Below are 57,671 nucleotides of genomic sequence, written 5' to 3'. Positions count from 1 at the left end.
CCGTGATTACGACTTTGTACAAGTAGTTGACAAGCGTGCTGCCTGCCTTGAGCCTGTTAGTCAGTTGAGTGGATATCATTGGGGATACTACATTGCTCCAAAGGATTACACCACTAATTACTACTTCGATCAGATGGCAAAAGGTAAGCATGTCGTTGAGACAGAATATTATATTGACCGAGCAGGTGTTTATCAGACAGGAACCTGCACTGCGCAATGTGCATACGCACCAGAGTATAGTGGACGTACAGGTGCAGAGGTTATACGAGTAAATGAGTAGACGAGTTGACAAGCGAACGAGTAAACAAGTTATTTGATAGAGTTGTCGATTCAAAGTGTTGTTTTAACTCTATTCATTTTCAAGTAGATGAGTAGACAAGTGAACAAGTCTACAAGTAAACGAGTAAACAAGTTATATGATAGAGTTGTGGAGTAGGGGATGTTATCTTAACTCCCCTAACTTCTCAACTCCTTAATTCCTTAAAAAGAAATGCTTCAAATAGAGATAGATAACGGTAGTGGTTTTTGCTTCGGTGTGACCACTGCTATTAAGAAAGCCGAAGAAGAATTGGCAAAGGGTACAAAGCTCTATTGCTTAGGTGATATCGTACATAACAGTATGGAGGTGGAACGCCTCACAAAGAAAGGACTCATCACGATTAATCATGAGCAGATGCGCGAACTACATAACGTGAAGGTTTTGCTGCGTGCACATGGCGAACCACCTGAGACTTACGAACTTGCAAGACGTAATAACATTGAGATTATCGATGCTACTTGCCCTGTGGTTCTTGCCCTTCAGCGTCGTATTAAGACACAGTATGAGAAAGGTCGTCAACCTTCTTATATGATATCTTCAAAGGGCGGAGTTGCTGTTGATGAACCTTCAAGCCTTAAGCCAGTAACGAATGAAGCGGTGGAAACCTCTATTTCCTCTGTTTCTCTTCCTCCTGCAGTAGGCGAGGGACAAGAGCTTAGTGCCTCCTCTTCCATTGTTATCTTTGGAAAGAATGGTCATGCCGAGGTGCTTGGACTTGTTGGTCAGACCCATAGTCAGGCGATTGTGATAGAGAAGTTTGAAGATGTTAAGGCGTTAGACTTTAATAATGATATCTATCTCTACTCACAGACGACAAAGAGTTTGGATGAGTTTCATAAGATTATAGAATACATTCAAAGTCATATCTCACCCAAAGCAAAGTTCCAAAGCTTTGATACCATCTGCCGACAGGTTGCTAATCGTATGCCAAACATTTCTACCTTTGCTGCCCGTCACGACTTGATTCTCTTTGTGGCAGGCCGTAAGAGTTCAAATGGTAAGGTCCTCTTTCACGAATGTTTGAGTGTAAACCCAAACTCCCATCAAGTTGAGAGTGCAGACGAAATCGACATGAGTTGGTTTGAAGGAGTTGAAACAGTAGGTATCTGTGGGGCTACGAGTACGCCAAAATGGCTGATGGAAGAATGCCGTGATGAGATACTCAGGCGTACGAAATAATAGCTTTATAATCCTCAAACAAAGAGATTAAACGCGAAAAAATATCAAGTTGTGATAGTTTTTCGCGTTTTTTTTATACCTTTGCATCGTCAATCAAGATTTAATGTGACTTTTATTGCAACACTTGGGTTAGGTTTTTTCTTGAAATGACAGAATGCAGGGTAATATTTGTTGGGCCTTCCAACAGTTTAATATGATGGAGTATGTCAGTTGTTGATGATAGGTTTTAGGGATTTGTTCGTGGACATAACATTACTCTAATCAACAAAAGAAGATATCATGTTGTCCCATATTATTTAAGTGAAGTATTCATTAATAGTGTAGCATAGTAGATTTATGAAAGAACAAAAGAGTTTCCTTGTCCCTATGGCATTCTTAGGGCTTATGTTTTTCACTTGTGGATTTGCCTTGGGTATAAATTCATTGTTGGTTCCAGTATTGAAGGTGTCGTTAAGCGTTTCTTCAATGGAAGCATATATGCTCATTGGTGCAACATTCTTGCCATTCCTTATCTTTGGCTATCCTGCGGGAATGTTAATCAGCAAGATAGGATATAAGCGTACGATGGCTATTGCGTTCGGAATGTTTGCTGTAGGTTTTGGAGTGTTTATCTTCTCGGCAGATGCAAAGAGTTTTCCTTTGTTTCTGGCAGCTTCCTTTTTCTGTGGAACGGCTAACACCTTCTTACAGGCAGCTATAAATCCTTATGTAACAATATTGGGACCAACGGAGAGTGCTGCAAAGCGTATCTCTATTATGGGTATGATCAACAAGTTAGCTTGGCCAGTGTCACCCCTCTTTATTGCTCTTTTCGCAGGTGCTTCAGGTAGTGTTGCGATAGATGATTTAGGTAAACCTTTTGCTGTGATTATTTGTCTGTTCGTTGCTTTGGGTGTAGTGGCTCTTTTGTCACCATTGCCAGAGGTGAAGGCAGCAGGTGAGGATAGCAGTGAGACTGATGAGGTTGACCAAGAAGTATCTGCTTATGCAAACAGTAAGAAGTCTGTTTTCCAGTTCCCACACTTGGTTCTGGGTGCTATTGCCATCTTCTTTTATGTTGGTGCAGAGACTATTGTGTTGGGAACGCTCATTGACTATGCGAATGAGTTAGGACTTGCTCATCCAGAAAACTATTCTTGGATAACTCCGATTAGTATTAGTATTGGATATATAGCAGGAATCATTCTGATTCCTAAGTATCTTTCTCAGACACGTGCTTTGCAGATTTGTTCATTCGTAGCCTTGTTGGGAACGACTCTTGTTGTTCTTCTTCCTGGAGTTTACAGTATATATAGTGTCGGTGTCATGGCTTTAGGATGTTCACTGATGTGGCCAGCGTTTTGGCCTTTGGCATTGATGGATTTGGGTAAGTTTACCAAGAAGGGTTCATCACTCTTGACGATGGGACTTATCGGTGGAGCAGCAATTACAGTACTGTTTGGTCTTTTAAAGGATGTTTCAGATGCTCGATATGCCTATGGTCTTTGCTTTGTATGCTTTGGCTATATCTTGTTCTATGCGTTCAAGGGCTATAAGTTACGTTAATAGATTTTTATCTAAAGGCGTTATAAGTCTCTGCATAATAACCTTTCCATTAGGTTGGAAGCAGTATTCTTATTACATTAAATAATCCTAAGTTATAATAGTTTTACGGGGTTGCCTTTACGAAGGTAATCCCGTTTTTTGTATACTATCTTTTAAACGTATGATGTTGGCTCCTCTCGTAAGATAGACTGATAAACTAAGACGCTCAAATAATATGGCACACAGAGTCACGGAGTGGACGGAGTTAAACGCAATGTTACGGAGGTGTAGCGTACAGATTCTTGATAACTCTGTTGGGATAAACGCTTTGTGTATAAATTGTTAATAGAATTGGCAAACAAGCTCCGTCGCTCTATACACTGACGATGCCTCCGTGCCTTCCATTGTTTTGTTTTATTAATCCTCCGTTCTCTCCGTGCCTCCGTGTGACATTTCTTCAAACTCTAAACGCAAGTGGCAAACCTTATCACTCCCAAATCCTGATGAACCCAAAATATGTTTAGGCTCTAATGACCGCATGGGTTAATTTTGATTTCACACTGGGTACCTGAATCTACCGACTCTTTTATTATTGCGAAATATTTTTACATAACTTCGAGCTAAATCTCCTTTTCATGCGTATAAAATAGCATTTCTAAAGACGTCTGTAACTATCAGATATACAGTATGTTATCAACTTGTGTTTTAAAAGGTGCTTACTAAGGGCTCAAAAGGGCGTTAGTAAGACTTCAAAAGGGCATCTTTTAGAAGCCTATTAAGCCCCTTTTCGAAGGCTAAAGACCATATATAAAATTCAAGGTGTACGAAAAATATTTACACACATTTATTGGTTGTGGCTAAGTGAAGGCATAAATGGCAGAAAGACAATGTAAAGAATAGGCAAAGAAACAATATTTTAGGTTTCAATCAAATATTCATGATAGATGTTATGAAATGATATGTTTTTAATATATAAACTTAAAAAATATTTGCAAGGTTTTTGTTTTTTGTGTACTTTTGTAGATTCGCTGTTTAAAAAGCGGCTTTAATAAAAAGAATATCAGTATAATTTGTATTCTACTTTTTTAATTTATAAAAATAGTTCTAAACATTAAAGTACCAGAGGGGAAATGAGAAAAGAAATGCAAAAAAGTAATCTCGTATTACGAATTTGGGCAGTACTGGCTCTGATGTTAATGCTTAGTATAGGGTCAACGGTATCGGCACAAACACAAGATGTCGATAAGATGGTGGTGACGCTGTCTATGAAGCAAACAGAAATGAAGACCTTCTTAGATGAAGTGTCAAAGCAAACAGGATTACAATTTGATGTGACTCCCGAACTACTATCTCAAGCGGAGAAAGTTAATATTGACGCACAAGCGCAGCCTGTTCGTGCCGTGTTAGGACAAGTCTTTAATAAGACTGGTTTTAGCTATAGTATTGATGGCAACAGCGTGAAACTTGTTCGTAAACCAACACAAGAGAAACGGAAGGGAGTATATGGACAGGTAACCGATAAAGACGGTTTGCCTCTGCCTGGTGTAACTATTCGAATGAAAGGCTTTAATGGCGGTTATATTACGAATTTAGATGGTCAGTATGAAATTAATACCGACTTGCCAGAGGTTACACTTACCTTTAATTATATAGGATATAAGCCTTTAGAAAAAAAGGTAAAGAATGGTACGGCTGGTAACTTCACGATGCAGGAAGACATTGGTGAGTTGGGTGAAGTCGTCGTAACAGGTTTTGCAACAAAGAATAGAAACAGTTTTACAGGTTCGCAGGTATCTATAAAGAAAGACGAATTGTTGTCTGTTGGTACAAAAAATGTACTTACGAGTTTGGCTAACTTTGTGCCAGGTCTTAGCGTGTTAGAAGATAACCTTGGCGGATCTGACCCAAATAAGATTGCTGATATCAATATTCGTGGACGTGCTACCTTCTCAGGTCAAGCTAACTTACCTGTATTCGTTGTTGACGGTTCGCAGGTAAAGGTAGACTATGTCAATGATATGGATATGAACGATATCGAGTCAATCACTGTACTCAAAGATGCATCGGCATCAGCACTCTATGGAGCGAAGGCTTCTGCAGGTGTTATTGTTATCACAACGAAGGCACTCAAGGGTGGTAAGTTGAGATTTAATTATAACGGAACATTACGTTTGTCAACTCCTGATTTGAGCGATTATAAATTGCTCTCAGCATCACAAAAGCTTGAGTACGAGCGCTTGGCAGGTCTTTACACAGCGACCAACTTAGCGGACCAATATGCGCTGCAAAACAAGTATGCATTCTATTACAACCAGATTCAAGACGGTGTAACAACCGACTGGATTAAGAAGCCATTGCGTAATGCGGTTTCTTCACAGCATAGTGTAAGTATCGACGGAGGTGATGAGCACGCACGATATAACTTAGGTGTGCGTTATGGAGATGAGGAAGGTGTAATGAAGGGTTCGAGTCGTGAGCGTTTGTCAACAAACTTCAAGCTCTCATATAACCTTTCTGGTAAGTTCTTTATCAGTAATACGGCTACTATCTCATCTGTAAAATCAACTCAGTCGCCATATGGTGACTTCTCTGAGTGGGTGAAGCAGAACCCATATGAATATCCATATGATGAGTATGGCGCATTGAAACCAAAGTTGAATTATGACCTCTCTAACCCTTTGTATGAGGCATCGTTAGGTAGTTTCAACAGAGGAAATACGCTTGACGTATTAAACACAACAACACTTCAGTTATGGTTGGGTGAGAAGTTCAGAATTGATGGAGACTTCTCAATACAAAAGACGAAATATGAAGGACGTAACTTTGTGTCACCATTCTCGGCAGATCAGATTAAGAACGTAGCCGATGTGTCACGCAGAGGAAGCCTGACAGAGACTTTCACCAGTACAACGACCTATCAGGGTAAGTTGATGGTGTCATACAATAACTATATATTTAGTAAGCTGTTCCTTACGACGATGGCAGGTGCAACGATTGAGTCAAACTCTGTCGATGGTAGTAGGTATGGTTCTGTAGGTTATTATTCAGACAATGTAGCCCACCCATTGTTGGCAGGAAACTATCCAACAGGTAAACCAGGTGGTGTAGACAATAAGTATAATGGTGCAGGTTTCTTCGTAAACCTTAACACAATATGGGATAACCGTTACTTCTTAGATGTAATTTATCGTTATGAAGGTTCGTCTAAGTTTGGTAAGAACTCTCGTTTTGCACCTTTCTGGAGTGTGGGAACAGGATGGAATATTCATAATGAGAAGTTCCTTAAAGGTTCACCTTTCCAGTTGTTAAAGCTTCGTGCAAGTTTGGGTTATCTTGGAAACATCTCGTTTGAACCCTATCAGGCGTTGACAATGTATACCAGTTTGGCTGGTCTTAACTATATAAAAGGTATTGGTGCCGTACCAATGGGTATTGGAAACAAGAACCTTAAGTGGGAGAGAACACTCAGTGCCAACCTCGGTCTTGACCTCACAATGTTCAAGGGACGCTGGGACTTCTCGGCAGATGTTTATGTAAAGAATACAGACAACTTGTTGCTTGACATCACTAAGGCTCCATCATTGGGTATCACCACGTCACGTGAGAATGTCGGAGAGGTAGAGAATCATGGATTCGAGTTCCAGACACGTGTTATCCCTATTAAGAATAAGGATTGGGAGTGGTCGTTGAGCCTTAACTATGCCTACAACAAGAATAAGATTAAGAAGATTAGTAACGCGCTTCGTGAACAAAACGAGAAGAACCAAGCAAAGGGTGGTGTGACACCATTGCCTATCTATGAGGAAGGTCAATCGTTGACAGCATTGAAGGTAGTTTCTTCAGCTGGTATCGACCCTATCACGGGTAATGAAGTTTTCATTAAGCGTGATGGCAGCCTTACGTTCGTTTACGATCCTAATGACAAGGTAGTATATGGCGATACCACGCCATTTGGTATGGGTTCAATCGGTTCTTACCTTACCTATAAGCAGTTCTCAATGGGAATGTCTATGCGTTATTCTTTCGGTGGAGCTGTCTATAACCAGACGTTAGCAAGTAAGGTGGAGGGTGCCGACCCACGCTATAACGCTGACGAACGTGTATTTAGCAGTAGATGGAAGGAAGTAGGTCAGCAAGCAAAGTACAAGCGAATTAGCGATTCAAGCGTACCTATGCAGACATCACGATTTGTTGAGACAAATAATTATATTACGCTGAGCAGTCTCTCGTTAGCATACGAAGTGCCATTGACATTCATTAAGCGATATGGCTTGAAGCGTTTACACTTGGAGATGTTGGCTAACGACCTCTTCTACCTCTCATCTGTAAAACGTGAGCGCGGATTAAGTTATCCTTATGAGCGAAGTGTAGAGTTCTCAGTAAGACTTGGATTTTAAACCGATGATGGCTGACACATTAATATAATGGTGAAAGACTATTTAGGTAACAATAAGAAAAAACGAATATGAAGAGAATATCATATTATACAAAACTATTGGTAGGTGCTGTCATGATGCTATCTGTGGTATCGTGTAACGACTTTATAAATGTTCAACCAGCAGGACAAGTTGATGAGGAAGAGCAGTTCTCATCTATCCGTGGTTTCCGTAATGCAATGTATGGTGCTTATGGTAGTATGGCAACATCAGACTTATATGGTGGCAACTTAGGCTTTGGTTTCGTAGACCAGTTAGGACAAATCTTTGGTTACGATAACTCATCAGAGACAAGCTACTTCGTAGGACAATACGATTATATGCGTAGTGATGTACGCTCAATCGTTGATGCTATTTGGACAAAGCAATATCAAGCAATAGCATACGTCAATAATATAATTGATCAAACAGAGAATGCTAAGTTTGAGCATGCGGAACTGCCTTTGATGCGTGGTGAGTGCTATGGCTTACGTGCCTTTATGCACTTCGACCTCGTTCGTCTTTTTGCTGAAGACTATGGTCAAAGCAATGCGTCAACACGTGGTATACCATACTCAACGTCTTTCGACCTCAATAATAAGAAGTTATTGACTTTGCATAAAACGTATGAAGCGATATTGTCGGATTTGGATAAAGCTGAAGAACTTTTGAAGAACGATAATGTAGTAAACGTTGAGACAACAGCTTCCAGTGACTATCTGAAAGGACGTGCTGTGTTCTTTAATAAGTATGCTGTGGCTGCTACAAAGGCAAGAGTTTACTATGCTATGGGTGACGAGGCGAATGCGGCTAAGTATGCTAAGCAGGTAATCGATGCAACCAATAACTTCTCATTGAAGAAGTATAGCTCATTGAGTGATGTAAAGCGTTTCCCTGCAGCAGGAGAATTGATCTTCGGCTTGTATAACAATACGCTTTCAAGCACTATCTCTACACTTTTCTTATCACAGACAGCACGTGGTACATTCACAGAAGGACGTAGAGATCTTGAGAATCTGTATGAGACATCAGCTTTCTCGGCTACAAGTACAGACTTGCGTTACACAGGCTATTACAGACAGAATACTACACCAGATGGTTTGAAGACCTATTCTTTTGTAAGATTCTTAGAGAGTGATGCACAGGTGAATAGCAATCCTTTACAGGGCTTGACACTAATCCGTTTGCCAGAGATGTATTATATCTTAAGTGAATGTACATACGATAGTAATAAGACAGAGGCTGTTAGATTACTCAATGAAGTAAGAAAAAGTCGTGGATTAGAGGATGTTGATAGCGCAAAGGTAGCAACACGCGAGGCTTTCAATAAGGAGATGTTGCGTGAGCGTATGCGTGAGATGCCTGGAGAAGGACAAACGTTCTATGCGTTAAAGCACTATAACAAAGCATTTACTGACTTTAGAGGTATTACCACACGTCAGCCATCTAATTCCATCTTCGTCTTGCCTTGGCCAGAAACGGAGAAAGAGTTCGGAGGACAGTAAGTTATTAAACACTTTATGAAAATGAAAAAAACAATAAGAAATATACTACTTGTTTGCGCTGGTGTAACCATATTTGCAGCATGCAGCAACGTCGACTTTGATGGTGAACATAGTTCTGACGGCATGTTTGAACCAACAAATCAAGTTAGCTTCTATTATGCACAACCGGGTGATACCGTTGTGAATTACTCATTCGGAGTAAAGCCTGTTGATACACTTACACACGTGGTTTATCTCCCTGTGCAGCTCGTAGGTAATCTTTCTACTGAGGCGCAGTCTTTCAGTGTAGAAGTTGGTAAGGGTACAACAGCTGTTGCAGGGAAGCATTACACACTTAATGCTGACACCTTGCGTTTCGCTCCTAATGCTTATCGTACCTATGTTCCGGTAACGTTGATACGTGCTAACTTATCTGAAGATAAGGACGATTCAATACGATTGGTATTGAATTTAGTAGGGAAGGATAAGTTGGGAACAAGACTTACCAAGAACAATACGGTTAAAATAACCTTTAACAACGTACTCTCTAAGCCTGATTTCTGGGAAGTGATGGAGAGTTACTGGGGTTTAGGAGCCTTTACCAAAAACAAGTATCGTAAGTTACTTGCTTATTATGATAGTAATGAGGCTACTATCAGAGATATCATAGAAGGCTCTGATGTAACGGCACAAGGCTATCTGTATCAGCATGTGCAGGAGGTAATTGCTTACTTTGCAGCGCATCCAGATGAGTTGTAAAAAGTAGGATAGGTATTGTTACTTGTCTTAAGGTATAATCGAGTGTACACTGAGTATCGTTTCAATAAGGAACTTTGGTTTACGATAAAACGATGATTATACCTTATGATAGAATGAATATTGGTAAACAGATAAATAAGAAATAAGATGATAAAGAAATATTTATATCTTCTCTTGGCACTCCCATTAGTGGCATTGTCATTTCAGTCATGTATAAAAGACGAGTCTTATGGTCCTTCTGGCAATTCGTCTAAGTTGTCATTGGCACAGGACTTACAGGAGAAATATACCCTTAATAGATGGGATACATTGAAGATTTCGCCTAATGTCGTACAGACAAATGAGCAAAAGAAGGTTGACTATGAGTGGGAAGTAAATGGTAAGGTTGTATCGACCGATGCTTCTCTTAAATATGTTTGTAAGGACTTCGGCTCTTTTCCATGTCGATTAAAGGTGAGCAATGGAGATAATATTCAATATTATGAGTTTGGACTAAATGTACAATACTCTTATGTTGATGGTCTTTACATATTAGCAAGTAATAGCGGAAAGACAATTGTTTCTTATCTACCCGAGGAAGGAAGTACAAAGACTTTTGACTTAGATGTTCTGCAAAAGAATAATCCAAGCATTGATTTCACAGGAGAACCTAAGGGAATTGATTATGCGTTAGCACGTGATAACAAGACTCCACTCTTGTTTGTTGCCGTGGGGAGTCCAAGTACTATCTATGAGTTCGACGGTAATCTGATGAATATGCGCTTCACTACAAATAGTACAGGTGATGTTACATATCTTAGAAAGAGTGCCTTGACATATCCTAAGTCAATGCTGATAATGGTAAATCATGTGCCAAACCGATTGACACTCTCAGAGACAACACCCTTCAACTTAGGTAAGTCAATAAAGGATGCTTTAGGTTCCGACATATCTTTAGCCGATGCTGCTACAGCTTGGAAGCAGCAAGACCTACGTTATGTACAAGGCTACGTAATGTTTGATAATGCTGAAGGACGATTGGTCGCACAAAAGGTACAGGCTACAGGTAAGGTGCCTGTTGAGTTATTGAAAGGTAAGTTTACGGGTGAAACACTTGTTGGTATGGGACCTGTTGACAACGAGCGTAACATCGTTTTACTCACATGGAATGCTACTTCATCAAAGTTTAAGTGCTATTATATCTTCCCAGGCTTCTATCCTTCTACAGCTACTAAGGTTGAGGCAGCAGTTGTAAAAGATGAGGCTGCTGTACCAGCTACTGCGGGTTTGACCACACAATCAGTTGTACGCGTATCTCCAGAGAAGAACTTAGTTTACTATTCTGCTGGTAATAAGCTGTATGCTTACAACGTATTGTCTGGTGGTAATTTCCCACAAAGCGCATTAACAACCTTTGGAGATGCCAGTGAGACTATCGCTGATATGCTCATCTTAGAAGGAAGCAATAAGCTTTATGTAGCTACAAACGCGGCTTCAGGTCAGCTTGTGGGAAGCATTTACTGTTTTGATATGAACGAAAATAAATTGCTCTGGGCGAAAAAGAATATTACTGGACGTATCAAGAGCATTACATACAGACAATAATGAACGTGGCATGTAAGGAGATTACATGCCACATTCAAACCATAATTCCGACATGAAAACAAACAATATAATGGTAACACTGCGCACAATAGGAATAGGCTTATTACTATTGTGCGTTAATGTTAGGGCTTTTGCCGATGATAAAAAAGGCGACGAAGAAAAAAAAGCTAAGAAGGAAACAAAATACGATAAACTATTTAAGGACAAGAAGAATGAAACGGCAAGTAGTAAGTTTATCACTGTACATAAGAGTGATGGGAAACTCTACTTGGAGGTCCCTGTTAAATACTTGCATAAAGAGATGTTGTTGGGTGGTGGTATCTCCTCAACAACAGACCCAACCTATCTGACCATTGGTACAAAGAGCTTCACTCCTTTGCATTTCTTCTTTGAAGTGCAAGACAGTAGCTTGGTTATGAAGACACCTAACAGTGTGGTTTATTCAGACGGTAGTGCAAGCGCTGAGATGCAAGAAGCCTTGAAGATTAGCTATCGTGACCCAGTCTTGATGGGCTTTAAGATTGCTGCTTACAACAATGATAGTTCGGCTATTGTGATAGATGCAACAGATTTCTTGGCACGTCCTAACAGTATGTTACCCATTATTCCAAAGAAGTCGGGTGATTTAGCATTGTCAGCTTCGCCTAAGAGCGAAATGTCTTATGTTAGAACAATTAAGAGTTTCGATCGTAATATAACAATAAACGTTGATTTCAACTATCTACTCACTGCCTCACTCATGTCTTTACCAGTTGCCAGTGAGATTCCAACAACCGTAGGTGTTACCTATAGTTTAGCGTTATTGCCAGATAGTAAGATGCGCCAACGCGTAACAGATTCGCGTGTTGGTATAGCTTCTGTATCTAAACTCACCTTCGATAATAACATAGCAAAAAGCAAGCAAACATTCATAGCACAACGTTGGAACCTCGTTCCACAGAATCTTAAGGCTTACGAACAAGGTAAGTTGTCAAAGCCTGTTAAGCCTATATGCTTTTATATTGATGATGCCTTCCCTGTTGAATGGAAGAATGCGATAAAGCAAGGAGTAGAACTTTGGAATAAGGCCTTCGAACAAGCGGGCTATCAAAAGGCTATTGAAGCCTTAGACTTCCCAAAGAATGACCGTAACTTCGATGCAGACGACATTGCCTATTCTTGTATTCGATACGTACCAAGTACTGCTGAGAAGGTTACATCTTCTTTCTTGGCGAACCCACAAACAGGAGAAATCATCAATGCGTCTGTGTTTGTTCCAGCCAATGTTGGTGATCAGATTTACCGTTGGTTATTCTTAGGTTCAGCAGCATCAGATGCCACAATGCGTACTTCTCATCTTCCACAAGACAAGTTCAATCAGGGTTTGAAGTATATGGTAGCATGCGAAGTAGGGCGAAGCCTTGGTTTGCTTGATAATATAGGAGCTTCGTATTCCTATCCTGTTGACTCACTTCGTAATAGCACATTCACACATGCCAACAATCTTGCTGCATCAATAATGGCTAATACACCTTTTAACTATGTTGCTCAGCCAAGTGATAAGGGTGTTGTTTATATGCCAGAGAATGTTGGACAGTATGACAAGCATGCTATCGAATGGGCTTATCGTTATTTCGACCCATCAAAGACAAGTTTAAGTGCTGAAACCGATGCACTTGAGAAGATGGTTGATAAGCGTGTACAGAATCCTCGTTATCGTTTCTTCCGAACCTCTTCATTGATTTGGGACCCACGTGTACAAGAAGGTGCATTGGGTAGTGATGCGATTAAGGCAAGCGAATATGGATTGCGTAATATGCAAATCGTTGAAAACAACCTTTATAACTGGGTGAAAGACGATGAAGATAGTCGCATCAAAGAGAAGTTATATTTGGCAATCTCTCAGCAGAGATATGCTTTCTTCAAACGTGTGTTGAGCAATGTTGGTGGTATCTTCTTAAACGATATGAAAGTAACATCGGGTGTTCCTCGCTATGAGGTGGTACCTAAAGCGCGTCAGCGTCAGGCGATGTTATGGTGCTTAAATCAGGCAAAGCATTTTAAGCAATATGCTAACCCAAGCTTTGAGCGTAAGGGATTCATGGCTATAAGCTATTACGACCAGCTCTTAGAGTTTATTGGATATGACCTCTTTGGTGTTCGTACACGCTTGGCAGTGGCATCACATCTGTCATCACAGAGTTATAGTCAGAAAGAATATTTCGACGACCTTTTCTCTTCACTCTTCCAAAGTGCACAATTGTGTAAGGCTCCATCTCAGGAGGAGCGAGTGTTACAACGTGCTTATCTAACGTATTCACGTGCGGTTATCGACAAGGCTAACAAGCAGGGTGGTAATGGTCCAGCGGCACTTCAGTCTACATCGGTTAACGGTAGTCAGACGAGTAGCACTGCCTATGGTAACCCTACAGCCTCCCTCGCACCAACAGTTGATGCTGCTTTGTTAGACGGCTCGGCTATTTACTTCTACACTTCACTGTTGAAGCTTAAGCCAATGTTGGAGAAGTGTGTCAAAGCAAACCTCTCACCTGATGCGCACTCACATTATTCTATGTTGCTCTTTAAGGTGAACAAAGCTTTGGAGGATGGTCAATGAAATATTCATTAATAGCTAATCAGTTAATGCGTCGCATACTATTACTTCTGCTTCTCTTCGCTATGGTGGCTACATCGGGAGCGGCTTTCCCGTTTTCAAAACGTAAGAAGAAGGCGCAGAGCACACAAACAGAAAAGAAATCGGCTTACGAGCGTGCCCTCACCGAGCAATTAACGGAGTCGGTGCGTGGTAGCTTTGTCTCGTTTCATAAGACTGACGGACGTATATTGATGGAGCTTCCGAAGCAGTCTTTGGGTCGCGACATGATTATTGGTGTAACCATTTCGTCAGTGTCAAATCCTAAGATGGGCGACTTAGGCTTTAAGAATTCCAACTTAGTGCATGTACGCTTCATAGAGAAAGATAGTTCTGTGGTAATGCAGGTGGTAAATACCGACTTGTTTGTGCCAAAGAATCAGCCCTCAGCTACGCTTGCTGCAAGGCTGAATTATGATAATCTTGATTTCTTTTCATTCCCTATTAAGGCACATAACGACTCCACCGGAGCCGTGCTGTTCGATGCTTCGTCCTTTATTCTAAAGGAGAATCGCTTCTTCCCAGTGATTGCTAAGAATGTAGGGTCGTACACTGTAAACTCATCTTTGAAAGATAATCTTACAAGAGTGACGAAACTAAAAGTCTTCGATGAGAATGCCTGTGTCGGTATGGATAGGCATTACATCATTAGTCTCTCTGGTAAGAAAGGTTCGCCTATCACCAACTATCCCGTAACGATTGGCGTAAACTTTACGTTAGCACTGTTACCAAATGACTTGATGACACCTCGTTTGAGTGATACACGTGTGGGAATGTTTCTTATGAATAAGGATGTTCTTAAGAAGGACGGGTCAATTGATAAAGCTACATTCGTTAAGCGTTGGCGACTTGTACCGAAGGATACAGCTGCCTACTTTGCGGGCGAACTCTGCGAACCAACAAAGCCAATCGTCTATTATGTAGAGAATACATTCCCTCCACTTTGGAAACGAGCTATCAAAGCTGGTGTTCTATGGTGGAATAAGGCTTTCGAACGTATTGGGTTTAAGAATGTCATGCAGGTGGCAGACTTCCCTGAGAACGACCCTAATTTCGATCCAGATAACTTCAAGTATTCTTGTATCAGATACTTACCTACTGACGTTGAGAATGCTATGGGACCTTCGTGGACCGACCCTCGCACAGGAGAAGTAATCAATGCTACCGTCCTTGTTTATAATGATGTTGTAAACACGATTAACAACTGGCGATTTGTTCAGACGGCACAGATTGACCCTCGTGCACGTGCAGCGCAGATGCCTGACAGTATTATAGAGGAGACACTCGAGTATATTATTGCCCACGAGATTGGTCATACGCTTGGATTTATGCACAATATGGCAGCATCTGCAGCACTTCCAACCGACTCGCTGCGTTCTCCTGCCTTCACGCAAAAGTATGGTACAACGGCTTCCATCATGGATTATGCACGTTTTAATTATGTTGCACAACCTACTGACTACGGCGTTAAACTTACTCCACCGCATCTTGGTGTCTATGACTACTATGCTGTTGAGTGGGCTTATAAACTTTTCCCTGGTTCGAAGGGGTTTGAGGATGATGCGAAACAGCTGCGTTTGTTGGCTGAAAAGCATGAAGGCGACCCTTTCTATCGTTATGGCTTACAGCAAACGGGAACGAAGTATGACCCTTCTGCTATTGAGGAAGACCTCGGTGACGATCCTGTAAAGTCGTCTACCTATGGTATGGATAATCTTCGAATGATTCTCAAGAACCTTGATCATTGGATTGGTGATGAGGATGGCGATAGTCGTAAGGCTGAGTTATATAATGAGGTGCTGTCTCAAGCTATGCATTATGTACGTAATGTTAGTATTAATGTTCCTGGTATCTACCTCTATCAAACAAGCGAGAAGTCGGGCTTACCACGCTATAAGGTTGTGCCTAAGACTAAGCAAAAAGAGTCTGTGCAATGGCTTCTGAAGCAAGCACGCACGTTTGCGACATTAGGTAACGATACGATTGAGAAGAAACTACCATTCGGAGCAAACAAGCCTTTTAAGATTTTAGCTCGTGATGTGCAGTCGCTTGCTATGATGGCAACGTCAAAACTTGCTATTTCTTATTATCTTGACTCTACCTCTTACTCACCAATTGAGTATATGGAGGATGTTTATCAAGATGTCTTTGGCAAGACGATTGCTAATAAAGAGAATCTTTCGGTGGCTGACCTCTCTATGCAACGACTCTATGTCGACTTATTGCAAGAGGGTGTTTCTGATATGAAGCAAGCACCTAATGTTCATAATCTTCAGATACCTTCGACTTCTGTAAATAGTGTTATTACGAATATGTTACGAAGGAACGAGGCTGGAAAAGAGCATGCGGAATGTTGTTATTTGGCAGACAGACAGCGAAGTTTAGGTGATGATACTCATTTTCTTAACTTCGGTAATGGTTATGGTGAGCCAGAACCTTTGTGGGGAACAACTGTCAACCGCACTTCTGAATTCCAATTAGAGTATGCGCAGAAGTTGCTTTCTTTGTTAGAAACAACCATTCCACGTGTTTCTTCTCCTGATTTAAAAGCACATTATATGCTTCTTGAAAAGCGTTTGAAGAAGTATTTGAAATAATAGAATTCTTCAATTCGATAAACTAAGCTCTAATATTATAAAGTACACAGAGTCTACTTATAGTTTGCAGTTAAATCTTACGTAGGGAATAAGAATGTTTATACTCGGAAAAAAGTTTACATAAATTCAAGGCCTGTGTAAGTAAAAGCTAAGAAAAGGAGCTTTTCTTCCGCCTTGGTAACTAAAAGATAATCAGATAGTTGTAAAATGGCGTGTGTAAAGGTGCTTAATAAGGTTCTTAAAGGGCGTTAGTAAGACTTCAATTAACGCCCTTTAGAAGTGCTATAAGGCATCTTTTCATGTGCAAAAGAGCGTAGATTGAAAACGAAGATATGAAAAAACAGGACAAAGACGTCTTCATTGTCTCTGCTTTTGTATGAACGAGACTTTTATTATCGCTCGTAAAAGTTGCAGAAAGCAAGTAATTTTAGAGGGTGAAAGACGTGCTTTCTCTCATTTTAATAATAGTGATAATGCTTATTAGTAATAGAAATAATGCTTATCAGCAGGAAGTTTCCACCACTTATTTAGCTGCCTCCTTGCTTATTTCTTTTTCTTTTTGAATAAGCTGAACTTATTATTAAAGGGTCCTGATGCATGCTTACCACCAAACATACGATAGAGTTTCCACGTAAGGATAAGTCCATCCAATACATTCGCACCAACATTGAATGCACCAGAGAAACGCTGGGTAGGTGTGTTCTTGTCTTTCGGCTTATGCATAAGCTCATTCCACAACCCCGCAATCTTGTTGCTATCCTTGGTCAAGTCTGTACGCAGCTGCGCCTTGCGCAAAAGTATGTCGTTCAGCGACCTATAATTGGTTCCAAAGTGAGTGGTCTGTTCAGTCATAAGCTTATTTTGACATTAAGAGACTTCCCAAGAATCTTACCAATGGGCGTTCAATAAGTCTGTGACGCAGTAAGATAAAGAAGATGAGCAGCAGCAAATAGCCACCACCAACAATGAGGAAAGCCCAAATAAGTGAGCCCACCAATGACTGCAATGCAAAGGCTGCAGCAAAGGAGAGATAAATTAGGGATATTAATAAGATAGTGCAGAAGACAACTATGATTGTAATCACGGTCAGTAATCGCACGACCTTTTCAATTACATCGAGCTTCATGTACTCTGACTGAAGCCCGATATAATGCTTTAGCACCTCTACGAGTTGTGCTATTGTTTCTACGTTCTTATCGTTTGAGAACATCCTCTATAATTTAGATAGCGTCTGAAGCTGCATCCTTGATATCCTCAACGAAATCCTCAGCTTCCTTACGGCTGAGCTTGATATCATGCTTCTTGCAGAAATCGTCAACAGCATCAGAAATCTTTGAACGTGTGTCTGTACCCTTCTCTGGAGCCAAAAGAAGTCCGAGAGCTGCGCCTGTGATGCTACCACAGAGGAATGCGCAAACATAACCTAATGTCTTCATAATCTCTTATTTTTTATTGTTAATGAATAGTTCTTTCTTTATCAATGGCAAATATAGCTAAAGTTTTGCATATTAGCAATAGATAGGAAGTATTTTTGTGTTAAAAATCTTACAAATAGTTTATTTAACAAACTTTATTGACGCTGCTTTCTTACTTCTGCTTCTTATTTTGTAACTTCGCACGATAATTACATAGTAAATTAATAGTATAATCAATAAAAACTAAGGGATTATGAAGAAATTTATGGTTTTGGGCGCAGCTATGTGTGTGGCAATGGCTTTCACTGGCTGTAAGTCAAGCGAGAGTGCATACAAGAAGGCTTACGAGAAGGCTAAGTCTCAGGAGCAGAATACTACCACAAATACTGATGACAACGCAACTCAGCAGGACGCTGTTGTAGCTCCAGTAGAGACTCAGCCAGTTACGCAGGCTCCCGTTGTTGATAATTACGACAATGAGCCAGTACGCCGCGAGACTGTTTCTGTTGTAAATGGTTCTGGTTTGAAGGCTTACAGCGTAGTTGTTGGTTCATTCGGCGTTAAGTCTAATGCTGAGGGCTTGCAGCAGCGTTTGAAGAATGCTGGCTACGATGCTCAGGTTGCTTACAATGCTGGTAACAATATGTATCGCGTTGTTGCTTCTACTTATGACAGCAAGGCTTCAGCTGTTCAGAGCCGCAATCAGCTCCGTGCTACTTACGCTGATGCTTGGTTGCTCTCTCGATAAATGAGCAGAATTTTAGCGATAGATTACGGTAAAAAACGTACAGGATTAGCAGTCACCGACCCATTGTGCATCATCGCCAATGGGTTGGCGACTGTTCCTACGTCTGAACTTTTTGAGTTTTTGAACCAGTATATCGCAAAGGAAGCGGTCAGCCAGCTTGTCATTGGCAAACCTATACAGCCCAATGGTCAGCCGAGTGAGAACCTCGCTCGTGTGGAGCAATTTGTCAATCGTTGGCACAAGGCACACCCAGAGTTGCCTATTGATTATTATGACGAGCGCTTTACGTCGGTTATCGCTCATCAAGCAATGATTGCGGGTGGGGTTAAGAAGAAGACCCGCCGTGAAGATAAGGGACTTGTTGACGAGATTTCGGCAACAATTATCCTGCAAGATTATATGAGGTCCAAGGGGCTTTAATCCATTTGAAGCTTATGTTTGTTAAGCTTCGAAACGTTTGGAAATCAGACTCGTAAAGCCTTGAGCCGTTTGATTATTAAGCTGATAGAGCTTTGCGCTATTTGATGATTAAACTTGTTGGACACCTATTAAGTTTAAAAGAAAGAAAAGAATATGGTATTACCCATTTACACATATGGTCAGCCAGTGTTGCGAAAGGTAGCCGAGGATATCCCCCTCGATTATCCCGACCTCCAAGAGCTGATACAAAATATGTTTGAGACCAACACCGCCAGCGATGGTGTTGGTTTGGCAGCGCCACAGATTGGTAAGTCTATCCGTGTCGTTGTTGTCGACTTGGATGTGCTCTCAGACACCTTCCCTGAGTATAAAGACTATCGTCATGCATTCATCAATGGTCACATCCTTGAGTATGATGACTCTGAGACGGAGACCTTGGAAGAGGGATGTCTCTCTCTGCCAGGTGTTCACGAGAGTGTGACACGTGCAAAGCGCGTCTACGTAAAGTGGTATGACGAGAATCTCGTTGAGCATGAGGAGTGGATTGAAGGCTATCTTGCTCGAGTTATCCAGCATGAGTTTGATCACCTCGAAGGTCGTGTCTTCACTGATCGTCTCTCGGCATTCCGCAAGCAGATGATTACCAGCAAGCTCAAAGCCCTTCTGCAGGGAAAAGTTCGCTGCCACTATCGTGTGAAGGCTCCACGTAAGTAAGCCTATGTTGCGTGGTATCGTAGTATCCTTGCTTTGCCTATTGGCATTACCGTCAGCAGCCCAATACAACGTCAAGAAGATGATGGAGGAGGGGAGGCGGACGCTTGATCAGGGATACTACGTTACTTCCATGCAGATTTTCTCCCGTATCGTTGCCCTCAAACCAAATCTATACGAGGCTTGGTATTTGATGGCATTGTCAAAGTATCACCTTGAAGACTATAAGGGTGCTGGTGATGATTGTCGCCGTGCTTTGACTTTACAGCCCTATATTGCTGATATCTACGAACTTTATGGTATGTCTAATATCCATGTGGAGCGTTACGACAGTGCTATCGTAGCCTTTTCTCATGCCCTTGATATAACCCCCGACAATCGCGACTATTGGTTTAATCGTGCTTATTGTCTCTATCAAGTGGGTGACAGCAAGGCTGCTCTTCAGCAACTTGATTATATCCTTAAGCGATGGAAGACCTTCGATGCTGCCACCCAACTTCGTGCCGACATCGTAGCGGGTAGGAAGCCAAAGCAACAGCCCATGAAACCTAATGCTTCGCAATTTTACAAGCTACCGAGTCTTCGCATTGAAAGTGATGACAAGCGTCCGTTGAAGCTTTGAACTTCATCTATCCTTTGACCTTTGAGCATTGAACTTTGAACTTTATGATTTGTACTATTACCTTTGAACTATTACCTTTGAACTTTGAGGTTTGAACTTTGAACTTTATGATTTGTGACTACGAATTTCTCTAATTACGCTAACATTATTGCGATGTAATTCGTGTCATTCGCGTAATTCGCAGTTAACTTTTTGATTAGCACTACGAATGGCACTAATGTCACGAATCATTATTGCTAAGTAATTCGTGTCATTCGCGTAATTCGTAGTTAACTTTTTGATTTACGTTTAACCCCTAAGCTACATCGCTAATCATAATTCTGAATTGTGAATTATGAATTCTGAATTATAAAAGTAATCACAATTATGAATTCTGAATTGTGAATTATGAATTTTATTTGGATTATGAATTATGAATTCTGAATTAAAAGTATTACCTTTGCCACATATTTGATTTATAAAACTAATTTGTAGTATGGTTAAAATCACTTTCCCAGACGGTTCCGTTCGTGAATACGAGCAGGGCGTAACTGGTTTTCAAATCGCCGAGAGCATTTCGCCGGCTCTCGCCCGTGACGTTGTATCTTGCGGTGTAAATGGCGAAACAACAGAACTCAACCGTCCTATCAATGAGGACGCTACCATCGCACTTTACAAGTTCGATGACGAAGAAGGTAAGCACACCTTCTGGCACACTTCTGCCCACCTCCTCGCTGAGGCTTTGCAGGAGCTTTACCCAGGCATTCAGTTCGGATTCGGACCAGCTGTTGAGAATGGTTTCTTCTATGACGTGATGCCTGCAGAGGGTCAGACAATCTCTGAGAATGACTTCCCAAAGATTGAAGAGAAGATGCGCGAACTTGCTAAGAAGAACGAGCAGGTCGTTCGTCATGATGTCTCTAAGGCGGATGCTGTTAAGGAGTTTACTGCCGATGGACAGGAATACAAGGTGGAGCACATCGTAGAGGACCTCGAGGATGGCACTATCTCAACATATTCGCAGGGTAACTTCACCGACCTTTGTCGTGGTCCGCACCTCGTTTCTACAGGTGCTATCAAGGCTGTCAAGATAACCAGCGTTGCTGGAGCTTTTTGGCGTGGAGATGCTAAGCGTGAGCAGATGACACGTATCTATGGTATCACCTTCCCTAAGAAGAAGATGCTCGACGAATACCTCGAGATGCTCGAAGAGGCTAAGAAGCGCGACCATAGAAAGATTGGTAAGGAAATGGAACTCTTTATGTTCTCTGACCGTGTCGGTAAGGGCCTTCCTATCTGGTTGCCAAAGGGAACACAGTTGCGCTTGCGCCTGCAGGAGCTCTTGCGTCGTCTCCTCCGTCCTTACAACTATCAAGAGGTTATCACACCAGGAATCGGTGGTAAGAATCTCTACGTAACTTCTGGTCACTATGCCCACTACGGCAAGGATGCGTTCCAGCCAATCCACACACCAGAGGAGGACGAGGAGTATATGCTCAAGCCAATGAACTGTCCTCACCACTGTGAGATTTACGCTTACAAACCACGTTCTTACAAAGATCTTCCACTGCGTATCGCAGAGTTTGGAACCGTATTCCGCTACGAGAAGAGTGGTGAGCTTCATGGACTTACACGTGTTCGCACCTTCACGCAGGACGATGCGCATATCTTCGTACGTCCTGATCAGGTAAAGGCAGAGTTTGAGAACAATATCGACATCATCCTCAAGGTGTTCAAGACCTTCGGTTTCGATAACTACGAGGCACAAATTTCCCTCCGCGACCCAGAGGATAAGGAGAAGTATATCGGCTCTGACGAGGTATGGGAAGAGAGCGAAGCAGCCATTAAGGAAGCATGCGCAGAGAAGGGTCTCAACGCTCGTGTAGAGCTTGGTGAGGCAGCATTCTATGGTCCTAAACTCGACTTCATGGTGAAGGATGCTATCGGTCGTCGTTGGCAGCTCGGTACTATTCAGGTAGACTATAACCTCCCTAACCGCTTCAAACTCGAATATACAGCAGAGGACAACTCTAAGAAGACACCAGTGATGGTTCACCGTGCACCATTCGGTTCACTCGAGCGTTTCACTGCCGTTCTCATCGAGCACACCGCAGGTCACTTCCCACTCTGGTTGACACCTGATCAGGTTGCCATCCTCCCAATCTCTGAGAAGTATAACGACTATGCTCAGAAGGTGAAGGCTTACTTCGATGCTCACGACGTACGTTCAATCATGGACGACCGCAACGAGAAGATTGGTCGTAAGATTCGCGACAACGAGCTCAAGCGTGTTCCTTACATGGTTATCGTTGGCGAGAAAGAGGCAGCCGAGGGTCTTGTGTCAATGCGCCAGCAGGGTGGTGGCGAGCAGGCTACTATGACAATGGAAGCCTTCGCAGAGCGTATCAACAACGAGGTAGCTGAACAGCTGAAGGGGTTGGATTAGAAAAAAAATAACAACTCGCAACAAGCAGCCCCTCCCCCTTGCCCCTCCCCCGTAGGGAGGGGAGTGAATACCGCGACATCCCTATAATGTTGGGTATATAGTGGAATGATAATCACTTATTTGCAGGGGGAGAACAGAAGTTGGAAGTCCTTCGCTTTAGAGGCTAACATATTAATGACCCTTGTGGTCTCTCTTCTCTTCTAATTAAGGGGGGAGGAGAATCCCTTATGCGGCATCCTTTAGTGGGTGCCGCTTTTTATTTGTGAACTCTTTCCCCTTTGAACTTTGAGCATTGAACTCTTTTCCCTTTGAACTTTTTGATTAGCACTACGAATGGCACTAATGTCACGAATCATTATTGCGAAGTAATTCGTGCAATTCGCATAATTCGCAGTTAACTTTATGATTTGCGTTTACCTCTTGAGTTATTTCGGTAATCATAATTATGACGTACTGATGAGAACTTCGTTCGAATAATTATTTATTCTTGATTATAACTTGCTATCTGCACTCCTCCCCCTTCGGGGAGGTTGGGTGGGGCTTTATTTTCCTCTTTATGTGAAAAATATAACTAAAACGCTTGGATAATCGGTTGGAAAATAGTAACTTTGCACGCGTTTAGCGAATTTAAACACATTAAAATAGTTGAATGAAGAATGACAAAATGAAAATGAAGTACCGCGTGAACGAGCAGATTCGCGTTCGGGAAGTACGTGTGGTAAGTGATGATGGAGCTGAGGTTATGCCTACGCGAAAGGCGTTGGAATTGGCTCAGAAAGAGGGAGTTGACCTTGTGGAGATTTCTCCTAATGCACAGCCACCAGTTTGTCGTATCATCGACTATTCTAAGTTCCTCTACCAGCAGAAGAAGCATCAGAAGGAGATGAAGCAGAAGCAGGTTAAGCAGGAGGTGAAGGAGATTCGTTTCGGTCCTCAGACGGATGAGCACGACTATAAGTTTAAGCTCAAGCATGCGCAGGAGTTCCTCAATGCAGGTAATAAGGTACGCGCATACGTGTTCTTCCGTGGTCGTTCGATTCTGTTTAAGGAGCAGGGCGAGGTGTTATTGCTTCGTTTCGCCAACGATCTTGAGGAGCTCGCAAAGGTAGAGCAGCTTCCGAAGCTCGAAGGCAAGAAGATGTTCCTCTATCTTGCACCTAAGAAGGCAGGTGTTGCCAAGAAGAGTCAGCAGAAGCGCGACCGTGAGGAGGCAGAGGCTGGCGCAAAGGCAGGAGCTGAGGGCGTCAGCGAGGAGCCAAAGACGGATGGCGGTTTGTTTGCCAACGCTAAGAATGGTGCTGACGCATTGAAGAAACTGAATATTGACTAACGCCCGTTGGGTGTCTCCTCGTTATGAGGGGCGACATGGGCAACCTGTGCGTAACGTCCTGGTATATACGTTGCCACAGATGAATATAAATAACAATTTTAAATTTTACAAAAATGCCAAAACAGAAGACAAATTCCGGCGCAAAGAAGAGATTCACGTTCACCGGTACTGGTAAGATTAAACGTCATCACGCTTACCACAGTCACATTCTGACTAAGAAGACAAAGAAACAGAAGAGAAATCTTGTTCACCAGACGCTCGTGGATGGTACAAACTTGAAGCAGGTACGCGACTTGCTCAGACTTCGTTAATTCATTAGTCAAACAAATTAAAAGGAAAGAAAAACTATGCCAAGATCAGTCAATCATGTTGCTTCAAAAGCAAAGAGAACAAGAATTCTGAAGCAGACTAAGGGTTACTATGGTGCCCGTAAAAATGTTTGGACGGTAGCAAAGAATACCTATGAGAAGGGTTTGACTTATGCTTATCGTGACCGTCGTAACAAGAAGCGTAACTTCCGCGCATTGTGGATTCAGCGTATCAACGCTGCTGCTCGTCTTTATGATATGAGCTACAGCCAGTTGATGGGTGCATTGCACAAGGCTGGTATCGAGATCAACCGTAAGGTGCTCGCTGACCTCGCTGTTAACAATCAGGAAGCTTTTAAGGCTATTGTTGACAAGGTAAAGTAAATTAATGACGCTCACGAACGTGGGCACTCGTTATAACGGAATGGAAGCTGTCGCCTGAAAGGGTGGCAGCTTTTTCAGCATAACAACAGCAACACACCAGAACACTACAAGCAGCCCCTCCCCCTTGCCCCTCCCCCAAAGGGAGGGGAGTAGACACCGAGATATCCCTATGGTAGCTACTCTTGAGCTCTCTGAATCAATGGTAATTGCCCGAAGAGAGTAAAAGAGGGGGAGTAAACAGCGCGTTATCCCTATATAATTAGATGATTCTGTGGTAAAATGAAAAAAACAAGGAAGAAGTCCCTGAACATAGGGGTATCTCGCTATTTACTCCCCTCTCTCCTTTACTTCCCTTCGGTCAGTGACCGTTGGTTCGGAGAGGGGTTGGGGGTGAGGCTAATCCATTACATAGTTTTGGTTCTGCTGCTCGTTGTAGGAGTGGGGCAGGGGGCACATGCGCAATATGTGATAACGAAAGAGACTGCGAGGTGTCTGACGAAGCAGGATTCTTTGTTGTCGGATAATTTTGGGCAGAAAGTTGATGGGCAGCTTAAGAGTCCTTATCGTGCTGATACTGTAAGTCTTATTGACAAATACTTTCGTAGGGGTATGTCGAGAAAGGGCATACTGATGATTCCTAAGGGTAAACGACCTGCACCCGAAACCTATTTGAAACGAAGATATATAAGGCGACATCTGAAGAATTTTAAGGCAGGTGCATCGTGTATCGTTTCGAAAGAATTGTTAGAACGATATCATGGCGACTCTATCGGTAAGGCTGATAATAGTCAGTTTATCATGATGAAATCGGAGATGGATAGTGTATTGATGAGAAGTCATGGCGACTTGTCACGCATCGAACATGAATTGGGAATCCCTGCAGGTGCGTGGAAACATCGGGTATTAGTAAGGATTGACATCCCCAAGCCAAAGAAACTCAGGTTGAGGATGCCGTCGGGTAACGAAGTCGGAGCGAATGTGCTATGGCTTCCAGGTGGACTTCTACCTACTGGATATAAAGAGGCGGTGATAGATAGAATTCCGAAAGGAAGATATAAAGCTTCGTTGATTGAGATTACCCAATGATTGTATAGAAAGAAACTTAAATAAGAGGCTATCGCTCATATTCACCTGATTTAAATGTAATGAATAATGAGGATTAATATGATAAGGAAGCATAAACCTATGATACCATCAAGGACACGATTGGAAAAGTATTTGGGATTACGAGGGTAAATGTCAACATCTATTAGCTTTAATTCGCCAGTTTCAATCATACCTTGTATTATCTCTTTCTTACTTCTACCCTCTTTGAGAAACATTTCGAGTGTTTGTTGTTGTTCCTCATTCAGGTCTATATCATATGCTTGATTACGTTGAATTTGTCTCTGCTTCCATCTCTTGAATTGTTCTTTGTATGATTCTTTGAAGCAATCAAATACTGGTGATTCAGTTATCAAGGAATGATAACTATAATTATCTCTGATAATAAAGCGATGATAGACGAAGCGAAGTGCAGCACCTATATGAACCAATGTTAAGCCTATAAAGCCTCCAATAATGTCATGCATAGCTTAATACTCACCTCCAATCCCTCCCAAAGGGAGGAGGGCTTAAATAGGGTTATTTGTTATATTATTTATGTTTTGCCAAGTTCAGCTTGCAGAGCGTAAGTGCTTCTTCAGCTCGCCCATCCATCATATAGGCAGGGAAGGAGTAAAGGGCGTTGATAGTCTTGAGGTTATACTCCATAGTCTTGCGTTTTATCCATGAAGATTCGTTTGCGATAATCTTTTCAGGGTCTTTCATCTGAATGGTTATCAACCTGTTACCTTTAAAACGTATTAGGGAGAAGTCGGCAATCTCGTTCCATAATACTTCCTTAGCTCCGCAGATAGAGATACCTCTATCGGTAAATTCTATTTCTTTCTTATGGTTTATGAGAAGTTTTACCTTTTTATAAGCCATAAACAAACCGCCGCCACCAAAGAAGATGATGGAGAGGATGCCAGCAACTCTTATTGTCCATAGTGGATAAGTTGTGGTGGGGTCTTCTACGGTAAGGAGCCATACGCCTAAGGCGGTAAACGCGATACAACCTAAGTAGGCAAGGATTTTCTTAGTCTGATTCATATATTTTTATTGTTTGATATTCTTCATACTCAATGCGATACGTTTGCGACGCATATCGACTTCAACGACACGGACACGGACGTGTTGATGAAGGCGGAGGACTTGTGTGGGGTCGGTGACGAAGCGGTCGGAGAGTTGTGAGATGTGGACGAGTCCGTCTTGATGGACACCGATGTCGACGAAGGCTCCGAAGTTGGTGATGTTTGTCACGATACCGGGGAGTTCCATTCCTACGATGAGGTCGTTGAGGGTGTGGACATTCTTGTCGAATTCAAAGACTTCAACCTCTCCACGGGGATCGCGCCCAGGCTTCTCAAGCTCGGTGAGGATGTCGCGGAGAGTAGGAGCCCCACCCGACCTCCCCGAAGGGTGGAGAGGAGCCTCCCCCGACCCCTCCGAAGGGAGGGGAGACAAACTTGCAGATACATTGCTGAGGTGTTGGGGAAGGGTTGAATATTCACCCTTTTGTGTGTGTATAGGCACTCCTCCCCTCCTTTCGGAGGGGTTGGGGGAGGCTTCTCTCCCCCTCTCTGAAGGAGAGGGGGTAAGGGGGGCGAGGCTGGTTGGGGTGAGGTACCTTTTGATATCAATTTCTGCCAAGAGTTTCTTATTGCCAATGAGATCCTTTATCGTACATTTCAAGTCCTTCGCCATTTGCTCAACGATGTGATAGCTCTCGGGGTGAACGGCGGAGTTATCGAGTGGGTTCTTGGCATTGGGAATACGGAGGAAGCCTGCGCACTGCTGGAAGGCAATATCACCCAGACGCTTCACCTTCTTGAGCTGGGCACGTGAGGTGAAAGGACCGTGCTCACGTCGGTAATCAATGATATTGCGGGCAAGGGCAGGACCGAGTCCGCTGACGTAGGTGAGCAAGTGGAGGGAAGCCGTATTGAGGTTGACTCCCACCTGATTGACACAACTCATCACTGTCTGGTCGAGTGAATGCTTAAGTTTTGATTGGTCGACATCGTGCTGGTATTGTCCAACACCGATGCTCTTCGGGTCAATCTTCACGAGTTCAGCGAGTGGGTCCATCAGTCGTCTACCGATAGATATGGCTCCACGTGTGGTCACATCCTCGTTGGGGAACTCTTCGCGAGCCACTGGAGAAGCAGAATATATGGAGGCACCATCTTCGGAGACGAGGAAGATGGATGAAGCCCCACCCGACCTCCCCGAAAGGGGAGGAGACAATCTTGCAGATACTTCGCTGAGGTGTTGGGAAAGATTTAAAGTGCCCTTATCCTCTCGTGTGCGCATAGGCACTCTCCCCCCTTCGGGGGAGCTGGAGGGGGCTTCTCTCCCCCTCTCCCTTCGGAGAGGGGGCTGGGGGGTGAGGCTGTTTCCTACAAACTCCTTACTTTCCCTGCTTGCCGTACCATTACCAATGGCGATCGCCTCAATCTTATATGTGCGTATCATCCTCTGGAGGGCTTCCGTGGCTTGTCTTACCTGATTGCGTGGTGGATGCGGATAGATAATCTCGTGATGAAGGAGGTTACCTTGTTCGTCAAGGCAAGCAATCTTACATCCGTTGGCAAAACCAGGGTCGAGGGCGAGGACACGCTTCTGACCGAGTGGGGGAGAGAGGAGAAGCTGGCGGAGGTTTTCGGTAAAGACTTTGATAGCCTCTTCGTCGGCACGCTCCTTACTCAAGGTAGCAAATTCGTTCTCAATGCTCGGATTGATAAGACGTTTGAAGGAGTCTTCAACGGCTTGGTTGACGAGGGTCTGACAGATTCCGTGTCCACGTACAAACTGACGGGTGAGGCGTGCGATACATTCTTCACCGTCAATCGTGATGCTTACACGCAGGATGCCCTGTGCCTCGCCACGACGCATAGCAAGCAGTCGGTGGCTATTGCAACGGCGGAGAGGTTCGGAGAAGTTGAAGTAATCAGCGAACTTCTGCGCCTCCTCGGTATCTTTCATCTTCTTGATTACCTTCGATGTGATGACAGCCCCACGCTGATAAGCTGTGCGGACAGTATTGCGTGCTTGCTGGTTCTCGGAGACAATCTCGGCAATGATGTCCAAAGCCAAAGCCCCACCCGACCTCCCCGAAAGGGGAGGAGACAAACTTGCAAATACTTTGCTGAGGTGTTGGGGAAGATTCAAAGTGCCCTTATTCTCTCGTGTGCGCATAGGCACTCCTCCCCTTTCGGGGAGGTTGGGTGGGGCTCCTCCCCTCCTTTCGGGGGAGTCGGAGGGGGCTGTAGGTTTTTGGGCTTCCTCCATTATCGCCAACGCCAATGGCTCCAATCCGTGTTCACGTGCAATCTGCGCGCGTGTACGGCGTTTGGGTTTATAGGGTAGGTAGATATCTTCCAACTCTGTGGAATCCATACAAGCTCGGATTCTTGCTTCTAATTCTGGTGTAAGTTTCTCTTGCTCTCGGATAGTCTTGAGGATGGTTTCCTTACGCTTGCCGAGTTCCTTCAAACGATCATTGAGTTCGCTGATATTGGTTATCTGGACCTCATCAAGGTTCCCTGTCCGCTCCTTACGATAACGGGAGATGAAAGGAATCGTACAGCCCTCATCAAGTAAGGTGAGAACTGCAGAAACGCTTTGGAGGGGAAGAGAAAGGGAGTGGGAGATAAAGGAAGAAGGTCCAGCCCCCTCCAGCTCCCCCGAAGGGGGGAGAGCCCTATTTGCTGAGGGTTCGCTATTGTTCTTATGCTCGTTTTCCTTGCTGTATGGTGTTTGTCTAATCATCTTTCAGATACTGTTTTATGTCTTATCTTTGTGGAATCTGACTACTTCCCTTCCATTGCTTTTTCGGTCAGTGCCCTTTGTTTTCTTGGAAGAATCAGTGCTTCTTGTTTTTGGAAGGGGCAGTGTGTCTTGTCTTAATCACGATGGTTGGATGTTTTTCTTGTCGTGGATCGTTTATATAAGTAATGATGTTGACAGAGCCTATGTCCGTGGGTTTAATACGCCTTGGCAAAGCTTCCATGATACGTTGGGGAGTAAGCTTATAATCAATGATCGTCAGCTTTTTGCGTGGTTTCCTTAGTTTTCCGTTTATTACCCATTGAAGTTCTGCAAAGGAGTTGGTTCTTATGATAACAATATCTCTTGGCGTTTTACAGAACGTAATATTCTTAGCTTGCTTTATTTGTTCATCTGCCGAAAAAGTCTGTATGGATTCGATGGCGTAGGGCGGAATAAGTCCCAGTCTTTTTGCCACAATCTCTTTGGCCGAATCCGACCGCATCTCGTCGATGGTGACGTGCAGGAGGGAGTCGGGAAGGGGAGTGCCGTCAATGACGCATAAGGTCTGCGCATGTGTGCTGAGAGTGGTGAGCACAGTCAGGATTATACAAGTCAGGGTTCTTTTCAGGTTCAGTTCCATTATAATCTTTTTGTTCGTCAAGATTATTTATATGCATAAAGCAGGATAGGCTTCTTGCTCTTGTCACAAAGGGCTTCGATTTTCTTCAGCATAGCAGGGCTTGTAGTGAAGCATCCCCACGAAGCATCGGAGAGTGGGAGATAAGATGTGAGATGGTGCATAATACCCACGTATCGGGAACTATGGATGAGGATGTTTCTTCGTCTTGCATTGCTGTTTGATGCATCCAACCCATCAAGAGCAAAACGCAACCCGACAGTAGTGGAATAGCCTTCCTCTGCAATCTTGAAAGCTCCGAGGCTCGAGCATTTGCTCCCCTCTTTGTTTGAGAAACTTGGTTTCCATGCACTATTTCCCTTTCCTTTGCCATGTGCACAGGGACCAGTGTCGAGTACGGACAACGTCTTCAGGTCGATGATAGCCATTCGGTCCTCACCCGATGGGCGCGAAAAGTCTACGAGGATGCAGTAGTCTTCGTTATACCCCTTTTCGTGACAGATCTCCCATACATCTTTGAAATAGCTTTGGAATGAATAGGGTTTTATTTTCCAATAGCCCTTTATGCTAAAGTTGAGGATTAGAAGAGAGAGAAGAAAGAAAAAGAAGAAGCGGCCTCTCTCCCTTATCCGTCCCCCGTAGAGGGGAGTGATATGTCCTTTTGATTGTGTTTTGCTTTTCATTGCTGTATTTTTTTGGCAAGTGACGGTAATCACTCCCCCTCTCTGCAGGAGAGGGGGCGGGGGGGTGAGGCTTGAGTTGGTTGAGACTTTACATCCCCCTTGCCTTCAGCAATCCCTTGGTATCAGGTGCTTTCAGGCCAGTGAAGTCAGAGAAGATAGTCATAAGGTCGCGGGTATTTCCACGTGAGAGAATCTTCTGACGGAAGTCATCACCCACCTTACGTGTCAGTGCACCGTGAGCCTCGAAGTAATCAGCAATGTTTGCGGCTAATACCTCACTCCACAGATAGCTGTAATAACCAGCTGCATATCCACCACCCCAAATATGGTTGAAGTAAGAAGTAGAGTAACGTGGAGGAATCTGATTGTTCAACAGACCCATATCAGCCAGCACCTTCTTCTCGAAGGCTGGTGCCTCTTCGGCTGTCGGAACCTCAGATGGTGAGAGGCAATGCCAAGCTAAATCCACAGAGGTAGCAGCAAGGTTCTCGCCTAATGCGTAAGCTGAAAGGAAGTTGAGCGAACCCAACATCTTCTCACGCAGGGCATCTGGCATCGGTTCGTTGGTCTTGTAATGGCGTGCATAGTGGTTGAACACCTCTGGTATGCTTGCGAACGACTCATTAAACTGTGAAGGCATCTCCACGAAATCACGTGATACTGCAGTACCACTCAACGTGTTATACTTACAATTAGAAAGCATACCGTGCAGGGCGTGTCCGAATTCGTGGAACATCGTCTGAGTCTCATCCCAAGTAAGGAGCGTTGGCTGACCTTCTGGAGCCTTGGCATAGTTACATACGTTGTAGATGAGCGGTTTCTGCTGACGGTCACCACTCTGCTTGAGGAAGGCACTCATCCACGCACCACCACGCTTTGTTGGACGGCGGAAGTAATCACAGTAGAACAGCGCCAACTGCTTACCGTCAGCATCTATCACGTCAAACACCTTCATATCCTTGTGATAAGTAGGAATATCCTTACGCTCGCGGAAGCTAAGTCCGTAGACACGGTGAGCCGCATAGAAGATACCGTTCACGAGTACGGAATCAAGATTGAAGTAAGGCTTCACATCATCATCTGAGAAACTGTACTGATCCTTCTTCATCTTAGCCGAATAATAGAAGCGGTCGTAAGGCTGGAGGCGGAAGTCAGCACCCTCCGTCTTCTGAGCATACTCCTCGATAGCCTTTGTCTGAGCCTCCGACTTAGGTTTGTAAGCCTCAATCATCTGATGCAAGAAGGCATAGACGTTATCCGTATTCTTTGCCATCGTCTTTGATAGCGAGTAAGAAGCATAGTTCTTGTAACCCATTAGCTGAGCCTTCTCCGCACGCAGGCGAGCTATCTTCACGATGACAGGGAAGGTATTGTAAGCACCAGTGCCGTCTGTACGATGAATAGAAGCGTTGTAGACACGCTCACGTAAGCCACGGTTTTCAAGACTTGCAAGGATAGGCTGCTGAGTGGTATTCGTAATCACGATACAGTAAGGTGCCTTACCTCCACGGCTCTCAGCATCTTTCTTACACTGAGCAATATCTGTCTCGCTGAGTCCTGCTAATTCCTTCACGTCGCTGACCCATACTGTTGCCTCATTGGCAGCCTTAGGAAGCATATCGCCAAACTCCTGCTGAAGCTTTGCCAACTCCTTGTTGATTTCCTGCATACGTGCCATCTTCTCTTTTGGAAGCAAGGCACCGGCATGGGTGAAGTCCTTGTAAACCACCTCTAATAACTTCTTGTCTTCGCCCTTGAGCGTCTTGTACTCATGGTCATAGACATACTTGATGCGCTGGAAGAACTTCTGATTAAACTTAACCTCATTCTCAAACTCCGTCATCAGTGGTACGATACTTCCCTGTGCCTTCTCAATCTCAGGTGTCTTGTCAGCAGATACCAGCGCATAGAAGATGTTTGAGATACGTTCCAAGTCCTTTCCGCTCCGCTCGTAAGCCAAGATAGTATTAGCGAAGGTAGGTTTCTGTTTATTGTCCGTAATCTTCTTTATCTCAGCTCTCTGCTCAGCGATAGCCGCTTTGATAGCAGGGAGATAGTCTTCACCCTTGATACGGCTGAAATCAGGGGCGTTGAAAGGTAGCGTACTCTGTTTCATAAGCGAATTGCTGACCGTCTGTGTGGTCTTAGGTCTTGCTTTCTGTGCCTGACCTGTAAGTGCTGTGCAGGCAAGTCCTGCGGCAAGCACAACATTTTTAAGATTCTGTTTCATGTTCATAATATTGTTGGGTGTTGGGTGTTGGGTGTTGGGTGTTGGGTGTTGATGGTGTGTAGATTATAGTAATCATCAACACCTATCAGCTAACACCTCTCACCCCTTACCTATTTTACCGCAAACTTACATAAAAAAAACGAGATTATGAAATTAATGGGGTTGAATGTTGGGTGTTGGGTGATGGGTGATGGGTGTTGATGATGTGTGGGGTTGAATGTTGGGTGATGGGTGTTGGATGTTGGGTGATGAATGTTGAATGTTGATGATATGAGAGATTGAATGTTGGGTGATGATGATGTGTGGATTTACAATGAACTTTATAGAAATCATTAACACCCACCACTCAACACCCACTACTCCCCATCCACCACTCCTCAAAATATATTGACAAAATATGCAAAGTAAACGTGGGGGATGGGTGAAAAAACGAGTTGTTTAAGAGCCTTCGTAAGTTATTTGTTATCAAATAGTTGTAAAGATGGGTTCCAATAGGTGCTTTGTAAGGGTTCAAAAGGGCGTTACTAAGGGGCTTAAAGGGCATCTTTTGCAAGTCAAAAGGGCGTTGTTTGTAAGCTGTTTGGTGGTCTTTATAAACTCAAAATGTGAAAAATTAGGACAAAAAGCGTCTTCAAACGTTAGAGGGTGATAAGCTTTGCCACTTGCGTTAAGAGCTTAGAAAGGTAAAACAGAGCAACTTACGTTTCTTGTTGCAAACTTAGCGTTGTCCTGTATGTCTTATTATATAATAGCATTAGTTTATTATTGATGTTTCGAGAGAACTAAAGTAATTTGAAAATAACCATATCATTCAAAAAAGAGTTAAGCCAATAACCTCTAATATCGTAGCTTAAGTTGTACGACATAAAGGTTGTTGGCTTAACTCTTTCTATATTCTCAATTATAAAGCTTACTCGAATGGCTGAATAATCATACCATTAGAAGGAGAATTGTCTTGTAAAGCAGCAAGACCCTTATTAATTGTTAGGGCATAGCTACCCGTTTGATTTGAAGGTACAGCACTTGATGTCCAGTAATAACCTGTGACACCAGCAGATTGGAACTTATAGTTATTATTACCAGTGCTATAATAGCCTAAGAAAGGAAGGTAGAAATATTGGTTCATCTCTGTGATAACAGGGAGTTGCTGCGAAGCCGCTTTTGCAACTCTCGTATAAGTGTCACGCAAATCAGTCGAAGCGTTATCTGGATGATGACTGTCAGTGAATCCAGCAATATTTGCTTTCTTCTTAAACCACATACCACCCTTATAGAGATAGCCCATTGTTGACCAAAGCTCATCAGCATCATAATGCGGATCACCCTTCAGCACATACCATGCCATCTCATTGGCATTAGGGAGAGCTGCAAAATGAGCGGTTGTAGCATCAAAACGTCCTGTTGCTGTACGAGGGCGATTATAACTATCGCTTCCAGGTAGTGGATAATTTTGACTACTTGTAGTCAAGAATTTCGTTGGTTGCCATGGGTCAGCACTGTTCCATTCATGTCCATCCCAGAAGTTCTTCTTTGCATCCCAGAGATAATAGTTTGTACCGCCAAAGTCGTTGATATTAAGATTTGCAGTAATGTCATGTATTGAACCCGGAACAAAAGTAAGTGTAACATACTTGGTTACAGTACCATCAATAGAGCCTTTAGGATTATCTGTTGTGTTACGGAGCCAATAACGAATACGAAGGTTGTGTGTTCCTGGAGCAATCACTGCGTAAGATGCGTTCTTACTCATGTCAGCAGCAGTATTGTCAATATCAAAACCACTTCCAGTTGTAAGTGTGATGGTCTTTGAACCGCCAGAAGCAAGTGAGAGTGTACCGTCTGTTGCAATGTTGTAAACACCAGCAATGTTATCCTCTGATGATATTTCAATCTTTATAATCTTACTACGATTCACGTAAGCATTACTTGAACGAGGGATAAGACAGATGTAAGAAGCCTTATGTTCAAGGGTAAATTTATAATCATTACCCATCTTTGTAGCGGTTGCAATACCACAGTCACCCGACTCACCAGCGTGGTCGAAGTTGTTTGGAGCAGACTGTGTTTGTTTGTTCTTAATCTCCACTTGTGGCTGTGAACCTTTCAAAGCCTTGTTCGTATAAACTACATCATGGGTCGTTCCGGTATATCTACCAGCAAGTTTAAATAATGCATTCGACTTCTTTGATGCAATAGGGAATGTAGCTGTAGCACTCTGGCGCCACTGCCCAGAATTATCTTTCACGAGAATGTTATCAGTTTCTTTCCAGATAACAGAAGCACCGCCCCCCTTCGTGTGGTCGTAAATAATTGTACGCGTTGCAGCACTCTCTTGAGAAATACCACTGAATGTTATAGAATCCTCAACATTGCTACGTGTTTCCTGTGAGCCTTGCAATATATCTTCATTTGAGCAACTGGTAATTAATGCAGCACCTGTCAATGCGCAACCTACCCATGATAATATCAAACGTATAGTTTTAATCTTCATATCTCTATTTATTTCTTACTCGTTAAGTGTGGTTAATCTTATATGTAAATAACTTATTCACTCCAATTATTACTTACACCCACTACATCTTCATCTTCCCAGAAAGGTGATTGTTTTGCATCGCCAGCACCTTGACCAGGGTTAATACGACCAGCGTTACCACTGGCGCTTTGCAAAATTGATTCTATATTTGTATTCAACAAATTACATTCTGGCTTAACGTACAGACTACGTTCTGATTTTTCCTTCTTGTTCATCTAATTTGAATGGCTTAATTTTCTACTATTATCCTACTACGAGTTACCAATCTTATATGCTTAAATGCACCTCTGATTATGATACGGTCGTGGCTATTACGCCACATCATATATCGCCGTAGTTTTAGTTTTTGGGTTAATTTGTGTGCAAAGTTAAGAAAAATAGTTGAAAGCAACAAGCATGATAATGGAATTAATACAAGGGAAGAGTAAAAATAACTTTTTACTAATATCTGATAGGTTGACAATTACCTACGCTGAATAATCACGTAAATGATAACGGGGGCGCCGATGAGTGGGGTGACAGCATTAAGTGGGATTATACCTGACTCGCCAGGAAGATAACAAATAAAGTTGCAAAGTAAAGCGATTACAGCACCGCTCAACACTGTTCCTGGAAGAAGTATCTGATGATTCTCAGTACGGAATAAGAGGCGTGCTATATGTGGAATAGCTAACCCGATAAATGAAATAGGACCACAGAAAGCGGTTGTGATGGCTGTTAGCAGACCTACGACTACTAATAGTATATTGCGAATCTGGCGTGTGCTAATTCCTAAACTCTCTGCATATTGTGGTCCTAAGAGTAGGATGTTCAGTGGCTTTACCAATAAAAAAGAAGCTATAATACCTATTAAACAGAGAATAGAAAAAAGAGGGATATGATTCATTGATACAGCTCCAAAATTACCCATTCCCCATACCATATAGCTTTTCACGCCTTCTTCCGATGCAAAGAAATTCAAAAGAGAAACAGCGGAAGAAGAAACATATCCCACCATGATACCCACTATCAGTAATAAAACACTGTTGCGTACTAAAGTGGAAAGGAACAAGATGAGTGCTGTTACAGCGATTGCTCCAGCGAAAGCTGCGGTAAGAATGGCAAGAAAGCCTGAAACAGTAAAGATAGAAGTAGAGACAGTCCCACCCAACAATAGCATCACCAAGGCAACACCTAAGCCTGCACCAGAACTGATACCAAATACATCTGGACCTGCTAAAGGATTGCGAAAGGCTGTTTGAAGCATTAAACCACAAACTGACAACGATGCTCCACAAAGTATGGCAGTGAGTGTTTGAGGGAGTCGGTTCTCTAAAATAATATATTCCCAGCTTTCTTTTCCTGTAAAACGACCACACAGAATATCTAATACATCAGCAAAGGGTATCTGAACAGAACCAGTTGTAAGGTTCAGTCCAAATAGAAGTAGGATACTTGTTGCTAAGCATATAAAAAGAAGAATATTCCGTTTCATTATCTTATCGTTTCGGTTCTATCAATCTTCTAACTTCTGATAGTAACGCAGTGGGACAATCTTCAAGTCGGGATGGAAAAGTTGAATCAAGTCTGAGAGCAACCAATCGGGACGCCAACTGACCTCCTCAAAGTAGGGTTTATTATCTACCTTACAGCCATATATTTCCTTTGTTTGATAAGGTTTTAGCTTTGCGTAACCTTGATATTCTGACAATAAAACTCGGCGATTGAAATTACCATTATAATTTAATATCCAAAAATCACTTTGTGCGAACTTATCCAAGATTGTTTCAAAAGGCATTGCAAGACTTCCACTATGCTTATCATTTGAATAAGCATAGCGTCCATGTGCATCTTTATATAGTAAACCCACACTGCTCTCGCCACCCGGTAGATACCACACAGCACCCACTTTTCTGTCAGGTAAGACACTACGAGTAACCTTACTTTGACTTGCCTTTTGGCTTAAAGACTTATAGTTTTGTTTAACAACAGCAAATAAAGAGTCGGCTTCATGCTCCCGTCCAAAGAGAATACCATAAAACTTCATCCATTCAGCACGCCCTAAAGCAGAACGCTCCATGTAGTCGGCACATTCAATGATGGGTACTCCTATCTGTTCTAAACGACCATAACCACCATTGTTTTCAAAGGGAGAAAGTAGTATTGCATCTGCGTTTAGATCTATAATTCGCTCTACATCAGGCTTCATTGCATCACCACAGTCTACAATGCCGCCCTTTATTCTTGCGCGTTTCTGAATATCTGGGATAATCATATACTTCAAATCGGCAACACCAGCAATCGCTTTCTGTGCATGAAGCATCTCAACAAGGTTTGCATGGGCTGTCGTGAAGATAACACTCTTGCGAAGGGGAATGACCACTTTTGTTCCGTCGTCAGGAACGTTTACATCCTTTCCGCGTTCAACAAGGTAGTAAGTATGTAGAACGGTTCCCGCTTTCCAAGGATTCAACAAACGTACAACCACATAATCTTTCGTACGTTCGATTGTAATATTTCGAGCATACTGTAGTTCTGTTTTCTCTCCTTTCTCGCTTTTATCAGCCACTTGCTTTTGATGATTACCACACGATAAAAACAATAAAACGGAGAGGGTAAATACTAATAATTGCCGCATAAACAAAGATTTATCATGCAAAAATACAAAAAAAGAAAGATTCTTTTGCTTGATAAGAATATTTTTTATACTTTAGCCCGCAAATCTATTAATCAACAATCTAAATTTATTAAACTAAACAACTAACACCATGGCAGAAGAAAAGACTAACGAACTTGGTAATCACATTGAGATGAAAAAAGTTTGGGAACTTTTAGCCATCCTCGTGGTTACAGCCATTATTTGGAATCTTCCCACAAGCAGTTTTGGCATTAATGGGTTGACCGTAGTACAGCAACGTATTATTGCAATCTTTGTGTTTGCCACCTTATCGTGGCTAACAGAGTGCATCCCTGCATGGGCAACGTCGCTGAGTATTATGTCTATCATGTGCGTCACTGTATCCAAAAACGCTTTTGGAGTCTTCAAAGGTGACGGGATAGGTGAGTTACTTGACTCAAAGGAAATCATGGCATCCTTTGCTGACCCTATCATCATGCTCTTCCTTGCAGGCTTTATCTTAGCGATAGCTGCATCGAAGTCGGGACTTGATACGCTCTTGGCACGTAATCTTATTAAGCCTTTTGGTAATAAGAGTGAGAATGTTCTTTTGGGATTTCTGCTTATTACAGGACTCTTCTCAATGTTCATCTCAAATACTGCAACAGCGGCATTGATGCTTACTTTCCTTACTCCAGTCTTTGCTGCGCTACCTGCTAATGGTAAGGGACGTATTGCCTTGACAATGTCTATTCCTATTGCAGCCAACCTCGGTGGTATGGGAACACCGATTGGAACACCTCCGAACCTTATTGCTCTTAAATATCTCAATGACCCAGCTGGTCTTAATATGAATATTGACTTCATGCACTGGATGGCTTTCATGGCACCGCTTGTGATCGTTCTGCTTTTGTTGTCATGGAGAATTATTCTTTACTTCTTCCCATTCACACAGAAGACTATTCATCTGAAGATTGATGGTGAGGTACACCGTGGATGGCGTATGTGGGTTGTTATCATAACCTTTATTGTAACAATCCTTCTATGGGTAATTCCAAAGGATGTCACAGGTATTGACACTAACACCGTTTCAATGATTCCAATGGCAATCTTCGCTATCACTGGTGTTATCACTGCAAAGGATATGCAGGAGATTAACTGGAGTGTCATCTGGATGGTTGCTGGAGGTTTTGCTATTGGCTTGGGAATGAACGGTTCAGGCTTGGCAGATGCTGCTATCGAGAGTATTCCATTCGGCAATTGGAGTCCTATCGTTATCCTTGCTATCTCTGGTTTGATTTGTTATTTCCTCTCTAACTTTATTTCAAACACAGCAACAGCTGCTCTGTTAGTACCTATCCTCGCTGTAGTATGTCGTGGTATGGGTGACAAACTCGGTGGTATTGGCGGTACAAGCACTGTTCTCATCGGTATTGCCATTGCTGCTTCTACTGCTATGTGTCTCCCTATCTCTACGCCACCGAATGCTATTGCTTACTCAACAGGACTTGTGAAGCAGAATGATATGCTTAAGGTGGGTCTGACCAGCGGTCTTGTTTCCCTTATCTTGGGTTACATCTTACTTTATTTCATTGGTCAGATACACTTCCTTTGATAAGGTCTTCGCTCCCTATAATCATATTTATATCAGAATATTATGAGCAAGTTGTTTAATTACTTAGCACTACTCTTGATGGTATTACCTTTCGCGAGTTGCCAAGAAAAGAAGGCGGAGGCAAATGTTCCGAAGTGGATTCTTTCTATGGTAAGTGATAGTAAGAATACAAGTGCTGAGACTGACTTCTCAAATATATTGTCTGACAAGAGCGTTCCTTACATTGGTTATATTGGAACGGACTATCAGAAGTTCTCGATAGACATTCAAAAAGTACAACGAATAGATGATAATCAATATGATGTCAGCGGTATTACCATTGTCAAGAACAATCGTTGTAACTTCCGTGGAACCATTGATATTGTTGAGAATAGGGAATTTACGCATCCCACGTATGGTGTGGACGACTCTATGAAGGGTCAGTTCAGGCGTCGTGGGTGTAGTATTGCGAAATATAATTTAGAAGAAGAAGCCAGCCAAACGGGAAGCGGTGTCTTCACTGGTTATCTGCTGTTCTATTGGTACGAAACCAATGATGGTAAGTTCGTTTATGACGACATTGATAGCCATTCGGACTCTTATTGCAACAATCAGTATGCAGGAACATGGAAAAGTAACAAGACTAAAAAGTCTAAACCATGTGCATGGGGGCAATACCGAGTGCCGAACAGCGGAGACCTTGACGTAGGAGCAGGGGAGTTCTCTGTCAACCCTAAGTATGCTAAGAATGGCTGGGGAAAGTAGTAACGGATAAGTTTGCAAGACGGAATTTTATTCGCTTGAGCTCTGCTACAACCAATAAAACTTGTCTGACGACGTCACAAAAAGATAAGACGTCTATCTGTAGATATCCTATCAAAAGGGGGTACACGCGCTGTGTACCCCTTTTTCATTTCTCAGATACACGTTATTTGCAGGCTAATTCTTTGTTTTCAGAAAATAAATACGTATGTTTGCAGCAGTTTTCTATAACATTTAGTAAATCCAAGAACATGATAATAGCAGATTTAAGCGCATGCCATCGCTACTTTGGACTACATCCAAGAATGAAGGAAATGCTGGAGTATATCCTCCAACATGATTTCAGCCAACAAGAAGCAGGACGCATAACCCTCGATGCTGACGACCTCTTCATCAATTTAGACGAGGTAGAACTGAAGTGTAAAGAAGCGCAACGATTAGAGTTCCACAAGAACTATATTGATATTCAAGTACCCTTATTGCAGGATGAGACAATGGGCTGGACAGCTTTATCTGACTTAGATGAGCCTGATATTGCCTATAATCCTGAGCGAGATTGTGGCTTTTATACACAAGGTGCAAAGGAATACTTCCGTGTTAAGCCAGGGCAATTCACGATCTTCTTCCCAGAGGATGCCCATGCACCCATCATTGGAAATGGGAAACAAAGGAAGTTAGTGGGGAAGATTAGGATATAAGAAGAGCCTCCCCCGACCCCTCCGAAGGGAGGGGAGTTCAAAAGGATGTACGCTGCGCACATGTGGTGCTAAGCCCCAGCACATTTGGTGCGAATGCTCAGCACACTTGGTGTGGATGGTTAACCACATTATAATATGTTATTAACGTAAGAGCGAATTGACGTTTGGAAGTGTTTATATTACCAATAAAAACAATTGACCTACAACTAAAGTGCGAAGATTCACTTACTTTAGTTGTAGGTCAATTACTTTTATATAAATGGGTTACGAGCTAATGTCTTACATCTATAACCTACCTATTTGATTTTTAAAAACAAGGAATGAAATCTTAATAGCCTATACCAAGCCTTGTCCTATTTGCCTCCCCTCCTTTCGGAGGGGTCGGGGGAGGCTTTTTTTCATTAGAAATGTACTCTAAAATCTACACCCATTTGGAATGGATTACCCATCTGAGCAAAGGTGTAGCGTGTACCAGTAGCAGCACTCTGAACAGCAAAACTGTTGTATTTTGTATCTGTCAGATTACGTACCCAAAGGTTTACATGCAGCGGACCGAAGTCTGCATCGGCATGAGCACCTAAGACAGCATAGAAGTTCTGACCGATAGAGTTCTGTTCATCCCAGTAGGTTTTACCCTGCGCAGAGAGGTTGAGTCCCACAGTGACACTGCGCAAATGAAAACGATTTGATGGGTCGAGCAAGGCTGCTGGGTCGACGTCTATACGGTAATCAGCATTGGCACTCAGTGTATGCTGTGGCATGAAAGGAACACGCTTATCCTTATAATCAACTGTTCCTACTCCTGCGATAGAGTCCTTATACTCATCAAACTGAGCACTTGTAAAGCCATAGCTAAGACCATAAGTCAGTTTGTTGTCCAAGGCTACACCACGAAGTGTTGCCTCCAAACCACAAGAATGACTGCGACCAGCATTTGTCATCACACGTCCGAAACCATAGTTGCCAGCCATTACAGAGAGTTGCTGATTGCGAATCTGCATATAATAAGCAGCGAGGTCAAGATGAAGTTGGTTGTTTAAGAGATTGAGATGCGCTCCCACCTCATAGTTCCAGCTTGTCTCTGGCTTATATTCGATTGTCTTTGCAATGCGCTCATAGTAAGCCTCATCATGTGCAATATCCACATCAGCACGTGCCTTATTGGCAGCTTGTGAGGTCTCAGTCTGCAAAACATCAGAGAACATTTCGAAGTTATAACCGCCTGCACGATAGCCCTTTGACCATGTTGCATAGACATTACTACCGTCTTGAAGACGATAAGTCAAACCAAGTTTTGGAAGGAACTGTTTGAAATTATCATGCTCACTATGCTTCAATGCTGAAGTGATAACTGGATTAATGGTTATGCCCATCACACTTTCCTGCAATGCTACACGTGCAGATGTCTCATAGTCAATGCTTACGCGCGAATAATCATAGCGCAAACCCAAGGTTGCCGTCAAGCGATCAGAAAGTTCAATATTACTCTCATGGTAAACACCTAAGTTGAGAGTTGGCGTACGGAAGACACCCGGAACAGGGTCCATTGTCATATTTATATTGACACCACCTGCCGCTGCAATAGCTGCAGCCGTGCTTACACGTGCCGTTTTGTTGGCAAGCTCCTCTGACATTCCACCTGCAATCAATCTTTGTGCCATACCCCTTGCCATCGCATTGAGCATACCGTTATAAGCATAGTCGGTAATCTTCTTAGACAGGTAGCTGTTCATGTCTTGGTCGAAATAAACAGGAGCCGTCGTCTTCAACCACTGATAAGAACCAAAAGCACCGAAGGTCCAATGCCACTTGCTATTATTACGGCTCTTGATAGAAAGTTCCTCTGTCACCGTATTCCCTAATTGACGCTGTGTAAGGTGCATGAAGTCCTGCGGACGATAGTCTATATCCATGAGCATATAGTCACGGAGGAACTGCCAAGAAGTCATCGAGTTGATATCAAATCCGTTTCCTGCATATTTAATACCCAGCCCTGTACTGATGATATTACGGCGGTAATTGCCTTGACGATTTTGGTTAGGCGATTGCGTACCAGCCTTCAATCCATAAAGCGGTGAAGTGATTGTGGCAGAAGATAGTTCGTCTTCCGTCACCACCTGACCATATGGAAAGCCATTCTGACGAGTATATTGATAGTCAGCAATGAAGTCAAAGTTAAGTCTGTCTGTTGGACGCCAAAGGAAACGGCCCTTACCACCAAACTCATTGATAAGGTCGGCATGTGAGCCATCATATTGATTACGGAAGAATCCATTTTGTCCTCCATAGAAGCCAGCTACCGAGAATGCCATCTTATCATTCAGTTTCTCATAATGACTTGCCTCAATCTGACGATGCAGTTTTGTACCAATCGAGAGTTTTACATCTGTCCCTTGATATTGGAAAGGGTTACGACTATAGAGTCGAATCAGTCCACCTTCGGTATTCATACCATAAAGTGTACCCTGCGGACCATGTAGAACGTCGATGCGGTCGATATCGTATGTGTGGAAATTAAACGCACTCTTGCTTAAGATTGGCATACCATCTACATAAATACCCACGGCTGGTGAGTAGACACGTGAGCCGATACCGCGCATATATATAGAAGATGTGTAACGGCTTCCGTACTCAGGCATAGAGAATGATGGGACAAACACAGAGAGATTACGAACATCCTGCACATTGAGGCTACGAATCAAATCACCATTGAAAGAAGTGCTGCTCAATGGTTGCTGGCGCAGACGGAAAGCCTCCTTTGGTTGGTCTATGACGACAACTTCGTCAATATCATAGACGCGGGAAGTATCTCCGCTTTCGATAATGTTGTTAGCTTGCATTCCTATAGGCAAAGATGTCGCCATTAAAAGGGCAATACTAAGTTTAGACTTAATCATATAATCTTATTTCTAATGTTTTTATAAATCGTTAATGATGACAAAGGTAAGCATAAAAAACATAATAAACAATCCTAATTTATTAGGAATATTACAAATATTCTGTTGGGATACAGCCACATAAGTGGGACTGGATAAGAAGTAAGAAAGGGCTTATTCTATCAGCTACCTCATATGAATATGTCAGGATTTTATCATTATGTAAAAATCAATACATGATGAATTGGACTCAAAGAGATGCCCTTTAGGCTTCTAAAAGACGCTCTATTGAAGTCTTACTAACGCCCTTTTGAAGTCTAATTAGGCACCTTTTACTTTGCAGTTTTGTAACTATCTGATTGCTTGCCACTTATAATGGAAATAAAAATAGCCGTTTTTACCCTAAGAATAAGGTAAAAACGGCTATCGAAATGTAAATAAAATTCTAAACTAATGGAGGTCTATTTCTGATGTAAAGTCTGTTCACAGTTCTATCTAATGCGTACTTTTTATTACTCATTCACAGCTCCACAGTGTGGACATCTTCCTTTTCTATGCAGGCGTACACCACAGTTTCCGCAATAATAAGTCTCACTGCTCTTGCGTAGATAGATGCGGAAGGCATAATAGATATAGGCAATGAGAAGTGGATAGCCTATATAATATAAGGTGAGTACAGAAAAAACGATATAATTGACGGCACATACCGCACCTAAACCGCTAAGATAGAGTAGGGCTTCTCCCGACTTTAGGAGTCTTCGTACATCGTCAATCGTAGCAATACCGATGATGAGCATAGCCCAGACAAGAACTAAGAAGATATTGAGTAATATGGGTTGGGAGAAGGGATTAAGGGAGGGGTGGAAGTAGAACTCACGCCATGTTTCGGGCGCAAAGAGCTGAATGCTTGCATAGAAGGCTGCAGAAAGCGCCACGATGACGGCTAACAGCGTGGGATAGAACGAACTAATATCATTAAAGTGTACGATGTGTGCGTTCTTCTTCAATATCTTACGTGCCAAATAACCTACAGCCATGATTGAGATAACAATCAAAAAAATGAGTAAGTGAATGTTCGAGAACGTAGAGATAAACTGTGAAATCGGGTCTGCTGGGTCTACTTGTTTTAACAGACGAGACTCATGAATCCAGCCAAAGGCATAGTCTTCCGTTGCAATCTGCACCCAAACAGAATCCTGCTTATCAATGGGAAGAATACGAATATCAGCCACAACAACTTCCTTTCCATTCTTCACAGCAAAGGAATCTGTTTCCATCTTGTTTACAGCCTCTTCTGGTTGTTGACGAAGAAGCATCAATGAATCTGCCGTTACAATAAAGTTAAACCCTTGCGAATAATGGTGTTTTACACGAAAAGCTAAGGAGTCTACCTTACTTCTTGTGCCACTCCATTCTATGTCATCACTATCTTTATCCTTCAAAATGGAGTCGCCTTCTGCTTCTATTCGTCGAGATATCTGTGCCTCTTGAATACTATCTGGCAAGCGGAAAGACGAAGGAGTCTTCTTATGGTAACAACCTGTAAATAAGAAGCTAAGTAGTAAAAGGAGGATTCCTCCCACGATACCACAGCGTAGACCAGCACAGCTGTTAGCTTTCTTTGTTATTGAAGTCTGCGCAAGTCCTTGGCCCTTGGGATTCCATTTATTCGTAATCATGATGATAAACTATGGGTTATGAATTTCAATTACGTAGCGTTGCACACATTCATCTGACAGTTCTTACAGTCGAATTCTAAGCGGAAACGACGCTTATCAGGGAGTTCGAGGAAGAGCGGTTCACGCCAAGTAGGTTTCTGTCCACCACGTTTAACACAATAGCCGAGCGAATAACGAATGCAATGACGGCACTGCATCAACAAGTGAGAAACCGCTTCTTTATCTCCCTTGATAGAGAATGCCTTGTTTGATGAGTCAGAACCATTGGTGGCACCTGTAGGATATTGAATCTCAAAAGCAGGTTCTGCTTTGGTTAATCCCTGCTGTTCATAGAACTTGCGCGCAGCATCATTAGAGATGTTATACAGATAAGGTAACTGCTGATATTGGGCTGGATTCACCATCGAAATATGTGGTTTATGGTCAGACACCTTATTCACTGACTTCCGATGAATCGTCACACGCTGCATATTCAGTATCTGCTTATCAAGTTCCTCTACCACCATACGGCGAAGTTCAGCAAGCAGACTGCTTGGGATGAAGTACTTATCAGCCCCGTCAACTATCTCTACCTCAGAACATTCATATACCGTATTGCCCAACTTAGTGAGCTGACGTATAATGTTATCACGTTGAGGCTTTTGGGCAAGTTGGAGACCTCCCCCGACCCCTCCAAGGGGAGGGGAGAGCCTAACGGGATGCTCGTTGGATATTCGTTGGTGAAAATTATAAGTGGATGAAGAATTTTGTGGACAATCATTAGATGCCGATTCATGTGAGATATGGTTAATCCTATCATCTATCACCTCTGCTTTAGCCCATATTGTCCCACGACTATCCGTTAAGCACTCCCCTCCTTTGGAGGGGTTGGGGGAGGTTTCAGGGGAGGTCCCAAACCACATCTTAATCGCAATCTTACGTTCAGCAGTCTTACCACTCAACTCCTTATCAAATGCTTGGTCCTGATTACGATACAGTCCCATACCCGGCTTTAAGCCTCTTGGCATCTTAAAAGGATAGAGCCTATTACCAACAGCACGGTTCACGCGGAATCCTTCCAAGCGTGTCGACTGGCTGTCGGCGTCACGTGAGAGGAAACATAATCCGTCACCATTCGCAAAGTTTGCAGTACTTGATACGTTAAAACTATCTCGTCTTATCTCCTTTACACGACCAACAAACTCGCCCAATGCCTTTGGGGTATCGGGTGAGAAGATATCTGCCTGTCTACCCTTGAGGAAGTAATTCGTATAACCACGGTTGAAAGTCTTCTTCAAATCGGGTGTAAACGAATAGCGCACACGTCCCAAAGAAGTACGACGGAACTCGCCTGGATGCTTGCTGATAATCTCATCAATGCGCTTACTATAAGCCGAAACGACATTCTTCACATAGTTGATATCCTTCAGTCTTCCCTCTATCTTAAAGGCACATGCCCCTGAACGCATCAGTGTTTCAAGGTTATCTATCTGACTCATATCCTTCAATGAGAGAAGATGGCGCTGATGTTCGATGGTCTTTCCGTCTGAATCTTTCAAATCAAACGCCAATCGACAGAACTGTGCACATGCACCACGATTGGCTGATCGACCGAAACTATACTGGGAAACATAACACACACCACTATAACTTACGCACAATGCACCGTGTACGAAGGCTTCCAACTCAAGCTCTGGCAGACGCTTATGGATGTCATTTATCTCTTCAGCAGACAGTTCGCGAGCAAGTACGACACGGTCAAAACCCTGCTGACTCAGCCATTGAGCCTTCTCCCATGTGCGTGTATCACATTGTGTACTGGCGTGGAGAGCTACCGTATCAGGCACTATCTCCCTTACCTTACTCATCAAACCCATATCCTGCAGGAGGAAGGCATCTACACCAACGTCCACCAATTCACGTACCAAAGCAAGTGTCTCTTCGAACTCATCGTTATAGATAATCGTATTGATAGTCACGTGAACCGTGGCACCATAGCGGTGAGCATACTCGCATAGTTTGCCGATATCCTCCACACTATTGCCTGCAGACTGACGTGCTCCGAATCGGGAAGCACCGATATATACGGCATCTGCTCCGTGTTCAATAGCTGCCATTCCACATTCAAGGTTCTTGGCTGGAGCAAGGAGTTCGATTGTGATGGGTGTTGGGTGTTGAGTGTTGGGTGTTGATGATTGCATATTGTTGGGTGATGGGTGTTAATTGTTGGGTGATGATGAAGTGTTTATAGGATGGTGAGTGATGAGTGTTAATTGTTGGGTGATGATGATTACATTTTGTTTGAGTGATAGAAGCTAAGCAAAACAAAACAACCATTCATCACCACCTATCATTTACCACCTAACACCCAACTCACCCAATTCATAAACAGTAAATTAGCGTGTGAACGCCAAGTAACCAGTGGACCTTTATCTGGATTATCCTCACGGTAATAATACTTTGGCACTTCAACATCGTCACGCTTACCAAGGTCACGACGATACTCTGTGTCAAGTGTATCGGGAGCATACTCTAAATGGCCTGTTATAAAGAACTCACGTCTACTGCGTGACCTTACGATAGACACTCCACTCTCCTCCGATTCAGCAATAACTTCAAGGTCGTCAACCCGCTCAATGTCCTCACGCCTTACCTCTGTATGACGGCTCTGAGGCATACGGAAGACATCATCAAAGCCACGGAAGAGAGACTGTTCGGGTTTTAAAGGAATCGTAGGGAAGATGCCAAACATCTTCTTAGGTAAAGGATATTTGGGAATATCATAGAAATGATAGAGTCCTGCCTGTGCCGCCCAACAGATGTAAAGCGTTGAATGCACATTCTCACGTGCCCAATTGAATACTCCTTGCAGTTCTGTCCAATAGTCCACCTCCTCGAAAGGTATTCCCTCGACAGGAGCACCGGTGACTATCATTCCGTCAATCTTCTCCTTGCTAAGTTCCTCAAGTGTATGATAGAAACGGTCCATGTGTTCTGCAGGAGTATGCTTAGAAGCATGACTTTTGAGCTTCATAAAGTTGATATCCAACAATAGTGGACTATTAGAAAGAATACGTATGAAATCAGTTTCTGTCGTAGCCTTGAATGGCATAAGATTGAGTATGACAATGCGGAGTGGACGCTTATCATCCTCTTTAGCAAGCACATCTTCTATGTTGATATTCTCACGCTTCAGTATATCAATAGCGGGAAGTCCGTCGGGCAATCTTAATGGCATATCCTGTTTCCTTTATCTTTATAGGGTCATACAAGCATACGATCCTTCTTTTTCTCTCCTTTAAATAAGTTACAAAGATAGTAATTAATAACAGATTCTACAAGTCTTACCTATATAAAAGTATGAATAGAAATAGGATAAAGCGCACACATATCCTAACCGACACGATAACCCTATAGCAAAACAAACACAAAAGACTCACTCTAAGCATTCCTATCAGTATTGAAACTGACAGAAATGCTTAGCCGTGAGCCTTTAATTTTATAGATTTAGTGGTATGGGCAATATTGAAGGTAGGTGTAATGATTAGTAGAAAGTCAAGCCCTCAACACCCAACATTCATCACCCAACACCCATCATTTACCAAAGCTTCAGACGCTCATTCTCTGGGATAAAGAGCTTATCACCCTCCTTCACACCAAATGCCTTATACCACGCATTGATATGAGGCAGAGCACCATTCACACGCCACTCGCCAAGAGAGTGAGGATCACTCTTCACACGACTACGGATTTCAGCCTCGGTGATATTGTTTGCCCATACGCCTGCATAAGCGATGAAGAAACGCTGTTCTGGAGTAAAGCCCATAATGACCTTGCCCTTCTTTGCCTCTGGTGTCTTCATGAAAGCATTGAAAGCTACCTCAAGACCACCGTGGTCAGCAAGGTTCTCACCTAATGTGAGCTTACCATTTGCATTGAGATCAGGCAATACCTTGATAGCACTGAAGAAGTCAGCATACTTACCCGTACGTGCCTCGAAGTTCTTACCATCCTCTTCTGTCCACCAGTCTGTCATATTACCATCCTTGTCATAATGGCGTCCCTGATCGTCGAATCCGTGTGTCATCTCGTGACCGATTACCACACCGATGGCACCATAGTTAAAGGCATCATCAGCCTTAGGGTCGAAGAATGGATACTGAAGGATACCTGCAGGGAAGCAGATTTCATTTGTCGTAGGATTATAATAAGCATTCACAGTCTGAGGAGTCATCAGCCACTTATCCTTGTCTACTGGCTTACCAGCCTTTTCTTTGATAGCATCCTCTGCCCAGAACTTCTGGCAGGTCTGCACGTTCTCATAATATGACTTTGAAGGATCAATAGTAAGCTGGCTCAAATCCTTCCACTTGTTAGGATAACCCACCTTTACATAGAAAGTAGAGAGTTTCTCAAGTGCAGCCTTCTTAGTAGCCTCGCTCATCCAGTCCTGAGCCTTGATACGTTCAGCAAGACTCACCTCAAGGTTCTTGATGAGATCTTCCATACGCTTCTTGCTTGTGGCTGGGAAGTAACGCTCACAATAGATTCGTCCGAGCGCCTCACCCATCTGCTTCTCCACCTGCTGTGTGGCACGCTTCCAACGAGGATAGTCCTCCTTTGTACCACGCATCGTCTTACTGAAGAAGTTGAAGTATTCCGCACGCACATCATCACTCAGATAGTTAGCTGAAGCAAGGATTGCGCTCCACTCCATACGCGCACGAAGTTCCTCAGCAGTCTCTGTAGATGTCAGTTTGTCAACACCTGCAAGGAAGGCTGGCTGACATACAACCATTGTCTGGATATACTCGCTCTTAATACCTTCAGCGTTTGCCAACTGTTCAAGTGGGATATTAGGATACTTCTCCTTAAACTCAGCGAGCGTCATCTTATTGTAGTTAGCCTCCACGTCACGCAATTCCGTACGGCTCTTTGATATCAAAGCCAACATTGTCTCATAACGCATCACTGCATCACGCTTAGCCTCTGCCTGAGCATCAGAGAATCCGTAGAGGCGGAACATATTAGCAATGAACTGGCGGAAGGCATTACGGATGTCTGTCGTAGCCTTATCATTATCAAGATAGTACTCCTTTTGTCCGAGGCTCAGTCCGTCCTGATAGATAAGGAGGATGTTCATCTTCGCATTCTTCTCATCAGCCTCAAAAGAATAGCCCATTGGCACACCATAGCCGAAGCTTGCATACTTCAGCTGAAGGGCACGAAGGTCAGACAGACTCTTTGCATTCTCCATCTCGTTGAGCAGAGGCTTAACAGGACTCACGCCTTCCTTGTTACGGCGCACTGAGTCCATAGCGAGCTTATAGAAGTCGCCTAACTTTCTCTCTGTTGAGCCTTCCTTACCCTGCTTCTTTAGCAAATCAGTGAGGATTGTGTTGATACGCTTGTTGTTGTTCTCCTGTAGCTGGTCGAAAGATCCGAAGCGTGAAAAAGCACCAGGGAGTGGATTGAGTTTCTGCCATCCACCTGTGGCAAACGTGAAGAAATCGTCAGCCGGACGTACCGACTTGTCGAGGTTCTCTGCCTTGATACCTGCCTGACCCTGTGCCATAGCGGTAAAGGGAGCAGATGCAAGGAGCATCATTGGTAAAAGTTTTTTGATACGCATAGTAAAAAATATTTGGTTTAATTCAGAATTCAGAAATCACAATTCATAATTATGATTACCGATGTAGGCAATGTCCAATGTTCAATGTTCAAAGTTCAAAGTTCAAAGTTCAAAGTCTCCAACTCTTCCGACAGTATGAGCCATCGTTCGTTTTCCTCATCGAGTTCACGCTGAAGGTTGGTGTATTCTGTTACGAGTTCCATATTTGAGGCATTCTCGGGAGCCATCAGGAGTTCATCGAGTTCGCCCTTACGTGCTTCCAACTTCGCTATCTTAGCTTCAGACTCGTCCACTGCACGCTGAGCCTTACGAATCTTCTTCTGTTGCTCTTTGCGTTCAGCGTAGGACAAAGCCTCCCCCGACCCCTCCGAAGGGAGGGGAGTTGCACTTTTGCTATTATTTGATGAAGACTTACCATTATCCCCACTATTCAGCGAGAGGTTCTCTGCACTCTCCCCCCTTCGGGGGAGTTGGAGGGGGCTTTTTAACCAATCATAGATACCCCCTAAATGCTCTCTGACCTTACCGCCACCGAACTCATACACCTTGCTTACCAGTCCGTCGAGGAACTCACGGTCGTGACTCACGATGATTGCCGTACCGTCAAAGGCTTTGATAGCCTCTTTCAGCACTTCCTTTGAGGCGATGTCGAGGTGGTTCGTTGGCTCATCGAGGATAAGGAGGTTTACTGGCTCAAGCAATAGCTTAATCATTGCTAAGCGTGAACGCTCACCTCCCGAAAGTACTTTGACATACTTCTCCGACGTCTCTCCACCGAACATAAAGGCACCGAGCAAGTCGTTTATCCTCAAGCGCATATCGCCTGTGGCTACCCTGTCGATGGTCTCGTAGATGGTAAGATTCTCGTCTAACAGCTGTGCCTGATTCTGTGCGAAATAACCTATCTGTACGTTATGACCAATCTTCAGCGTACCATCAAAAGGAATCTCGCCCATGATACACTTCACGAAGGTAGACTTTCCCTCACCGTTCTTACCGACGAAAGCCACTTTCTCACCTCGCTTAATAATAAGGTCGACACCCTCAAAGACCGTCTGACCCGGTCCGTCACTATGCAGTCTACTTGGATAAGTCTTCCCCAATCCCTCTGCAATGACTGGATAATCTCCACTGCGCAGGCATGGAGGAAACTTCAAACGCATAGCCGAATTGTCCACCTCGTCCACCTCAATAGGCACAATCTTCTCTAACTGGCGGATGCGCTGCTGTACCTGTACGGCTTTCGTAGCCTGATAACGGAAACGCTCAATGAACGCCTTTGTATCGGCAATCTCCTTCTGTTGGTTCTCATACGCACGGAGCTGCTGCTCACGGCGTTCCTTTCTGAGGACAAGATACTCGTCATACTTCACACGATAGTCCTCCACGTGTCCACAGGTTATCTCCAGCGTACGGTTTGTGACGTTGTTGACGAACGCACGGTCGTGGCTCACAAGTACAACCGCCTTGGCGCTCTGTGAGAGGAACTGTTCCAGCCATTGGATTGACTCGATGTCAAGGTGGTTCGTTGGCTCATCCAGCAGGAGTACGTCAGGACGACGGAGAAGAATCTTCGCCAGCTCGATACGCATACGCCATCCGCCAGAGAACTCACGTGTAGGGCGCTCGAAGTCATCACGGCTGAAGCCGAGCCCCGTTAGTGTACGCTCAATCTCAGCCTCATAATTCTCTCCTCCCATCATCATATATCGTTCGTGCTCAGTCGTAAAGCGTTCCACCAACTCAGCGTATCCCTCACTCTCATAGTCAGTTCGCTCAGCCATTTCCTGCTCCATCTTTTTGAGCCTCTCCTCAATCTTCGTCTTGTCAGCGAAAGCCTTACGCGTCTCCTCCTTCACGGTCGTATCGTCAGAGAGCTTCATCACCTGTGGTAGATAACCGATTGTTGTATCGTTTGGTACAGACACAACGCCACTCGTAGGCTTCTGCATTCCACAGAGAATCTTCAGCATCGTTGACTTTCCCGCTCCGTTCTTTCCCACTAAGGCTATCCTGTCTCGTTCATTGATGACGAATGAAACATCCTTAAACAATGGCTTCACGCCGAATTCCACCGTCAGTCCGTCTATTGATATCATTTTCTTTTTTCTTTCCTAAATGTTCTTTGCAAAGATAATATTTTATTTTTGAATAAGAAAGTTCCCAAACAGCCTTATATCAAAGGATCAAGAACTATTTTAAACTCCTCACAAACCATATCTTAGGTTTATTTAAGCCAAATCGCTTGTCAGGCCACAATATGTATAGGTTCTAATGACTAATGTCAGTTTAAACCTATGTTTTCTCTGCATTATATGTAATGTACAAAGTTAGTAAAAATAACACAAAGAAGCAATGAAGTTGTGTAATTATCAGCAATATTATTTTGGTCTTTAGGATTTTGGAGTGATAAGGTTTGCCACTTAAGGTTAGGTTTCTGACGAAATGTCACACGGAGATACGGAGAGAACGGAGGATTGTTAAAACAAAGCAATGGAAGTTACGGAGGCACCGTCGGTGCATAGAGCGACGGAGTTTGTTTGCCAATTCTATTAGCTTATTTACAACGCGTTTATCCCCAAATAATTATCAAGAATCTGTATGCTATACCTCCGTCGCTCTTTGTGCCGTCGGCACCTCCGTGACATTGCGTTTACCTCCGTCCCCTCCGTGACTCCGTGTGCCCTCATTGCCAAGTTGTTTTCATGAAGACAAATATTTTAATACTTCAAAAATCGGACAAGGATTTGAAAAAACATTACATAATTTCGAATAAAACCTCTATGAATAGTGGTAAAAATACGTATAAAAAGTAGGTTTGTAACCTACAGAGAGTCAGTAAGTTATAAAGTAGCGTTGAAAAAGGTGCTTAATTGAACTTCAAAAGGGCGTTAGTAAGACTTCAAAAGGGCACCTTTAGCAAGTCAATTAGGCGTCTTTAAGAAGCCAAAAGAGCATGTATTGGTGTTGCGGAGTGTGAAAATAGTTTACAAATGGCGTAATGTGGGAATAAGTTGTTGGTAGAAGTCGGATAGACATCGTGGCTATTTGCATTTCACCTTGTAGTTTATCCCCCTTGTAAGACCATCTCATTTGAACGTAGTCATACCATACAAGAGTAAGCCTTGATTCTATTTCCAAACTACGTATTTAATGGAAGAACCCTTAACCCATGTATTTCCCGATAAAACAGATGTTGTTATATTTGTCAAGGATGTAATAAAGGAAAGGATGGTCAGCCTTGAAGGTGAACGTAGATGAACTATCCATAGCTGATAATTTGGCAAATAGCATAACTTGAATGGCTTTTGCACTGATTCCTTCCTCGTTAATATTCATGTTTATCTGCTGGAAAACATCGTCAACAGTAAGTGGTTGAGCACTCATTTTACTGAAATCGGCTTCGCGAGAGAATAGATTACCTAAGCCCATTTCACCATAAAGCTGTTTCATAGGAATATTTGCAGATATGGTAAAGCGTGGAAACAGTACGTTTACATAGTCATATGCTTTGGTGTTTTGAGAGATTTTATGCAATTCTTTGATTGTTAACTTGCGAATGACATCCTGTAAGTTATTCTTCTTTAGAGGTAGGACAGCATAAAAGCTAAAGCCGTTTTCTAAAGGCATACGCAGCACTTGATAATCCTTTGTGGTATAACCTTGATACTTTTGCATCGTATCATAGTTTCTCATCATATTGACCTGCTTGCTTTTACCATCCTCAGTGAAGAAAGGCATAGGCTTTGTGATATCTTTGTCGAACGGTAAGGTCCAAGCCGTCTTAAGCGTAACGGCATTGATAAGCTGTGCGGCACGAGGTCCTGTAAGGTTGATAGGCAAGGATTGAATCTCACCTTTGGTGATTGTTTCACAAAGTTTGTTAGCACTTTCTTTGCCCTTCGGAGTGTTGGCAGAGTCGATAATATTGGTAAAGTAATAGTGTTCTAATGCTTCTTGAAAGTCAGGTAATAGCTTTGTTTGCTCATGTAGCATTAGGAAGTTGGCAGTAATCATATATCCCATCGACTCATTATCTACATTCGTCTCCTCCTTTCTCTGACCAATCAGCATTGTTCTGTTAAGTGAGTTAATGGCGTCAAGGTCATCAGCCGTATAGCCAAGTGCCTTCGAAATGACCTCTTGTGTCTTTCCGTTTGCACCGTTGTTAATCATGTCTAATGAATAAATGACAGCCATGGGTGATAAAACTATACTCTCCTTACTGTTCTTGTTGGCTAATAGTTGAAACAACTTCAGACTGAACGTGTTTGAACTTGAGACGAACTTTGTCTCCTCTTCAGACAGAACGTAATCTGGTTTGGCTTTTTTAGCAGCATCTTCAAGTGTCAGCTGTGAACTTTTTGTTGCCTCCTTAGCTGTATTTTCAAGTATATGTAGAGCTTTTTTAGATTGTGTGCAACAAACTAATAAAAGTAGGATAGGGACGTATAGAAGTTTTCTTGTCATAGCGATTTATCTGTTTAGATTTAGAAAAGATGACTCAAAGATACAAAAAGAATTGCGCTATCATACATAAAGGAACTCTTTTTCTACTTAAAAGTCATTTTTTCTCTTATTTCAACCACAATGACATACATTTTTTATAATTTTGCAAATTGAATGCGTAGCAATACATCTCTGACAAATACTAATAAAAATCATTCTATACATGAGTAATTTACAACTATCGCCGATGCGAAAGACAATAGTGGGAGTGCAATTCCTCTTTGTTGCTTTCGGTGCTACTGTTCTCGTCCCTTTGCTCGTGGGACTTGACCCAGCAACAGCGTTATTCACAGCAGGTTTAGGAACATTTATCTTTCATTTGGTTACGAAAGGTAAGGTTCCTATTTTTTTGGGCTCTTCCTTTGCCTTTATTGCTCCAATTATCTCTGCTTCAAAGCAGTGGGGTATGTCCGGAACGTTGGCAGGAATAGCAGGTGTTGCACTTGTTTACTTCGTCATGTCAGCACTGATTAAGTGGCAGGGAAAGAAACTATTGGATAAGCTTTTCCCACCAGTTGTTATCGGTCCGGTAATCATTTTGATTGGTCTTTCTCTGTCAAAGGCAGCGGTAGATATGGCGAAAACAAACTGGCTTATAGCCTTTATCTCATTGGGAACGGCTGTGACAGTCCTCTCTATGGGTCGTGGCTTGATGAAGTTAGTACCTGTTATTTGCGGTATTGCTGTGGGCTATATCGTAGCTGCCCTAATGGGTATTGTCAACTTCTCAGGTGTAGAGGCAGCGCCTTGGTTCGCTCTTCCACCTGCATTAGCGCATTTCCAGTTGCCACAGTTTGCATGGGAACCATTCCTTTATATGATTCCTGTGGCGATAGCTCCTGTGATTGAGCATGTCGGTGATGTCTATGTGGTAAGTGCTGTAGCGGAGAAAGACTTTACGAAGTCACCGGGTTTGCATCGTACAATGTTGGGTGATGGCTTGGCTTGTTTGGCAGCTTGCTTCTTTGGCGGTCCTCCTGTGACAACTTATAGTGAGGTGACTGGTGCGATGAGTATTACAAAGGTGACTCATCCTCAGGTAATCCGTATTGCTGCTGCAACAGCTATTGTCTTCTCGGTAATTGGAAAATTGAGTGCTCTCTTGCAGAGTATTCCTTCTGCTGTCTTAGGAGGTATCATGCTATTGCTCTTTGGTACAATCGCATCTGTGGGTATTCAGAATCTTATTCAGCATAAGGTAGACTTCAACCGCACACGTAATATCATTATTATCTCTGTCACATTGACGATGGGTATTGGTGGTGCTGTGCTGCAGTGGGGTAGCTTCTCTATTAGTGGTATTGGTCTTTCAGCTATGGTGGGCGTTATCTTGAACCTTATTTTGCCACCTGCAAAGGAGAAGAAGAACGAGGAGAATTCATAATTCATAATTCAGAATTCATAATTATGATTACCGTTATAATTCAAAATTCATAATTTATAATTCATAATTATGATTACCATTATAATTCAAAATTTATAATTCAGAATTCATAATTATGATTACCATTATAATTCAGAATTCATAATCCATAATTCATAATTATGATTAC

42 protein-coding genes and 1 pseudogene (1 of these 43 running past the window's edge) are annotated in these 57,671 nt (G+C 42.9%); 22 read left to right on the top strand and 21 right to left on the bottom strand.

Annotated features, from left to right (window positions below; all coding sequences use genetic code 11):
• From HMPREF1505_RS07535 to HMPREF1505_RS07495, 9 genes are all read left to right on the top strand, one after another.
• Positions 1-280 carry the end of an alpha-2-macroglobulin family protein gene (locus HMPREF1505_RS07535; RefSeq protein WP_036924215.1) on the top strand. 5,270 nt of this gene lie to the left of the window's left edge, so only the last 280 of its 5,550 coding nucleotides appear in the window; its start codon lies beyond the left edge, outside the window; the stop codon is at positions 278-280.
• A 210-nt stretch (positions 281-490) separates the two neighbouring features.
• Complete coding sequence (locus HMPREF1505_RS07530) at positions 491-1,498, top strand: 4-hydroxy-3-methylbut-2-enyl diphosphate reductase (RefSeq protein ID WP_036924213.1); 1,008 nt, start codon at positions 491-493, stop codon at positions 1,496-1,498.
• A 336-nt stretch (positions 1,499-1,834) separates the two neighbouring features.
• A complete protein-coding gene (locus tag HMPREF1505_RS07525; RefSeq protein WP_013265638.1) occupies positions 1,835-3,043 on the top strand; it encodes an MFS transporter in 1,209 nt (402 codons plus the stop codon).
• Positions 3,044-4,152: 1,109 nt separating this feature from the next.
• Positions 4,153-7,419, top strand: a complete 3,267-nt coding sequence (locus tag HMPREF1505_RS07520; RefSeq protein ID WP_036924211.1) for a SusC/RagA family TonB-linked outer membrane protein — start codon at positions 4,153-4,155, stop codon at positions 7,417-7,419.
• Between the two features lie 68 nt (positions 7,420-7,487).
• Entirely contained in the window at positions 7,488-8,942 is a 1,455-nt protein-coding gene (locus tag HMPREF1505_RS07515; RefSeq protein WP_013265907.1) for a RagB/SusD family nutrient uptake outer membrane protein, read from the top strand.
• Positions 8,943-8,963: 21 nt separating this feature from the next.
• Positions 8,964-9,680: a DUF4843 domain-containing protein gene (locus HMPREF1505_RS07510; RefSeq protein WP_231480372.1), complete on the top strand. Its 717-nt coding sequence runs from the start codon at positions 8,964-8,966 to the stop codon at positions 9,678-9,680.
• A 147-nt stretch (positions 9,681-9,827) separates the two neighbouring features.
• Positions 9,828-11,264, top strand: a complete 1,437-nt coding sequence (locus tag HMPREF1505_RS07505) for a PKD-like domain-containing protein (RefSeq protein WP_036924207.1) — start codon at positions 9,828-9,830, stop codon at positions 11,262-11,264.
• Positions 11,265-11,316: 52 nt separating this feature from the next.
• Positions 11,317-13,860, top strand: a complete 2,544-nt coding sequence (locus HMPREF1505_RS07500) for a zinc-dependent metalloprotease (protein ID WP_036924206.1) — start codon at positions 11,317-11,319, stop codon at positions 13,858-13,860.
• Positions 13,861-13,886: 26 nt separating this feature from the next.
• Positions 13,887-16,493, top strand: a complete 2,607-nt coding sequence (locus HMPREF1505_RS07495) for a zinc-dependent metalloprotease (protein ID WP_081722941.1) — start codon at positions 13,887-13,889, stop codon at positions 16,491-16,493.
• Positions 16,494-17,036: 543 nt separating this feature from the next.
• Here HMPREF1505_RS07495 and HMPREF1505_RS07490 read toward each other — a convergent pair.
• Genes HMPREF1505_RS07490 through HMPREF1505_RS07480 form a run of 3 tightly spaced genes read right to left on the bottom strand, consistent with a single transcriptional unit; the run spans position 17,037 to position 17,929 of the window.
• Entirely contained in the window at positions 17,037-17,345 is a 309-nt protein-coding gene (locus HMPREF1505_RS07490) for a hypothetical protein (protein WP_036924201.1), read from the bottom strand.
• 4 nt (positions 17,346-17,349) lie between these two features.
• Positions 17,350-17,703: a phage holin family protein gene (locus tag HMPREF1505_RS07485; RefSeq protein WP_036924199.1), complete on the bottom strand. Its 354-nt coding sequence runs from the start codon at positions 17,701-17,703 to the stop codon at positions 17,350-17,352.
• A 10-nt stretch (positions 17,704-17,713) separates the two neighbouring features.
• Complete coding sequence (locus HMPREF1505_RS07480) at positions 17,714-17,929, bottom strand: YtxH domain-containing protein (RefSeq protein ID WP_004360299.1); 216 nt, start codon at positions 17,927-17,929, stop codon at positions 17,714-17,716.
• A 232-nt stretch (positions 17,930-18,161) separates the two neighbouring features.
• Here HMPREF1505_RS07480 and HMPREF1505_RS07475 point away from each other — a divergent pair, with 232 nt between their 5' ends.
• The 9 genes from HMPREF1505_RS07475 to HMPREF1505_RS07435 all read left to right on the top strand — a co-directional run bounded on the left by HMPREF1505_RS07475 (position 18,162) and on the right by HMPREF1505_RS07435 (position 25,942).
• The gene (locus tag HMPREF1505_RS07475; protein WP_036924197.1) at positions 18,162-18,656 is read left to right on the top strand and encodes an SPOR domain-containing protein; all 495 of its coding nucleotides are present in this window, start codon (positions 18,162-18,164) and stop codon (positions 18,654-18,656) included.
• Positions 18,657-19,076: a Holliday junction resolvase RuvX gene (gene ruvX / locus HMPREF1505_RS07470; protein WP_036924194.1), complete on the top strand. Its 420-nt coding sequence runs from the start codon at positions 18,657-18,659 to the stop codon at positions 19,074-19,076. It abuts the gene before it with no gap.
• A gap of 153 nt (positions 19,077-19,229) precedes the next feature.
• Positions 19,230-19,790, top strand: a complete 561-nt coding sequence (gene def, locus HMPREF1505_RS07465; RefSeq protein ID WP_036924191.1) for a peptide deformylase — start codon at positions 19,230-19,232, stop codon at positions 19,788-19,790.
• A gap of 4 nt (positions 19,791-19,794) precedes the next feature.
• A complete protein-coding gene (locus HMPREF1505_RS07460) occupies positions 19,795-20,409 on the top strand; it encodes a tetratricopeptide repeat protein (RefSeq protein ID WP_036924188.1) in 615 nt (204 codons plus the stop codon).
• Positions 20,410-20,884: 475 nt separating this feature from the next.
• Positions 20,885-22,834 (top strand): threonine--tRNA ligase, encoded by a 1,950-nt coding sequence (gene thrS / locus HMPREF1505_RS07455; protein ID WP_036924186.1) that lies wholly within the window; start codon positions 20,885-20,887, stop codon positions 22,832-22,834.
• A 649-nt stretch (positions 22,835-23,483) separates the two neighbouring features.
• Entirely contained in the window at positions 23,484-24,164 is a 681-nt protein-coding gene (gene infC / locus HMPREF1505_RS07450; RefSeq protein ID WP_009436028.1) for a translation initiation factor IF-3, read from the top strand.
• 113 nt (positions 24,165-24,277) lie between these two features.
• Positions 24,278-24,475, top strand: a complete 198-nt coding sequence (gene rpmI / locus HMPREF1505_RS07445) for a 50S ribosomal protein L35 (protein ID WP_009436018.1) — start codon at positions 24,278-24,280, stop codon at positions 24,473-24,475.
• A gap of 36 nt (positions 24,476-24,511) precedes the next feature.
• A complete protein-coding gene (gene rplT / locus HMPREF1505_RS07440; RefSeq protein WP_004383393.1) occupies positions 24,512-24,856 on the top strand; it encodes a 50S ribosomal protein L20 in 345 nt (114 codons plus the stop codon).
• A gap of 279 nt (positions 24,857-25,135) precedes the next feature.
• Positions 25,136-25,942, top strand: coding sequence for a hypothetical protein (locus HMPREF1505_RS07435; protein ID WP_081722940.1), 807 nt, complete (start codon positions 25,136-25,138; stop codon positions 25,940-25,942).
• A 50-nt stretch (positions 25,943-25,992) separates the two neighbouring features.
• Here HMPREF1505_RS07435 and HMPREF1505_RS07430 read toward each other — a convergent pair whose 3' ends face one another.
• The 11 genes and pseudogenes from HMPREF1505_RS07430 to HMPREF1505_RS07385 all read right to left on the bottom strand — a co-directional run bounded on the left by HMPREF1505_RS07430 (position 25,993) and on the right by HMPREF1505_RS07385 (position 38,410).
• Positions 25,993-26,427 (bottom strand): hypothetical protein, encoded by a 435-nt coding sequence (locus HMPREF1505_RS07430; RefSeq protein WP_036924182.1) that lies wholly within the window; start codon positions 26,425-26,427, stop codon positions 25,993-25,995.
• Positions 26,428-26,491: 64 nt separating this feature from the next.
• Positions 26,492-26,989: an STM3941 family protein gene (locus tag HMPREF1505_RS07425; protein ID WP_036924179.1), complete on the bottom strand. Its 498-nt coding sequence runs from the start codon at positions 26,987-26,989 to the stop codon at positions 26,492-26,494.
• Between the two features lie 6 nt (positions 26,990-26,995).
• Positions 26,996-29,071: a helix-hairpin-helix domain-containing protein gene (locus tag HMPREF1505_RS07420; protein WP_369758972.1), complete on the bottom strand. Its 2,076-nt coding sequence runs from the start codon at positions 29,069-29,071 to the stop codon at positions 26,996-26,998.
• A 201-nt stretch (positions 29,072-29,272) separates the two neighbouring features.
• Positions 29,273-29,710, bottom strand: a pseudogene (locus tag HMPREF1505_RS13730) (Tex-like N-terminal domain-containing protein); the annotation flags it as partial.
• A gap of 94 nt (positions 29,711-29,804) precedes the next feature.
• Positions 29,805-30,350, bottom strand: coding sequence for a 50S ribosomal protein L19 (locus HMPREF1505_RS07415; RefSeq protein WP_036924176.1), 546 nt, complete (start codon positions 30,348-30,350; stop codon positions 29,805-29,807).
• A 23-nt stretch (positions 30,351-30,373) separates the two neighbouring features.
• On the bottom strand, positions 30,374-31,030 hold the full coding sequence (locus HMPREF1505_RS07410; protein ID WP_036924172.1) for a murein L,D-transpeptidase catalytic domain-containing protein: 657 nt from the start codon (positions 31,028-31,030) through the stop codon (positions 30,374-30,376).
• Positions 31,031-31,118: 88 nt separating this feature from the next.
• On the bottom strand, positions 31,119-33,260 hold the full coding sequence (locus HMPREF1505_RS07405; protein ID WP_036924256.1) for a M3 family metallopeptidase: 2,142 nt from the start codon (positions 33,258-33,260) through the stop codon (positions 31,119-31,121).
• Positions 33,261-34,170: 910 nt separating this feature from the next.
• Positions 34,171-35,751, bottom strand: coding sequence for a hypothetical protein (locus HMPREF1505_RS07400; RefSeq protein ID WP_036924169.1), 1,581 nt, complete (start codon positions 35,749-35,751; stop codon positions 34,171-34,173).
• 53 nt (positions 35,752-35,804) lie between these two features.
• On the bottom strand, positions 35,805-36,008 hold the full coding sequence (locus tag HMPREF1505_RS07395; protein ID WP_036924165.1) for a hypothetical protein: 204 nt from the start codon (positions 36,006-36,008) through the stop codon (positions 35,805-35,807).
• Between the two features lie 248 nt (positions 36,009-36,256).
• Positions 36,257-37,267, bottom strand: coding sequence for an iron ABC transporter permease (locus tag HMPREF1505_RS07390; RefSeq protein WP_036924164.1), 1,011 nt, complete (start codon positions 37,265-37,267; stop codon positions 36,257-36,259).
• Between the two features lie 21 nt (positions 37,268-37,288).
• Positions 37,289-38,410 (bottom strand): ABC transporter substrate-binding protein, encoded by a 1,122-nt coding sequence (locus HMPREF1505_RS07385; RefSeq protein ID WP_036924253.1) that lies wholly within the window; start codon positions 38,408-38,410, stop codon positions 37,289-37,291.
• Between the two features lie 130 nt (positions 38,411-38,540).
• Between HMPREF1505_RS07385 and HMPREF1505_RS07380 the strand changes: the two genes are divergently transcribed.
• The 3 genes from HMPREF1505_RS07380 to HMPREF1505_RS07370 all read left to right on the top strand — a co-directional run bounded on the left by HMPREF1505_RS07380 (position 38,541) and on the right by HMPREF1505_RS07370 (position 41,443).
• Positions 38,541-40,004 carry an SLC13 family permease gene (locus tag HMPREF1505_RS07380; RefSeq protein WP_036924161.1) on the top strand — a complete coding sequence of 488 codons (1,464 nt, stop codon included), beginning with the start codon at positions 38,541-38,543 and terminating at the stop codon, positions 40,002-40,004.
• Between the two features lie 42 nt (positions 40,005-40,046).
• Positions 40,047-40,748 (top strand): hypothetical protein, encoded by a 702-nt coding sequence (locus HMPREF1505_RS07375; protein ID WP_036924159.1) that lies wholly within the window; start codon positions 40,047-40,049, stop codon positions 40,746-40,748.
• Positions 40,749-40,996: 248 nt separating this feature from the next.
• Entirely contained in the window at positions 40,997-41,443 is a 447-nt protein-coding gene (locus tag HMPREF1505_RS07370) for a YhcH/YjgK/YiaL family protein (protein WP_036924157.1), read from the top strand.
• Positions 41,444-41,844: 401 nt separating this feature from the next.
• On the opposite strand, the gene HMPREF1505_RS07365 is transcribed toward HMPREF1505_RS07370, so the two are convergent.
• The 7 genes from HMPREF1505_RS07365 to HMPREF1505_RS07335 all read right to left on the bottom strand — a co-directional run bounded on the left by HMPREF1505_RS07365 (position 41,845) and on the right by HMPREF1505_RS07335 (position 56,079).
• Positions 41,845-44,340: a TonB-dependent receptor gene (locus tag HMPREF1505_RS07365; RefSeq protein ID WP_036924155.1), complete on the bottom strand. Its 2,496-nt coding sequence runs from the start codon at positions 44,338-44,340 to the stop codon at positions 41,845-41,847.
• Positions 44,341-44,831: 491 nt separating this feature from the next.
• On the bottom strand, positions 44,832-45,998 hold the full coding sequence (locus HMPREF1505_RS07360) for a zinc ribbon domain-containing protein (protein WP_231480371.1): 1,167 nt from the start codon (positions 45,996-45,998) through the stop codon (positions 44,832-44,834).
• 29 nt (positions 45,999-46,027) lie between these two features.
• Entirely contained in the window at positions 46,028-48,178 is a 2,151-nt protein-coding gene (locus HMPREF1505_RS07355) for a U32 family peptidase (protein WP_036924152.1), read from the bottom strand.
• A 149-nt stretch (positions 48,179-48,327) separates the two neighbouring features.
• Positions 48,328-49,215, bottom strand: a complete 888-nt coding sequence (gene metA / locus HMPREF1505_RS07350; protein WP_036924149.1) for a homoserine O-succinyltransferase — start codon at positions 49,213-49,215, stop codon at positions 48,328-48,330.
• A gap of 360 nt (positions 49,216-49,575) precedes the next feature.
• Positions 49,576-51,609: a M13 family metallopeptidase gene (locus HMPREF1505_RS07345; RefSeq protein WP_036924146.1), complete on the bottom strand. Its 2,034-nt coding sequence runs from the start codon at positions 51,607-51,609 to the stop codon at positions 49,576-49,578.
• A 95-nt stretch (positions 51,610-51,704) separates the two neighbouring features.
• Positions 51,705-53,708, bottom strand: coding sequence for an ABC-F family ATP-binding cassette domain-containing protein (locus HMPREF1505_RS07340; protein WP_036924143.1), 2,004 nt, complete (start codon positions 53,706-53,708; stop codon positions 51,705-51,707).
• A gap of 1,066 nt (positions 53,709-54,774) precedes the next feature.
• Positions 54,775-56,079 carry a serpin family protein gene (locus HMPREF1505_RS07335; RefSeq protein WP_036924141.1) on the bottom strand — a complete coding sequence of 435 codons (1,305 nt, stop codon included), beginning with the start codon at positions 56,077-56,079 and terminating at the stop codon, positions 54,775-54,777.
• A gap of 202 nt (positions 56,080-56,281) precedes the next feature.
• Between HMPREF1505_RS07335 and HMPREF1505_RS07330 the strand changes: the two genes are divergently transcribed.
• Positions 56,282-57,502, top strand: a complete 1,221-nt coding sequence (locus HMPREF1505_RS07330) for a uracil-xanthine permease family protein (protein ID WP_036924137.1) — start codon at positions 56,282-56,284, stop codon at positions 57,500-57,502.
• Positions 57,503-57,671: the final 169 nt, after the last annotated feature.

Origin of the sequence: Prevotella sp. ICM33 (genome assembly GCF_000517825.1) — a bacterium.
Taxonomy (GTDB): Bacteria; Bacteroidota; Bacteroidia; order Bacteroidales; family Bacteroidaceae; genus Prevotella; species Prevotella melaninogenica.
This window is presented reverse-complemented; position numbering and strand designations above follow the sequence as displayed.

Coding starts and splice junctions, on each gene's coding strand:
- HMPREF1505_RS07410 (WP_036924172.1), bottom strand. CDS start 31,030: ATGAAAAGCAAAACACAATCAAAAGGACATATCACTCCCCTCTACGGG.
- HMPREF1505_RS07500 (WP_036924206.1), top strand. CDS start 11,317: ATGAAAACAAACAATATAATGGTAACACTGCGCACAATAGGAATAGGC.
- HMPREF1505_RS07485 (WP_036924199.1), bottom strand. CDS start 17,703: ATGTTCTCAAACGATAAGAACGTAGAAACAATAGCACAACTCGTAGAG.
- HMPREF1505_RS07505 (WP_036924207.1), top strand. CDS start 9,828: ATGATAAAGAAATATTTATATCTTCTCTTGGCACTCCCATTAGTGGCA.
- HMPREF1505_RS07400 (WP_036924169.1), bottom strand. CDS start 35,751: ATGAAGATTAAAACTATACGTTTGATATTATCATGGGTAGGTTGCGCA.
- HMPREF1505_RS07340 (WP_036924143.1), bottom strand. CDS start 53,708: ATGATATCAATAGACGGACTGACGGTGGAATTCGGCGTGAAGCCATTG.
- HMPREF1505_RS07390 (WP_036924164.1), bottom strand. CDS start 37,267: ATGAAACGGAATATTCTTCTTTTTATATGCTTAGCAACAAGTATCCTA.
- HMPREF1505_RS07330 (WP_036924137.1), top strand. CDS start 56,282: ATGAGTAATTTACAACTATCGCCGATGCGAAAGACAATAGTGGGAGTG.
- thrS (WP_036924186.1), top strand. CDS start 20,885: ATGGTTAAAATCACTTTCCCAGACGGTTCCGTTCGTGAATACGAGCAG.
- HMPREF1505_RS07530 (WP_036924213.1), top strand. CDS start 491: ATGCTTCAAATAGAGATAGATAACGGTAGTGGTTTTTGCTTCGGTGTG.
- HMPREF1505_RS07355 (WP_036924152.1), bottom strand. CDS start 48,178: ATGCAATCATCAACACCCAACACTCAACACCCAACACCCATCACAATC.
- HMPREF1505_RS07335 (WP_036924141.1), bottom strand. CDS start 56,079: ATGACAAGAAAACTTCTATACGTCCCTATCCTACTTTTATTAGTTTGT.
- HMPREF1505_RS07345 (WP_036924146.1), bottom strand. CDS start 51,609: ATGCGTATCAAAAAACTTTTACCAATGATGCTCCTTGCATCTGCTCCC.
- rplT (WP_004383393.1), top strand. CDS start 24,512: ATGCCAAGATCAGTCAATCATGTTGCTTCAAAAGCAAAGAGAACAAGA.
- HMPREF1505_RS07425 (WP_036924179.1), bottom strand. CDS start 26,989: ATGAATCAGACTAAGAAAATCCTTGCCTACTTAGGTTGTATCGCGTTT.
- HMPREF1505_RS07415 (WP_036924176.1), bottom strand. CDS start 30,350: ATGGAACTGAACCTGAAAAGAACCCTGACTTGTATAATCCTGACTGTG.
- HMPREF1505_RS07360 (WP_231480371.1), bottom strand. CDS start 45,998: ATGATTACGAATAAATGGAATCCCAAGGGCCAAGGACTTGCGCAGACT.
- HMPREF1505_RS07480 (WP_004360299.1), bottom strand. CDS start 17,929: ATGAAGACATTAGGTTATGTTTGCGCATTCCTCTGTGGTAGCATCACA.
- metA (WP_036924149.1), bottom strand. CDS start 49,215: ATGCCATTAAGATTGCCCGACGGACTTCCCGCTATTGATATACTGAAG.
- HMPREF1505_RS07435 (WP_081722940.1), top strand. CDS start 25,136: ATGAAAAAAACAAGGAAGAAGTCCCTGAACATAGGGGTATCTCGCTAT.
- def (WP_036924191.1), top strand. CDS start 19,230: ATGGTATTACCCATTTACACATATGGTCAGCCAGTGTTGCGAAAGGTA.
- HMPREF1505_RS07490 (WP_036924201.1), bottom strand. CDS start 17,345: ATGACTGAACAGACCACTCACTTTGGAACCAATTATAGGTCGCTGAAC.
- HMPREF1505_RS07460 (WP_036924188.1), top strand. CDS start 19,795: ATGTTGCGTGGTATCGTAGTATCCTTGCTTTGCCTATTGGCATTACCG.
- HMPREF1505_RS07370 (WP_036924157.1), top strand. CDS start 40,997: ATGATAATAGCAGATTTAAGCGCATGCCATCGCTACTTTGGACTACAT.
- HMPREF1505_RS07515 (WP_013265907.1), top strand. CDS start 7,488: ATGAAGAGAATATCATATTATACAAAACTATTGGTAGGTGCTGTCATG.
- HMPREF1505_RS07380 (WP_036924161.1), top strand. CDS start 38,541: ATGGCAGAAGAAAAGACTAACGAACTTGGTAATCACATTGAGATGAAA.
- HMPREF1505_RS07385 (WP_036924253.1), bottom strand. CDS start 38,410: ATGCGGCAATTATTAGTATTTACCCTCTCCGTTTTATTGTTTTTATCG.
- rpmI (WP_009436018.1), top strand. CDS start 24,278: ATGCCAAAACAGAAGACAAATTCCGGCGCAAAGAAGAGATTCACGTTC.
- HMPREF1505_RS07495 (WP_081722941.1), top strand. CDS start 13,887: ATGCGTCGCATACTATTACTTCTGCTTCTCTTCGCTATGGTGGCTACA.
- HMPREF1505_RS07475 (WP_036924197.1), top strand. CDS start 18,162: ATGAAGAAATTTATGGTTTTGGGCGCAGCTATGTGTGTGGCAATGGCT.
- infC (WP_009436028.1), top strand. CDS start 23,484: ATGAAGAATGACAAAATGAAAATGAAGTACCGCGTGAACGAGCAGATT.
- HMPREF1505_RS07525 (WP_013265638.1), top strand. CDS start 1,835: ATGAAAGAACAAAAGAGTTTCCTTGTCCCTATGGCATTCTTAGGGCTT.
- HMPREF1505_RS07430 (WP_036924182.1), bottom strand. CDS start 26,427: ATGCATGACATTATTGGAGGCTTTATAGGCTTAACATTGGTTCATATA.
- HMPREF1505_RS07405 (WP_036924256.1), bottom strand. CDS start 33,260: ATGAAACAGAATCTTAAAAATGTTGTGCTTGCCGCAGGACTTGCCTGC.
- HMPREF1505_RS07375 (WP_036924159.1), top strand. CDS start 40,047: ATGAGCAAGTTGTTTAATTACTTAGCACTACTCTTGATGGTATTACCT.
- HMPREF1505_RS07395 (WP_036924165.1), bottom strand. CDS start 36,008: ATGAACAAGAAGGAAAAATCAGAACGTAGTCTGTACGTTAAGCCAGAA.
- HMPREF1505_RS07520 (WP_036924211.1), top strand. CDS start 4,153: ATGAGAAAAGAAATGCAAAAAAGTAATCTCGTATTACGAATTTGGGCA.
- ruvX (WP_036924194.1), top strand. CDS start 18,657: ATGAGCAGAATTTTAGCGATAGATTACGGTAAAAAACGTACAGGATTA.
- HMPREF1505_RS07510 (WP_231480372.1), top strand. CDS start 8,964: ATGAAAAAAACAATAAGAAATATACTACTTGTTTGCGCTGGTGTAACC.
- HMPREF1505_RS07365 (WP_036924155.1), bottom strand. CDS start 44,340: ATGATTAAGTCTAAACTTAGTATTGCCCTTTTAATGGCGACATCTTTG.